The organism is Ruminococcus sp. 1001713B170207_170306_F1 (genome assembly GCF_015668065.1).
Lineage (GTDB): Bacteria > Bacillota > Clostridia > Lachnospirales > Lachnospiraceae > Blautia_A > Blautia_A faecis.
The window spans coordinates 57672-115342 of the sequence record NZ_JADPEX010000003.1 but is presented as its reverse complement, the minus strand read 5'-3'; the positions used below and the strand labels follow the sequence as shown (position 1 = coordinate 115342).

Below are 57671 nucleotides of genomic sequence, written 5' to 3'. Positions count from 1 at the left end.
AGAAGATATCTTGCATTTCTGTGCAGCTTGTCAAATGTATCACCAGTGATCTCAATGCCAAATTCATGAGCGATTGCCGGAATATGAAGCAGGCAGTTGGTGCTTCCTGAAATTGCAGCATGGACAAGGATTGCATTCTCAAAGCTGCTCATAGTTACAATGTCAGAAGGACGCATGTTTTCCATCTGAGCAATTCTCACTGCCTGTCTTCCTGCCTCTCTTGCAAAGTCAAGAAGGTCAGGGCTGGTTGCAGGCATCAGGGCTGTGCCTGGAAGTGCAAGTCCTAGTGCCTCTGCCATGATCTGCATGGTAGATGCAGTTCCGATAAAGGAACATGCGCCACAGCTTGGGCACGCATTGCATTTTGCCCAGTCAAGCTTCTCTTCATCAATTTCGCCACGCTCGAATTTTGCGCTGTACATTCCAAGCTGCTCCAGGGTCAGCATTTCCGGTCCGGCATTCATGGTTCCACCTGGAACAAATACGGAAGGAATGTTTACTCTGGCAAGTCCCATCAGATTTCCCGGAACACCTTTGTCACAGCTTGAAAGGTATACACCTGCGTCAAAAGGAGTAGCATTTGCATGGATCTCGATCATATTGGCGATCATCTCACGGCTGGCCAGACTGTAATTGATTCCATCTGTTCCCTGGCTTTCACCGTCGCAGATATCGGTACAGTTATAACGTGCTCCGAAACCGCCTTCTTCTGCGATTCCTTTGCGGACTTCTTCTACAAGGATATTCAAATGTCCGCTTCCCGGATGGCTGTCACCATAGGTGCTTTCAACCATAACCTGGACTTTTCCAAGATCTTCTTTTGTCCAGCCTGTTCCAATGCGCAGCGGATCAAGCTCCGGTGCAAGTTTTCTCATTTCCTGACTTTTTAACTGCATGATTTTTTCCTCCATTTTTTATTCTCTGATAAGCTTTAAACTTTCCAGTGTTTTCCTGAGTTTCTCTTCGTCCTCTTCTTCTGCTCCAAGTTCTACATCATCAAATGTGGGAAGACTGAACACCCCCAGCATTGATTTCGCATCTACAATATATCTTCCACAGATCAGATCTACATTTTTCTCACATCCTGATGCAGCCTGCACCAGATGCTTGGCATCACACATATCTCTTAAATAAACCGGTATCTTTATCATTGCGTCCTGCCTCCTATGCAAAGATTGAAACAATAAAGCTTACAATAAGTGCCGTAACACCGATCAGTGTCTCCATGATCGTCCAAGATTTCAGGGTTGTCTTTTCGTCGATCTCAAGGAATGAGGTTACCAGCCAGAAGCCTGCATCATTCACATGGCTCAGTGCAGTTGCGCCGCCACAGATTGCACAGCACATAGCAGCTCTGTAAAGCATGCTGGTACCCATTACAGCCGGCATGGTTGCCATAATTCCGGATGCCATTGTCATCGCTACAATTGAACTTCCTACAGAAGCTCTGACCAGAAGTGCAATGAGAAATGCGATCAGGATCAATGGAAGCCCACTCTTCTCCAGCACCGGTCCGATAATATTTCCAAGGCCGGAATCCTGAAGCATCCATCGGATCACTCCACCGCTGGCAATGACCAGAAGAATCATACCTACCGGTCTGAGTGAATGATCCAGGATTTTCTTTAACTGGGCTCCTGTAAATCCTCGTTTGATTCCAAGGAAGTACATAGATGCCAGCGTTGCAATGGTTAATGCAAGGAATGGTTTTCCTATGAATCCCAGAACATCCTTTACTCCTTCCGGAAGCGGCATATACTTGGATAACGTGCTTAGAAGAATCAGAACCAGTGGAATCAGTATCACCCCTAAGACCAGTCCAAAGGGCGGAAGGTCTTTTCCATCGTCTTTAATCTCTTCCACATTTGCCGGAAGCTCTGTGTAAATCTTATTGCCAACAAAGCTTCCCCAGAAAATTCCGGAAACCATCATACAGATCAGCGCTGTCGGAACTCCTACCATGATCATAGTTCCCAGATTCACGCCAAGTGCATTTGCCACAAGTACCGAGCCAGCAGACGGCGGAACAAAAGCATAGCCACTTGCCAGACCGGAAAGAAGGGGAATCGCATAATACAGGGTGGATTTTCTGGTCTGTTTCGCAACGCTAAACACCAATGGGATCAATACCACAACACCAGCTTCAAAAAATACGGTGGTACCAATTACAAGTCCTGTAAGTCCAAGTGCCCAGCCGGCTTTTTTCTGGCCAAATTTACTGATCAATGTCTCTGCGATTCTCTGGGCTCCTCCGCTTACCTCCAGGATTCCGCCAAACATGGAACCAAGTCCTACCAGAAGCGCAATTCCCTGCAATGTCTTTCCAACACCTTTTTCTACCGTGTCCGAGATCATCGTAAGCGGCATTCCTGCTCCCGCTCCGATGATGATAGCGGAAATCATCATTGACAGAACCGGATGAAGTTTAAATTTGATGATCAGTACCAGCAGAACCACAATTCCCACCGCCGCCGCGATCATCAGTCTCATTGGATCCGCCGCAAAAGTTGTTTCTTCCATTTTTCTTTTTACCTCCTTAATTCATCTGATATTTTGCCTTCTTCCTATGAATTCGTCTGACCTATTTAGTCATTTTTATGTTTTTTACGTTGTTTAATGTCTTTTTTCTTGGAATTCATCTGATGTATTTATCATATATTCAATTCACTAAAAATGCAATACTGGAATTTTATCTAAAATTATATATCTGTTTTTGTATATTTTATCATTTTGACATTGAATCAAAAAAACCTTATCATAAAAAGTAAGAATTATAACTATCAGAAACGGAGCAAATCATATGATGAATTTGTTATCAGAAGAAAAAAGCCTTCCCCAAAAAATATCAGAGGATATTATTGCATTTATTTTAGAAGAAAACTTACAGCCAGGAGATAAATTACCGAATGAAACCATTCTTTCTGAGCGTCTGAATGCAGGAAGAAGTTCTGTACGGGAAGCCATGAAGCTTCTCGCATCCCGAAATATTGTTACGATCCGCCAGGGCTCTGGTACCTATATTGCCTCTTCCCCCGGAATGGTGGATGACCCACTGGGTTTTACCTTTATCGGCAATAAGCAAAAGCTGATCAATGACCTTCTGGAAGTGCGCTTCCTCCTTGAGCCCCCTATTGCTGCAATGGCAGCCACACGTGCCGATAAAAAAGACATAAAAAAAATCACCGCGCTTTGCGATGAAGTAGAAGACTTATTAAAAAAACATGAAGACCATACACAAAAGGATATAGATTTTCATGCAGCCATTGCTTTGAGCAGCAAAAACGTTGTGGTTCCAAGACTGGTTCCTGTGATTAACAGCTCAATCCCTCTGTTTGTAGAGACCACCAGAGGTACACTGCTGGAAGAAACCATCGAGACCCACCGTGAGATTGCGGATGCCATTGCCGCACATGACCCGCTCCGCGCACAGGATGCCATGTATCTGCATCTGGTTTATAACCGTAAGAGAATTCAGAGGCGTTAATCGGATATTGCAGACCCGCTTCGCTACTTGCTCATGAACGCAGTCGCTTCGCGACCTGTCAGTGGGAGCTGAAGGCTCCCACTGACAGAAGCATCCCCCTCACCCGCCGCTTAGTGCTCCGCACACTTGAAGTGGGGGAATGCTTATCTGCGTTCAAAATCCAAAATCCTCATAATCCTCTGGCAGAAATCTATGATAAATAAAGTGGAATCCCTCATCTTTAAAGCAGTAATAATACGCGTCATCTGCCTTATCCAGAAAGCGGATATAGAAATCAAATTCTCCATTGTCCATTTCCTGACACTCTGTTTTTTCCCAGTAAGAAGCAAACAGGTCAAGTAATTTCACTTTCGTACATTCATGCTTCTGAACCAGTTCAATGAGTACTTTAATAAATTCATTCTCTTTCATATTCTCATGTACATAGACACTTCCTGGCTCCGGTATATAAAAGCAGAATCTGTCCCCTTTATGAGACACCCTCACTTCTCCCAGTTTGGAAGTCAATTCTTCCGGCAGGTTCTGGAGACGGGCTGCCATTTCATCTGCGCTGTCCTGTGCAGAAAAGAAATGATTCAGGGAAGACAGCGGATAATATAAGTGAATCTTCTCTTCTTTAAATCCAAGCTTAGCCTGTTCTTCCTTTATTACATCTATTAAACTATTTTCCAGCTTCTCAAATCCAGTCATAAGTTCTCCTACTTCCACTAAAAAGCAGCCTTACATCCCATTCTTTCAGCTGAATGCTTCCGCTGTTTTTTTTAATTAGTTGACATTTTTCTTCTATTGTGAATGTTTTCTTTTATTTTTTATAACAAAAATCACAATTATACAATACTTCGCTTCAGCATTTCATATTCTATCATACTTCCAGGTTCGCCGCAACTTACTTTTTCACTTTATAAACCACATACTCATGGCTGAAATGATACCCCAGTTTCTCAGCCAGTCCTACTGACATTTTGTTAGCTGCATCCCAGTTTGGATAAAGCCCGCGTTTGTCACACTCCAGAAGCAGCCGCGCCGCTCCGATATATGCAAGACCTTTTCTCCGGTAGTCCTCACGGGTTACTACCTCAATTTCAATTCCACCATGACATCCAAGATTCTCGTCACTTCTTCTGCCATAACCAGAATAAGAGGAAATTCCGGCGACTACTTCCCCACCCGTTAAAATGCAAACACCAAGTCCATACTCTTTGTATTGACTATAGCTTTCGTAGTTTGCTGTCAAATCCTTACTCCACTGTGTATCTCTGCAAATTTCAAAAAGCGACTGGTCGATCAGTCTCATTTCATACTCTTTTTGCAGTTTCTCTGTCACCTTCAAAAGCGTCTCCAGATCAAAGATCCCAGGTTCCTTTTTGATTGCATAACGGATCGCTTTCTCTGCCTTCTCCCCGTAACATTCCACAATCATCTGTGCCCAGTCATCATTTTGCGGAACCAGAATCACTTCCTCTGATGCACTGTTTGCCAAAGCTCCAGAAATAACTTCTGATTCCGGTTTTCCACTCAAGAAGCAGAAATCTCCAAGCATAACAACACCACTCTCCGGTTTTTCCAGAGAATCCACATATATTTTTCCCATCACCCCCTGCAATGCTGACCAGACCACACTATCCTGCCAGCCTGCAAAAAGAGCACTGGCTCTGCCCGTTTCTATTAATTCATAAATCATATTCATCCCCCTTACGTAAATCAGGCGAGAGACCTTTGCCTCTCGCCATCCTTGCTTAGTTCATTTATCCAAACAGACATGTCGGTGACAGCACCATATATGAAAGTCAAAGTCAGCTGTTCCACGCCTGCGAAACGCTTTAGAACGTATTTGAAAAATGCTCTACGGTTCTATATATTTATCATTTGAAAAAGTGTACCCATTCTTATATTTCACCGTTAAATAGAATGTTTCTTTTCCATCTGTAACCTTTACAAAACACACATTATTATCATCAAATTTGTCGGTAATGTCAATACTCTGATTGTGAAAATAAACCCATACGCTTCCATCATCTTTATATTCTACATCCGGGGAATTAATTTCTTCCATAAGTTCTTCCGCTGTAAGGGCGCGCTGAGTTCCGTCAGCATCAATAGATACTCCACCGCCACCGGTCTGCTGAAGTGTGCCATCCTCATTATAGTATTCCATGGTATAAGTACCGTCATTGGAAACATCTAAAGTCGCCTGCGTCTGATCGCCATGGAGCCAGATCTGAACCGTGCGCTGGATGCCTCCAACATTCGCTGCATATGCAGTACCTGTTCCTCCAAGGATAATACAGCCTGCAATCACTGCAGCTGCAGTTTTCATTTTTGTTCTTTTCTGTAATTTTGCCATATTTTCAACCTCCTGTAATGAGCCCTTTGAAGTCTGCAATACGGAAAAAGCTTTTTTATATTTTTCACCATTCGTCATTTTCCCATTCCTCCTTTAAAGAATCCTTAAGCAAGGCTCTTCCCCTGGAAAGCCGAACCTTTACATTGCTTTCTGAAAGCTTCAGGATTTCGGCTATTTCCCTGACGAGATAATCTTCGTAATAAAACAAGTGAATCACAATGCGGTACTTGTCCGGAAGCTTCATTACCTCTTCAAACAAATCTCTTGACTGGGAATCTGGAAAAGAAAGAGTTTCCATATAATCCTCCAGAGAGCATTTATTTTTCTTCCAGAAAGTCCTGTTTATATTTTTCGCCTTATTGATAACCACACGAAGGAGCCATGCCCGGATGTGCTGCTCATTTTCAAATTCTTTTCTGCTGGTGTAATACTGAACAAACGTCTCCTGAACAGCATCCTCCGCATCCATCTGATTCTGACAGATATTAAACGCTGCGGTAAAAAGATTGTTCTGGTAGAGCTGGATCAGCTGTTGAACTGGTTGTCTCATGAGAACTCCTCTGGCTGCTGATCAGTATGAAAAGCAGCGGTCTGTTATTTTCTTGTGTCGGGTACCTTCACTAATTATACAAATAAAGAGGGAGAAAGGTTACAAAAAATTTTAACTTTTCACATCCAATGAATTATGCTAAAATACAGCCAAAACATACTTTAAGGGGGCTTTTTCATGGAATTTCAGACACTTATTGAGAACAGAAGATCTGTGCGTAAGTACAGTTCCCATACAAACGTTACCAAAGAGCAGATCCAGCAGCTTGTACAGGCCGCTTTGGAAGCACCATCATGGAAAAATACGGAAACAGGTCGTTATTACTGTGTTTTATCCGAGGATATGAGTCAGAAGCTTCGTAAAGAATGCCTGTGTTACGCGAATAACGATGTAAAAACTGAGCATGCAGCTTTGATTGTCACTACCTTCGTACATAACCGTGCCGGTTTCCAGACAGACGGCACTCCTGATAATGAGATTGAAAATGGATGGGGCTGTTACGACCTTGGTCTTCAGAACGAAAACCTGATTCTGAAAGCCACAGAGCTTGGTCTTTCTACTCTGATCATGGGACTTCGGGATGGGGACAAAATTCGTGAAATGCTTTCTATTCCGGAAAGTGAAACCATTGTTTCCGTTATTGCTGTAGGAAAAGCCGATGAGGAGCCCAGACGTCCGAGACGCAGAGAGTTGGAGGATGTTCTGAAGTTCTTTTAAAACGTGTTTGAAAAGGCTTTCTGCAAGATGTGAGTTACAATTTGTGGGAATGATTTTGAGGGCACGCTATAGTACAAAAATAACTTGACATTAAAGCAATCACAAGAATAATATGAAGATAAATAAAAATCAGAAATGAGGAATTTTATGGGAAAATCAACAGTATATTTCACCGACTTCCGCTGCAAGGTCGGCACAAGCCAGCTGGACAAGCTGAAAAAACTGTGCATTGCAGCCGGAATCAAAAACATTGATATGGATGGTAAATTCGTGGCCATCAAAATGCATTTCGGAGAACTTGGAAATCTTGCTTTCCTGCGCCCCAATTATGCAAAAGTAGTAGCCGATCTTTGTAAGGAGCTTGGAGGAATGCCGTTTCTTACTGACTGTAACACCCTTTATCCGGGAAGCCGCAAAAATGCCCTGGAGCACATGGATTGTGCGAATCTGAATGGTTTTAACACCATCACTACAGGCTGCCAGATTATTATCGGTGACGGACTTCGCGGTACTGATGATGTAGAAGTTCCTGTAGAGAATGCAGAGTATTGTCCAACTGCCAGAATCGGCCGTGCTGTAATGGACGCTGACATATTCATCAGTCTTACTCATTTCAAGGGACATGAAGCCACCGGTTTCGGCGGCGCAATCAAGAATATTGGTATGGGCTGCGGAAGTCGTGCCGGAAAAATGGCTCAGCACAATAGTGGTAAACCAGTTATCGAAACAGACCTTTGCCGCGGCTGCAAACGCTGTGCAAAGGAATGCGGAAGTGACGCTATTACATATCCGGAGAAAAAAGCGGTCATTGATTATGATAAATGCAAGGGCTGCGGCCGTTGTATCGGTGCCTGCAGTTTTGATGCAATTCACAACCCGCACAGCAATTCCAATGAGCTTCTCTGCCGTAAGATGACAGAGTATGCACAGGCAGTCTGTCATGGACGCCCATGCTTCCATATTGCTCTGGTTCAGGACATCAGCCCTAACTGTGACTGCCACGGCGAAAATGACGCTCCGATTCTTCCGGATATCGGAATGTTCGCAAGCTTCGATCCCATCGCTCTTGATCAGGCCTGCGTAGATGCATGTCTTGCTGCAGAACCAATCCGCAACAGCCAGCTTGGCGACAACCTTGCGAAACCGGAATGGCATTGCCACCACAACCACTTTATGGATTCCAATCCGAATGTAGAGTGGGAAGCAACTCTGGATCATGGTGAGAAGATTGGACTTGGAACAAGAAGCTATGAACTGAAGAGAATTTAATTAATAAACAGCTGCCGCATTATCAAAACACTTTGAACAATGCGGCAGCCGTTTAACTTTAAACTTTTTTTGCCAGATATCTTTTAATCAAAAAGGAGCAGAAATATGGAAATGTATAAATGCCATTTTCTATTCCCACATTGCAGTCAGCCAGTTTTATTCCCCACTTAATATCGCTGTAACTTTCATTATCAATCAGTTTTCTTAAAGATTTTGAGCGATTTTTATTTGCCTTTACTTCAACCGGAACCAGTTCATCTTTTGTCCTGACAAAAAAATCTTCTTCCAAAGTTGCATTTTCTTTTTTGTAATAATATAATCTTAATCCTTGTTTCAGAAACGCCTCTGCAACGAAATTTTCATATAAAGCCCCCTTATAAACACCCATATTTTTATTTGCACGTAAATCTTCCTGCGCTTCTTCATCTAAAGAGGCAATTAGCAGGCCTGTGTCTGGATAGTACAGCTTAAACTTCAATTCATCATAATTTCCTTTTAACGGCAATTCCGGATATTCCAGACAGTAGCAGACAGAAACAACTCCCGCATCCTTAAGCCAGTCAATACAGCCCGAATACTCTCTGCTTCTTGCGTTTTTCTCAATTTTACTTAACTGGAATTTTTTATTCTCTTTTGCCAGCTGTACCGGAACGCTTCGATATACACTGGCAATCTTCGTTTGTTCTAACCCTTCTGCATATTTTCTGATATCTTCTTCATAATCTAATTGAATCTGATGCTGAATTTCCAAAGTATCAGAAAATGTATTCGTTTCTATATATTGTCTGATCACTGCTGGCATGCCCCCAAGCACGCAATATTCAAGAAACAGTTTTTTGTAAACAGACAGCTCCGTATCAGAAAATGCTTTCCCAGAACACATATGTTCCAGGATCTGTTCGATGTGTAAATCTGAGTAACCCTTTGCCCAGAGCAACTCCTCAAAATCCATGGAAAACATTTCGTAATCTGTTTTATAGCCAACGCTATTGCTGTGGATCTTTTTATAGTTAATTCCAAGCAGAGATCCACTGCAAATTACATCAAATCTTCCATCCAGCTTAAAAGCCTTCAAAGAAGTGGCAATATCCGTCACTTAATATAGTTTTATACTGCCCCTCCAGCACAAAATTTATAAAAACTATATTCTCATAATTTTCACTTGCAAAATGAACAATAGATTCCGTTTTCCCAATCTGTCTTGCACCTTTAATGATTAGCGGAAGCCTGTTTTCTTTATCCTTCCACTGTCTTAAATAACTATCTACCTTTCTCGTGAACTACTCGGCAACTAAGTTACCAGAGCATCTGAAATCTGGCGGGATACCGCCTTTTTTCAGGGTGCGTCCATGACACCAATACTGCTTGCCTTTCGGCTATACAGCTACTTTTATTATTTCTGGATTTTTTAGTCCGGTTACGGACAGTTCCTTCTGCTTTCCGGATACGGAAAGATATTTCCGCAGGATATTAAATGCTCCTACTGCATCGGCATTATATCTTACTCCGTTGGTTATATATATGCCCCGTTCTTTTCGGTTTGATGCTTCTGCATATCTTTTTGATACTTCTGGTGCTAACGGACTGCACTGGCTGGTATAGTTTTCTTCCCGTTTTATCAATTGTATTCCATACAGTTTCAGCTTATATTCCAGCATGATATACAGCTTGTTATATGGCAGTTCGTGTAACTTCTGGTTGGTCTTATGCCCCATATCATTTTCTTTGCGGATGTTTCGGATGTCTCCCACAACCACACAGCGGATGTCTTCTTTTCTGCAGTATTCTGCAATCCATCTGGTCACTTTATAAAGATAATCCTTCACTGCATTCTGCTTTTTCCTGTAAAGCCTCTGGATATGTTTCGATGATCTTGGATATTTTATCCCTCTTTCCGACTGCTGTGCATACCATACAGACTGTACTCTGGCAATCTCTTTATGAAAATATCTTTCCAACGAAAGATATTTCCTTCCCAGGATAAAAGTCCTGCCATTTCCGGAATCATAACAGGTCATCAGATTATGAAGCCCAAGATCAACAGATAAATAATGTCCATTCTGAGAAAGCTGTTCCGGCTCTTCAATCTCATAGATAACAATAAGGTCACATGTTCCATTTTCCGGCGGATAGATCCGCAGCTGTTTTATATGATCCATGTCCCTGAAAATCTTATTTTCAAGATATAGAAATTTTTCATGGATCCCGTATGTTTCTTCCATATAGCTTTTCAGATCTTTTGGCAGCGACAGACGCAATTGATCTGAACCTTTCTCATGCCGGATCCCCATCTGCATGTATGTAACCGGGATATTGTCCTGTTTAAAACGGGGCGGATTTGGAGCTTTGATTCCTCCGGTCTTTTTCAGGACATAAAAAGATTTCCATGCCTTGTCCAGCTGCTTGCAGGTCTCCTGCGCTGTCTGTGACGGAAGCTGTTTATACCACAGATTTTCTTTATGTGCTTTTTTCTGATAATACCAGTCAGGATACTTTTCCAGTCCCAGTTCTTTATAATGATGGCGTTCATAGTTGCAGACATTCCAGAGTTTGGAAGCTGCATAACACATATGTCCTATAATGTTGGAATATTCCGGCCGGATTTTTACAGATGTCCTGTGTGACAGCAGCATTCCTCTTTCCCCCTTCCAGCAGCTATGCAGATAAAAATTTACCCTTCACCTTGATTTAATACGATTTGCTCTGATGTTCAATATAACGGCGGATATTTTCTTCAGATACAGACCCGATTGTTTCCACATAATAGGAATGATTCCATAGCTCTCCCTTCCACAGCTGGTTTCTTATTTCCGGAAAACGTTCGAATAATTTTCTGCCGGTGATCCCTTTCAGATACTTGACAATTACTGTTATAGACAGCTTTGGTGGAGCTGATACAAAGCAATGGACATGGTCTCCTTCACCACATTCAAATAAATGAACAGTAAAGCCCTTATCCTCAGCAATCTGCTGCACCAGTTCCTGAAGGTATTCCTCAATATCTGGGGTTAATATCTTCCGTCGGTATTTCACCGACCATACCATATGGTAGTTAATATTATATACACAAGTTCTATAATGTATTAGATTTTCTTTCATACATATAGTATAACATAATGAATTGAAACATGCAATGAAAACCGAACATATTTTCGACTTGTTGTATGCCGGTTACGGCATTAATATCAAAGAGCTTAATATCAAAGAGTAAAGAGATTATTATATTATTTCAATGTGCAGATATGCACAATTCTACGCTTTCATCTCGGTAATTGAATTGCCGAGGATTCCCGCTTATCGTCCTAAAATACATAGTCTCACCCCTTCAAGAAAAGTCATCACGTTTTATAAGCTTTTATTCGCAATTTTCTCACGTTTTTCATTACTATCTTAACACAAAAATCACGTTTTATGTGCATTAAATTATTTAGACCTATATCCGCTTTCCTTACAACCACAATCAGACCAGGCAGAAAGCCGCCAGCATATAAACCAACACACGGACCAAACAAATCACGCTACTGGTGTTCCAAACAAATACTGGTAACACAAAAAGTTCCGGTAACCGATGTCTTTCCACCGTTTACCGGGACTTTTTATGGTTTCTTTTTAAGCTTCTTCCACGATTTTCACACCCCATGCAGGCATTTGGAGAGCGGTGCCATTTTCTACGGCGGTGTTTTCTAACAGCTCTATGCCATTTTTATAATCATAAGGCATTTCCAGTTCCATACCAGAATAATTCAAGAAATAACAAACAGTTTTTCCCAGATCATTCAAACCTTTTCGCACAATAATTGGGTAGTGGTATTCTGGGATTTCTACGCCTGCTTCCGGGAGCACGGCTTTATAAACGGACTTCAGGGTTTCCTCGTCTGTCATGCAGCCGATGTATACGGCCTGGCCTTTTCCGTAGTGGTTTCGGGTGATAGCGGCGTAATCTTTCCAATTATAGTGCTCGTAAGATGCCAGCACTTCTGCTCCTTCCGAAACCAGAAGCTCCATAAATACATTCGCAGCTGGGTGTGCATTGCCTTTCTGATCTGGTTTTTCCGGAATGACTTCCCCTGTTAAGCCTACATTTTTCGGGAAAGTGAACTGATCGTAATGGACTCCGAAGCAGTTGCTCAGAATATGTGGCTGCACCTGATGACTTACCTTCACATTTTCATTTGCAAAAGCAGTTTTAAAGGATGCAATCAGGGTTCCGCCATTTTCCACATACTGTTTTAACCGTATGAGAAGCTCATCAGGTGCCGCATACAGGGCTGGTACTACAATTGCTTTATATTGCTCCAGATTCTCGGACTCTGGCCAGATGAAATCGCATTCTACGTTCATGTGATACAGAGTATCGTACATCCAACGCATAACGTCATTATAATAGATACTCTTAGCATCCGCGCCGGGTGCCTGTTCCTGGATTCGGAACCAGTTCAGGGCAGTAAGCGCTTCATTGCTGACCAGTACTGCCACTTCATTTTTCTTCTTCAGATTAACCAGATGTTTTCCAAGGCGGGCAAACTCGTTACCAATTATGCAGGCTTCCCTGTAAGTGGCATTTTCCTGGAAATCATGGCTGAGCAGGCCTTTCCAGTATGTCTCAAAAGAATTATGGATGGAATGCCAGTGCCAGTACATCACGCTGTTTGCGCCAGATGCCAGGTGACTGTATGCCTGTAGTCTCAACTGTCCTTTATATGGTGTCCATCCAGGAAATCCCTGTGCTTCGGTTTCAATTACCAGATAGTTGTCCTGTTTCAGGGATCGGATCAGATCTCCGCCGAATGCAATTTCTGCGCCAGTGAGGTCATCCTGTGTAGGATGGTAAATATCGGTTCCTGCAATTGTCAGGCACTGGGACGCATGAAAATGGTTTACATAAGGCTGAATGCCATAGGAATATCCACGCCACTCAAAATCCAGATTATGGGTTACAAACTGGTCTTCTCTTCTATATTCATTTACAATATCCGCCTGCCAGCCAAGGAATTTGTCAACCAGGGTTCTCTGGAATTTCTCAAATTCTGCGCCAAGACTTCCGTTGATGGTTCCGCGCACATCCGGGAAATCCTCCCAGGCGTTGATTCGGTTGCTCCAATAATCCAAGCCAAATTCGTAATTCAGGGCATCCAGATCATCATGGAATTTTTCACGGATATATTTCACAAACTGCTCCTGCACATTTTTGCCCGCAGTTCCATAATATTTCGTCTCATTATCCAGCTGGAAACCGATGACGCACTTTCTATGTGCTGTGCGCTTCATCAGTTCCCGTATCACACGCTCCGCATAGAAAAGGTACACCGGATGGGTAATATCCATAATCTGACGGGCGCCGTAAATACCTCTTCCCTTTACTGTCTCAGCCAAAACATCCGGATGCGCCTTCACCATCCATGTAGGCACAGCATAGGTAGGCGTACCGATAATCACATTGATTCCTGCCTCTTCCATGGCATCCATTACTCTTTCCACATGGGAAAAATCAAATACGCCTGGCTGCGGCTCGCAGGTACTCCAGGTAGACTCGGCAATTCGAACGGTATTGATTCCCGCTTTTTTCATCATTTCCACATCTTTATCCAGGCGGTCATATGGCATGTACTCATCATAATATGCTGCTCCATAAAGAAGTTCTTTCATGTTCATCCTCCATTATTTTTTATGGCATTATATCTTAGCTTGTAACTTATCTCAAATATAGTATAATTATTACAAATAATCAATTTCGATTTCGTCTATACAAATAAACTCAGAAATGGAGTACCTGATATGAAAAATAATTTTTCTCCCAGTTCCAACACTGCCAGCCTTTTTTCCTGGTTTGTGCGGCACTGGAAACAGTTACTGGCGGCAATTGTAATACTAATCGCGATTGCCTTTGCCTGCCATAAGCTTTATCTTTTTTATCCTTACCTGAATCTGCCCCATGTAACTGCTGCCGATCTGGACGCCCTTGATCTGGATGGTTACGACAAGGTGATGTTTGTGGCGCACCCAGATGATGATTTGCTCTGGGGTGGACGGCACTTGATTGAAGACGATTATCTGGTAGTGTGTATGACCCGTGGAAATGATCCGGTTCGAAGCGCAGAATTTAAATCCGTAATGGAAGCTACCGGGGACAAACATCTGATTCTTTCCTACCCGGACAAAATCGGAAAAGATCGCAGCAGCTGGAACTACTGGAAAAAAGATATGGAAGCAGATATTGCCACAGTCCTGAACTACAAAGACTGGAAACAGGTTGCCACTCACAATGCAGACGGTGAGTACGGCCATCATCACCACCAGATGACTCACCAGCTTGTAGCAGAAGCCTATAAAGAGACAGACTGCAATGCTGATTTCTATTCTTTTGGAACGTATTATGTAAACGACAAGGTTCCCTACGACCTTGAAGAAATGCCTAAAGATCTTTATATACAGAAGCGCAAGCTGGCAAAGCTCTATGTCAGTCAACGGACTACCGTAAGGAAAATGTATCATATGCTGCCCTATGAGTACTGGCAGAAAGAAGATTTCTGATCTTATATAAAAAGCTGTGTCTATGCCAGAATTTATTTATCCTGGCATGAACACAGCCTTTATTATTTCTTATAATTTTTTTCGCAAAATGAATCTGCCCTTATTTATTTCTCAGCAGCCTCGCTCTTGGTTACAACAACCTTATCCAGATGCCAGATATCATCTACATACTCCTGGATGGTTCTGTCAGAGGAGAATTTACCACTGCATGCAGTGTTCAGAAGCGCCATCTTCGCCCACTTCTTCTCATCCTTATAAGCTGCCTCCACTCTCTTCTGAGCCTCAGCATAGGATCTGAAGTCTCCGAGAATGAAATACTGGTCTGCTCTGGAGCAGTTCTTAGTGTTCAGAAGAGAATCATAGATATCTCTGAACAGCTCTGTATCGCTGGAGAAGGTTCCATTGATCAGCTGCATCAGTACCTGACGGATCTCAGCATCTGTGTTGTAGATAAAGTCTGGATCGTATCCGCCATGGTTCTCATAATTAATGATCTGGTCAGCGCTCATACCGAAGATGAATGCGTTCTCCTGACCAACTTCCTCAACGATCTCTACGTTTGCACCGTCCATGGTTCCAAGTGTAGGAGCACCGTTCAGCATGAACTTCATGTTACCTGTACCGGAAGCCTCTTTACTTGCAGTAGAAATCTGCTCGGAAACATCTGCTGCTGCAAAAATCAGCTCAGCATTGGATACTCTGTAGTTCTCAATAAATACAACTTTGATCTTGCCATTAATAGACGGATCGTTGTTTACAACATCTGCTACGCAGTTGATCAGTTTGATGATCTTTTTCGCACGCTCATATGCTGCAGAAGCTTTTGCGCCAAAGATGAAGGTTCTTGGATAGAATTCCATCTCCGGATGTAATTTAATCTGGTTGTACAGATAGATTACATGAAGGATATTGAGAAGCTGTCTCTTATACTCATGAAGTCTCTTAACCTGTACATCGAAAATGGAGTGAGGATCAACTTCAACACCATTGTGCTCCAGAATATATTTTGCAAGACGCTGTTTGTTCTGGAATTTAATATTCATAAACTCCTGAAGAGCCTTCTCATCGTCAGCATATACCTTCAGCTTGCTGATCTGGGAAAGATCTGTGATCCAGTCTGGTCCAATATGGTCTGTGATCCATGCAGCAAGATTCTGGTTTCCGTGAAGAAGGAAACGTCTCTGAGTGATACCGTTGGTTTTGTTATTAAATTTCTCTGGCATCATCTCATAGAAATCTTTTAACTCCTGATTCTTCAGGATTTCTGTATGAAGTCTTGCAACACCATTTACAGAGAAGCCTGCAACGATTGCAAGGTGAGCCATCTTAACCTGTCCGTCATAGATGATTGCCATCTTTTTGATTTTCTCATAGTTTCCAGGATATCTGTTCTGTACTTCAATGATGAAACGACGGTTGATCTCTTCGATGATCTGATATACACGTGGAAGAAGTCTGGAAAACAGCTCGATCGGCCATTTCTCAAGAGCTTCAGCCATAATGGTATGGTTGGTGTAAGCAACACATTTGGTAGTTACAGCCCATGCATCATCCCAGCCAAGACCTTCCTGATCCATAAGGAGACGCATAAGCTCAGCAACAGCCATAGTCGGATGAGTATCATTCATCTGGAATACGACTTTCTCGTGGAGCTTCTTGATATCATCATGTGTTTTCTTATATTTCTCAATTGCAGCCTGAATACTTGCAGATACGAAGAAGTACTGCTGTTTCAGACGAAGCTCTTTACCGGACATTTTATTATCGTTCGGATAAAGAACGTTTACGATATCCTTTGCGAGGTTCTCCTGCTCAACGGCTTTCTTGTAATCACCTTTGTCAAAGGAATCAAATCCAAACTCTTCGATAGCAGCAGCATCCCAGATACGAAGTGTATTTACTACATTGTTCTCATAACCAACGATCGGCATATCGTATGGGATTGCCTTTACTGCCTGATATCCTTCATGGACAAATTTGTTCTGGCCGGTTGCCTGGTCATATTCAACTCTTACATATCCCCCGAAATGTACCTCTTTTGCGTACTCCGGACGACGAAGCTCAAATGGATAGCCTTCTTCAAGCCATGCATCCGGAACCTCAACCTGGTATCCGTCTCTGATTTCCTGTTTGAACATACCATAACGGTAACGGATTCCGCAGCCATATGCACTGTATCCAAGTGTTGCAAGGGAATCAAGGAAACATGCTGCAAGTCTTCCCAGACCGCCGTTTCCAAGTGCCGGATCCGGCTCCTGATCCTCAAGTGCATTGATGTCGATTCCAAGCTCTTCAAGAGCTTCTTTCACTTCACCGTATGCGCCAAGGTTTAAAAGGTTGTTTCCAAGGGCACGTCCCATAAGAAACTCCATGGACATATAATATACGATCTTCGGATCCTGCTTTTCATAAGCGTTCTGTGTATCAAGCCAGTTATCGATGATCACATCCTTCACTGTGTAGCTTACTGCCTGGAAAAGCTGCTCCTGAGTTGCCTCTTCAAGCTTTCTGCGGTAAAGAAACTTAACGTTGTCTTTTACACTTTTCTTGAAGGTTTCTTTGTCAAACTGTTTGTCAATCATTTTGATCCTCCTGTTGTATGTTAAATCAAAGCTTTGTAACACCAAGAGTTACATGCTCTTTATTAATATTCCACTCTTTTACATAACCATCTGTCTCGCCATAAACGACTTCCTCAGCCAGAACTTCAGATTTGATCTCAGCCTCGTTTGCCTTCATGGTCTCGATAATCTTGTCATTATCTTTTACAGATACACGGATCTTATCCATAACCTCAAAGCCAGCCTCTTTACGCATGGTCTGTACTTTACTGATGATTTCGCGGACAAATCCCTCTTCGATCAGCTCAGGTGTCAGGTTGGTATCCAGAACAACTGCAGTCTCGCCTTCAGACTCTGTTACATAACCTTCTGTCTGTGCAGTCTCGATGAGCAGGTCTTCCTCTGTAAGCTCAACCTTGTTTCCATCAATATCAAGTACAAGTACACCGTTTGCTTTCAGGTCGTTCATTGCCTTGCTACCGTTGATTTCTGCAAGTGCAGCACGGATTCCGCCAAGAAGCTTGCCGTATTTCGGTCCCACTGTACGAAGCTGTGGCTTGAAGCTGTAGGAAATGAAGGATTCCACGTCATCTGCGAATTTCACTTCTTTTACATTCAGCTCGTCTGCAATAATGTCTGTGAAATATTTATCCATCACCCTCGGAGCTTTTACATACATGGTTCCAATTGGCTGACGGTTCTTGATGTTTGCTGTGTTACGGCATGCACGGCCAAGAACAACAACATCCAGAACTTCTTCCATGTTTTCTTCCAGATCCTTGTTGATCCACTCTTCCTTTACTTCCGGGAAGTCGCAGAGATGGATACTCTCAGGAGCTGTTTTGTCCAGAGATCTTACAAGATTCTGGTAAATATCCTCTGTCATGAACGGGATCATCGGAGCTGCTGCCTTGGCAACTGTTACCAGTGCTGTGTAAAGAGTCATATAAGCATTGATCTTATCCTGCTCCATGCCCTTTGCCCAGAAACGCTCACGGCAGCGTCTTACATACCAGTTACTCATTTCGTCTACAAAGCCCTGAAGTGCTCTTGCAGTCTCCGGAATCTTATAGTCGTTCAGATCCTCGTCAACAGTCTTTACAAGTGTATTCAACTTGGAAAGAAGCCACTTGTCCATAACCGGAAGCTTGTCGTAGTCAAGTGTATATTTGGTAGCATCGAAGTTATCAATATTTGCATAAAGTACAAAGAATGCATAGGTATTCCACAGTGTACCCATGAATTTACGCTGTCCTTCCTGAACAGCCTTGCCATGGAAACGGTTCGGCAGCCATGGTGCACTGTTAATGTAGAAATACCAGCGGATTGCATCTGCTCCGTAGGTTTCAAGTGCATCAAACGGATCGACTGCATTTCCTTTGGACTTACTCATCTTCTGTCCATTCTCATCCTGTACATGTCCCAGAACGATAACGTTCTTATATGGAGCCTTATTAAACAGAAGAGTAGACTCAGCAAGAAGAGAATAGAACCATCCTCTTGTCTGGTCAACAGCCTCGGAAATAAAGTTGGCCGGGAACTGCTGTTTGAACAGTTCCTGATTCTCAAATGGATAATGATGCTGTGCAAATGGCATTGCTCCGGAATCGAACCAGCAGTCAATAACCTCCGGTACACGGTGCATAGTGCCGCCGCACTCCGGACACTTCATGGTAAGCTCGTCAATGTATGGGCGGTGAAGCTCTACTGTCTTGGCGCGCTCGTCACCAGTTTTCTCATAGAGATCCTGACGGCTTCCAACAGATTCCATATGACCGCAGCTGCACTCCCAGATATTCAGTGGAGTTCCCCAGTAACGGTTACGGCTGATTCCCCAGTCCTGAACGTTCTCAAGCCAGTCGCCGAAACGTCCTTTACCGATGCTCTCCGGGATCCAGTTAATGGTGTTGTTATTGCGGATCAGGTCATCTTTAACAGCTGTCATTTTAATAAACCAGGATTCTCTTGCGTAGTAGATCAGTGGTGTATCGCAACGCCAGCAGTGTGGGTAATCATGCTCAAATTTCGGAGCATCGAACAGCTTGCCTTCTTTTTCAAGATCAGCCAGTACCATTGGGTCTGCTTTCTTAACAAATACACCGGCATATGGTGTCTCAGCAGTAAGATCACCCTTGCCATCTACAAACTGTACAAACGGAAGGTCATATTCACGTCCTACACGGCTGTCGTCTTCACCAAATGCAGGAGCGATATGAACAATACCGGTACCATCACTCATGGTAACGTAGTTATCACATACGAGATAATGCGCTTTCTTGCCCTTGGATGCTACATAGTCACCTGTGCATTTAAACAGCGGCTCATATTCCTTGTATTCCAGGTCTTTTCCTTTATAGGTTTCCAGAACCTCATATGCAGGCTCTTCTTCCTTTGCAAGCTTGCCAAGTACTTTGTCAAGAAGTGCTTCTGCCATATAATAAGTGTATCCGTCTGCTGCTTTTACTTTACAGTAAGTCTCATCCGGATTTACGCAAAGTGCAACGTTAGAAGGCAGTGTCCACGGTGTTGTGGTCCATGCCAGGAAATATGCATCCTCTCCAACCACTTTGAAACGTGCGATTGCAGAACGCTCTTTTACTAATTTATAGCCCTGGGAAACCTCCTGGGATGAAAGCGGGGTTCCGCAGCGTGGACAGTAAGGAACGATCTTGAAGCCTTTGTATAAGAGGCCTTTGTCCCAGATTTCTTTCAGTGCCCACCACTCGGACTCAATGTAGTTATCCTCGTAGGTTACGTATGGATGCTCCATATCAGCCCAGAAACCAACTGTTGAGGAGAAATCCTCCCACATTCCTTTGTATTTCCAGACGCTCTCCTTACACTGCTGGATAAATGGCTCCATACCGTATTCCTCGATCTGCTCTTTTCCGTCCAGACCAAGCTTCTTCTCTACCTCAAGCTCTACCGGAAGACCATGGGTATCCCATCCGGCTTTACGAGGTACCATGTAGCCTTTCATTGCGCGGTATCTCGGAATCATATCCTTGATAACACGGGTAAGTACATGGCCGATGTGTGGCTTGCCGTTTGCAGTTGGCGGTCCGTCGTAGAATGTGTAAGTCGGACCTTCTTTACGATTTTCCATACTTTTTTCAAAAATATGGTTTTCTTTCCAGAATTCTTCTACTTTTTTCTCGCGATCTACGAAATTGAGATTCGTGTCTACTTTCTGGTACAAAGTTTTTTCCTCCTTAAATTAATTGTTGCTGTCTGCACTGGCGGACAACTTGTTAGATGAAAGCCGATGCTGTATTGGACTTCCAGAGTACGCAGTCAAAACGCCAGAGGAGTTTCCTTATATAAGAAAAGCCTCCATCCCTGCAAAAGGACGAAGGCTGTCAGCACTCGTTATACCACCTGTTACAATGTACAGGCCCGCTGCCGCGACCGATACATGCTCCCTATAACGGGGGAATTCCGTTATCTCTTACTTGAAAGCTCCGAATATATGCTATGTTCATTCCTGCATCGGTAAAACACAAATATATTTCCAGCGGAATTCAGAGATAAAACTCCGGAGTGATCTTCGGCTGTGTCTACTTGCGGCGGGCTTGCACCGTCCCCGTCTCGCTGAAAAGATCCCTGGCTCTCGCCCCTCGTGACCTTAAACGTTCAAAATCAGCTTACTGTCTCCATCGCAGTCTTTACCTATGATGTTTTCTTGTCTATTATAAGGGGCATAATTTCTATATGTCAAGTGTTTTTCCGCTGAAAAAATGGAGAGAACAGGGGAAAATATTGCTGGATTTGTCTATTTTACGGGGTGATGGGAACAATTCACACTCTTTTAATAGTTTTAGGGAGGGAAAAGTGGTATAATCAAGTAATATCTTAGGGCATAACACAAAATATTGCGTAGCAACACGCAGAGTTTATGGTCTATATGCACTCATATTGAAGTGTTGCGCTACGAAAACAATACTTTATGAGGAATTCACAGTTCCACATGCGATTTTAAACAGTTTTACTAGCATTTATTTAAGAAAGGATTTTATATGAGCAGAAAAAAACTTCATATGAAAATAAAGCGGATTTTCTGCGGAGTTCTGGCAGCGGGAATGCTTCTGGGGCAGACTGGTGCAGTCTGGGCAGAGGCCACCGATACTCCTGCAAATGATACAGCAGCCAGTTCCCCTACTCCTACTCCGGATCCGCATACCGAATATTACGCACAGGAAGCTGACACGGATTCCATCCAGGGCTGGCCGGTGGGTCCTAAGATCGAGGCACAGGCTGCAGTTCTTATGGATTTAAATACAGAAGCGGTCCTGTATTCCAAGAATGCCGACACCCAGCTTTACCCAGCCAGCATTACCAAACTTCTCACTTGTCTTCTCGGCTGTGAGAATCTGGATATAAACGCACAGCTCACCCTTTCCCAGCAGGCAGCTTACGGAATTGAAGCTGGAAGCTCCACCATTTACGGTGACGCCGGGGAGGTTTTCACTGTGGAGCAGTGTCTAATGGCACTAATGCTGGAATCTGCCAACGAAATGGCACTTGGCATTGGCGAAGAGGTTTCCGGTTCTGTAAAGAAATTTGTAGAGCTGATGAACACCAGAGCCGCACAGCTTGGATGTAAAAATACCCATTTTAATAATCCAAACGGTCTTCCTGATCCGACTCACGTTACCACGGCAAGCGATATGGCAAAGATTGCCAAGGCAGCATGGCAGAATCCTCTTTGCAGGAAATTTTTCACCACAGACCTGTATAATATTCCGCCGACTAATATTTTCAACGAAACCCGTTACCTCCTGAACCATCACAAGATGATGGCAGGCAGGGATTACGCCTACGATGGTGTCCTTGGTGGAAAAACAGGCTACACAGATGCCGCCGGTGCTACCTTGATCACCTACGCCAAACGTGGGAATATGACGCTGGTTGCCGTTGTCCTGAATTCCGTAAACGGTGCATGGGCAGATACCAAGAGCCTTCTGGATTACGGTTTTGACAATTTCGAAGTCCAGAAGGTCAAAGTCAGCAAGAATCCTGTTCCGAAGAAAAATCTTTCAAGCGAACAGTACCTGCTGAACAATTGCGGAAATACCTATCCATTCTACTATACCAAGAATGTATATGTAACTGTCCCCACTGGCACTGACCTTAGCACTCTTACTAAAAAACAGGCAATCCTTTCCAATGCGGTTGGACCATTAAGATTAAAGAGCAAATATTACTTTAACGGGCAGATGGTTGGATGGGGAATGCAGTATGAGCGGTCGATTCTGACGAATCTGCTGACAATACCAACTTTATAAAATAAAATGTAATGAAAAAGGACTGCGCGACGGCAGTCCTTTTTCATTAGCTATTATATGTTTTTATCTCTCTTCATCATAGTGTACAAATGCATCTACCTTCGGCTGTGATCCACAGCCTGGGACAAACTCATTTGTAAGGAATTCTGTTGTCATAAATTCTCTTTCTTTGACACCAGTTGTAAAAGCTCCCATACAGATAATATTTGCATCATTGCTCAACCGAGCACGCTGTGCTGAATAATAATCTGTTACCAACGCAGCATATGCACCTTTAACCTTATTTGCCGCAATAGACATACCAATTCCAGTTCCACAGATCAGGATTCCCCTGTCAAACTTTTCAGCAGCCACAGCTTCCGCAACTTTAAATGCAACATTGGCATAAATTGGATCTTCACTTCCGTAGTCAGTTACTTCTCCATAGCCTTTACTCTCAATAAATTTAATCAGCTCTTCTTTTTCTTTCTGTGCATTCGGGTCACAGCCAATTACAATTTTCATAATATCCTCCTTACAGTACCGTAAGCCCCTCTTTATTCTGGAATAAGTGCTCCATCAAGGAATGCCATAATTCTAACCGGGCAAGCCTCAATACCATGGATTTTAAGCGGCTCAATTGTAACAAATGCTCTCTTTCCTACTTTATCAAGATTAGTCAGAGATTCTACCATTGCAACATTGTGTTCAAATACATAGTTGTGGTTCGGCTGATCATCAATTCCATCTGCATTTTTATGATTGAAATTCTCCAGAGAAGTTGCATCTGTACCGATTGCTTTAATTTTCTTCTCGTCTACCAGCCATTTAATAGCATCCATTTCTACATATGGATATGGCTCCCAGTCATTTGTTCTCCACTTAGCATCAAGTCCTGTATGAAGGAATACCATATCACCTTCCTGGATATGTTTTCCTCTTTCTTTAAACTCTTCCAGAGTCATTGCATCTTCAGCTTTTTTATCTGTAAAATCAATAATTGATGCATTTCCAATCAGATTCTCAATTGGATAATTCTGTGCCTGAAGTCCGTCTTTTCTATGATGGTACGGAAACTCAACATGAGTTCCGCAATGTGTCCAGAAAAATACTTCTCCGGAAATATACCAGCTTCCTTCTGGATGTGGCTCTCCACGCTCACCCATAACAGAAACATCATAGGTCTGTGCCATTAAACGGAAGTGCTCCTCTTTTGTGTGATCCGGATCAAATGGTGCCGCCTCTGGTGAGTGATCGAATGGTTTTACATCTGCAGTTGGTGCAGACGGAATCATATCATGGCTTAACTCGATTACTTTTGAAAAATCAACCTTCATTGTGTGGCCTCCTGTTTATAAATATTTTTTATTTTTAGCTTCTGTAAAATGAATTAAATTGTAAAAAACTTTATGCTGCATTTAATCTCTTAGATTTTACACAATCGACAGCAATTGCAATAAGAATGATTGCACCTGTAATAACCTGCTCCCAGTATGCTGAGATAGCCAGGATCGTAATTGCATTCTGAACAACTCCCATAAAACATCCGCCAATAAGAGCTCCAAGAATACTTCCACGTCCGCCAGAAAGAGAGGTTCCTCCAATTGCAGCTGCTGTAACAGATGGCATAACCCAGTCAGAACCAACTGTCGGCTGTGCTGTACCAAGTCTGCAAGTGATCAAAATTCCTCCGATGGATGCCATAACTGCTGAAATTCCATATACATTAATCGTAACATTATCTGTTTTAATACCTGCAATACGGGCAGCTTCTTCATTTCCACCAACTGCATATACATTTCTTCCAAATGGTGTGTATCGCATTACATATGCCAGCACGATACAGAACACAATCATTGCAATTGTCGGAAATGGAATGACTCCAAACAGCATTCCACGTCCAAGCTGAACAGCGCTCTCAGGAATGTCCAGAATAGGATGTCCCTGAGTAATTACATAAATAATACCAGTAAAAATCTGTCCGGTTGCTAAAGTAACAATAAATGGAATCATTTTAATTTTTGTAATCAGGATTCCATTAAGACATCCACAGGCATATGCCAGAACTAAAATACATGGAATAACAATTACTGGTGAGATTCCTGCATTTACCATAGAACATGCGGATAAAATACCAGACATACCTGCCATACCAGCAACGGAAAGGTCAATTCCTCCCGTAAGCAGTACAAGTGTCTGTCCAAATGCAACAATCGTCGTCCATGAAATGGTTCTGATTAATGTAGATACGTTAAAGGATGAATAGAATGCCGGTCTCGCAATACACAAAGCGATGCAGATTACAACCAGAACAACCAGCATCATATATTCTGTAGGCAAATTTAAAATACTGAATTTCTTTTTATTATTCATTTTTTCCTCCATCCCCCAGGGCTATTTCGAGAATATCCTGAGAAGTATTTATACTTTTCGCATCAAGAATTCCTTTTTGTTTTCCTTCATGCATAATCATAATCCTGTCGCAAAGAAGCATTAACTCTTCATGCTCTGATGAAACAACGATTACAGTAACCCCCGCCGCAGTCATCTGACGGATCAAATCGTAAATCTCAGCTTTTGCATTTACATCAATTCCTCTTGTAGGCTCATCCATAAAAATAATTTTTGCACCCTCTGCAAGCCAGCGCGCAAGAATAACTTTCTGCTGATTTCCTCCACTTAAAGATTTGATTGGAGTATCTACCGATGGAGTTTTTATCTGTATTCTTTCAATATAATCATTTGTGATTTTTTTCGCATTTGAGTAATCAATTTTTCCAGCTTTCATTATCTTTTTGTACATTGGAATAACCATATTCTCCTGTACTGATAAAATTGGAAAAATTCCATGTGCACGGCGTTCCTCCGGAAGATATCCCATACCCTGTTTTACCCCATCAGAAGGTGATGTGATCACCGTCTCTTTTCCATACAGGTAGAGTTTTCCATTTTCTGGTCTGGTTCTTCCGAATATTGCACTGATAAGTTCGGAACGACCAGCTCCAACAAGTCCGCCTATTCCAAATATTTCTCCTCTGTTCACAGAGAAATTAATATCTTCAAATTCTTTCGTCCTGGTAAAATGTTCAACTCGCAGCACCTCGTCTTTTTTCACTTCACGATTTACACGAGTCTGCTTTGCCATTTTTTTACCAGCCATTTTTTCAATCAAAGTTGCCTCATCTATACTGGACGTATCATCCACAGATACCATTTTTCCATCACGCATGACTGTAATACGGTCTGTAGTAGATAACAATTCATCCAGATGATGGGTAATGAAAACAATTGTTTTTCCTTCTTCTTTCAGTTTTTTCATCAATGCCAGCAGCGTTTTTACCTCGGCTGTAGTAAGAGACGCTGTGGGTTCATCAAATACAAGAATCTTGGCACCAGTAGCCAAAACACGGGAAAGCTGAACCAACTGCTGTTGAGCGGAACTAAGACGGCTTACAATTGTTGTGGGATTGATATCAAGGCCGATTGATTTCATCACCTTAACAGCCTCTTCGTTTGTCTTCTTCCAGTTGATCCTACCGCCAGTCTTAATTTCATTTCCAAGAAAAATATTCTCAGCTGCAGTTACAAATGGATTCAGATTCAGCTCCTGTGGAACCATACCAATTCCTAATTTGATGGCTTCTGTAGGGTTTCCGATTTTTACGCTTTGTCCTTCAACCAGAATTTCACCTTCATCAGCTTTGTAAATTCCCATAAGTACTTTCATCAAAGTACTTTTTCCGGCTCCATTTTCCCCTATAAGTCCGTGTATTTCTCCGGACAGGATCTCAACAATCACATTATCCAAAGCTTTTACACCAGGAAATGTCTTAGTGATACCTTTCATTTGCAAAATATACTTGTCCATTTGTAATTACCTCTATTTTTTCCCAGACCCGATCGACTATAAGCAACCAGGTCTGGTTATTCAGATTCTACTTAAAACGAATACGTATATTAGTTCCAATCGTAGTCATCAACATTTTCCTGATATACAAATGCTGCTGGAATATCATCCTCAACCTTGTAAGGCTCATTTCCATCTGCGATCATGATCATGTTGTAAACACTGTTATATCCATAAGACGGAACGTCCTGTTTTAATGTGCAGTACATTGTACCATCTTTCAGATATCCTGCTGTTTCCTCATCCTCAGACATACCTACAACAAGTACATCGCCAGCTTTTCCAGCATCTTTGATTGCACGACAAGCACCAACTGGAGCTGCACCATTGCATCCGAATACACCTTTCAGATCTGGATATGTGGAAAGATAACCCTCTGTAATAGAAAGTGCATCCTCAACAGAGTCATTATCCGGCTGCTCATCTACAATCTCAATATTGGTATTCTCAGTGATATAATCTTTGAATCCGTTTACACGCTCAATATGGTTGGAAGCACTAAGGGTTCCGGAAAGGATTGCAACCTGACCTTCATTTCCAAGCTTGTCAGCCAGAACCTTTGCCATTTCGTAACCATCCTCATAATTTGTTGAATGTCCGCAATAGTATTTTCTGGATGAATCTGGAGCGTCAACATCGAATGTTTCAACATTAATTCCTGCTGCAACGATCTCATCTACAACAGATGTTTCTGCTGAAGGGTCAATGATTGCTACAGACATTCCATCTGGCTGTGTAGCTGCATTTGCTTCCATTTTTGCAGTCTGGTCTGTTACAACAGCATCTGCCGGAGCATCCCATACATAATTAACTTTAACGCCTTTTTCCTCAAGTTCTGCAACGGCTTCGTCAATACCAGTTTTTACGCCTTCGTACCAGGTATGAACAACCTTCGGGATGAATACGAGATTGTACTCGTCTTTTGCAGGAGTATACTCGCTGTAATTACGATCTTCTTCTGCATCAGCTGCGTATACGCTTACTCCCATTGAACCCATTGCTACTACAGATGCTAACAGTACTCCCAATACTTTTTTGTTCATTGCTTTTTCCTCCTAAATGTTTTTTGTTTTGTATACTAAATCTTTCTCAAAGATTTGTATCGTTTAATATGTTTGCTCTGATACTCATTGTATCTTTTAAGTTTTCATAAAGTGCTTTATACACCTTGAAATATTCATTATAAGCGTTGTGCTTTTTCATATCGGGCATCACCGCTTCATTAAATTCAATCCATTCACTGATCTGAGTAAAATCTATTGACTCTTTCCCAGCTTTCGCTGCCATGAATGCATCTCCCAAAGGTGCCTCAACCGGATTGATTGGTGTTAGTACAGGAAGCCCCATTATGTCTGCAAGAATCTGTTTCCAAATCATAGAGCGGGAACCTCCGCCAACCAAAACAATCTTTTCGATTCTTTCATTGTCAAGATTCATAGAATCATTCATGTCTCTCAGTGAATAACCTACTGCCTCAAGAATTGCGTGATAAACATGCGTCTTTTTGTGTGCCAGCGTCATTCCGAAAAATACACCGGTTGCATTCTGATCCCAAATAGGTGAGCGTTCACCCATAAAATAGGGAAGAATAACAAGTCCATCACTTCCTGGTGGAATGTCAGCATCAATAATGCCTTTTTCTATCTCAGCATACTCAGCAGCTCCATCTCCACCGCAGAAATTATTTACAAACCAGCGTGGCAATGCACCTGCTGTTGATGCCCCTGCATATGTATAACTGATATCTTCCGGATCAATCGCATATGGCATTGAAACGATCTGCGGATCCCCTGATAAGCCAGTATGAAGCACGCCCCAGTTTAAAGAAGTTCCAAGAACAGCTGCATTATCACCTGGCTTAACTGCATTTGCACTAAGCATAGAAGAAATACAGTCAATTGTTCCAGCACATAGCTCAACTTCATGTTTCAGACCGAGCTTCTTGGAAAATTCCTCATTGATCATTCCAACAATATCATATGGCTTACAAAATTCTGTAGGCATGGTTTCAAAAGGTATTCCAAGAAGCCCACACATTTCTTCACTCCAGCAGTGGTTTCGGTAATCATATATTCCACCAAAGTTTCCAGCTGAGCTGTAATCCACCATAAGCTTTCCAGTCATTCTGTAGACGATATAACTATTTGCCGGTAGAACCCATCTGAGTTTTTTCCAGTTCTCAGGTTCATTATTTTTCACCCACAGAAGCTTAATATATCCGAAATAAGAATCGATTCCATTATCGGTTACTTCTGCTATTTTGTCTGCCAGATTTTCCTGGGCCCAGGCACTTTCTTTCTCAGCCCTTCGATCCAGCCAGATTAGTGCCGGACGAATGGAATTCATATTTTCATCTAACATTGCACCGGTTCCTGCATACAATGCACTAATACAAATTCTTTCAATACAGGCTTCATCAATCTGTCCAATCACGGCTTTGATGGATTCCACAGCCCCATCCAGCCACACATCAGGTTCCTGCTCCGCCCAGTTGTTATGTTTTTGTATGAAAGTATATTTCTTTGAGCCTTCTGCCAGAACCTTGCCATTCTCATCTACTGCAACGGCTTTTGTGCTTGATGTTCCAACATCACATCCAATGTATATTTTCATGACCAGTCTCCTCTTAAGCTAAAGCCTCCATTGCTTTTTCATAATCTTCTTTAGAAGGAGTTTTTCCATGCCATACAACAACATTCTCCATAAACGGAACACCTTTTCCTTTTACTGTATGTGCAAGAATTACGGACGGTTTTCCTTTTGTTGCTCTCGCCTGATCCAGTGCATCCAGAATCTCATTGAAATCATGTCCATTAATTTCCTGAACATTCCATCCGAAAGCTTTCCATTTCGCAGCCAGGTCTCCCATATCTTTTACTTCTTTTGTAGGAGCATCATTCTGAAGACCATTCACATCAACAAATGCGCAAAGGTTATCCAGACCAAATCCGGCAGATGTAGCTGCTGATTCCCAAATCTGACCTTCATTAATCTCGCCATCACCCATCATACAATAAACTCTGCCTTTATATCCCTGGTATCTATTTCCAAGTGCCATTCCGGCAGCTACGGAAAGTCCGATTCCAAGAGATCCTCCTGCAATTTCTACTCCAGGAGTTTTCATACAAGGATGTCCCTGTAAAAGGCCATTGATTCTTCTATATGAATCAAAAAGTCTTTCTTTTGGAAAACAGCCCACATCAGCAAGATTAACATATAAGGCAGGAGCTGTATGTCCTTTTGATAAAACAAATCTGTCTCTGTTAGGATCATCCATGTTTTTACCTGAATAATTCATCTCACCATGAAACAGTGCTGTTAAAATATCGATTTCTGAAAGAGAGCCGCCCAGATGACCTGACTGAGCAGCGTAAATCATTTTTACAATATCCCTGCGAAGTTCTTTTGCTTTTGCTTCTAAAGCAGTCACATCTCTAGACATTTGCCTTTCCCTCCTTTATTGCAATTGCTTTCTTGGCTTCTTCTACAATATGCTGGGCTGTCAGACCATATTTTTCAAACAGATCATCCTGCAGACCAGATTCACCAAACCGGTCCTGAACACCAACGGTTCTTACAACTGCCGGACATTTTGCTGATGTTACCTGTGCCACTGCAGCACCAAGACCACCAATAACGGAATGATCTTCTACAGTAACCATCGCTTTTGTCTTCTTTGCATACTCAAGAATAACATTCTCAGCCAAAGGCTTAATGCAATATGCGTTAATTACAGCTGCGTTAATTCCTTCTTTCTTCAATTCCTCAGCAGCTTTCATTGCAACTTCTACCATCAGACCGCAGCCAACAAGTGTTACGTCACTGCCATCCTGGAGAATATCACATCCGCCAATCTGATCTACTTTTCCATCTTCGAAAATATCAGTTGCCTTATCTCTTCCAAGTCTCAGATAAGCAGGTCCATCATATGCCATCATTGCTGCGAAAGCAGCTTTCTCATCAGCAATGTCTGCTGCTACGAACACTTTAAAATTAGGAAGTGTTCTCATAATTGAGATATCTTCAAGGCACTGATGTGATGCTCCATCCTGGCCTACACAGAGACCTGAATGTGTTGCAACAATTTTTACATTCAGATTCGGATAGGCAATTGCCTGTCTGATCTGTTCATAGGGTTTCTCTGCAACAAACATCGAAAATCCTACAACTACCGGTTTAAGTCCTGTAGTAGCAAGTCCTGCTGCAGTTCCAATTAAATCGGTTTCGCTGATACCAACGTTGATCATTCTCTCTGGATATGTCTCTGCAAATTTGGTAAGACATAAGGCTCTGGCAGAATCTGCATTGAGAACCACTATTTTCTCATCCTGAGAAGCCTGATCCATAATTGCATCGATAAGATTAGTACGAAAAGATCTTTCCATATTCGCCTCACACTCCGTTTTTTATTTTTGATAATTGGAGTATAGCACATTGTATTTTGAGTTTCAATTGCTAATTTATATAATATTACGGCTTATTTTTTATGTATATTGCACATTTATTGCAGTTTTAGTCTTGATTTATACTCCGTTTTATTTTATAATTTAGTGGAGCGACAATTAATAGAAATTCGCTTTACAAATGCAATACATCTATATAAAATAAAATTAATGTATGTAATTGGGAGGTCACTATGTCTGAAATTTCTGTAGCCGCAAATTCTTCTCTTAATATTTTTACTGCAATCCGGCTTTGGAAGCCATCTCTGTCCAAAACGGAAAATCGAATTGCAGATTACTTTTACAATCATCCACAGGAAGCAGCCAATCAATCTATGCTTAAAGTCGCAGAGATATGTCACTGTGGAGAGGGTTCTATTGATCGTTTTTGTAAAAAAATGGGATATTCCGGTTTTGCACAGGTTAAAGAAATGCTGGCGACTCAAAACGCAACTTCTGAAGCCCTTGTGCAGCAGGTTGATATTGAGCAACATGACTCTATAGAATCAATCAGCGAGCAAATATGTAATTTGTACACAAATACAATACAACTGACTATGGAGCTGAATTCTCCTTCTGTTTTCCAGGAGGCCACAAACAGAATCGTTTCTGCAAAACATATTTTCTTCTATGGAATCGGAGATGCAACCGTTCCCTGTTTATGCGCCAGCTACCGATTCCGGCGAATTGGGTTCAACTGCTATTTTGATTTTGACCCAGATATGCAATTAATCACGGCTTCGAATATTGCCAGTGATGATGTGGTAATCGCGATTTCTCACTCCGGTATGTCCAGAACTGTCAACGCCGCTGTAAAAGCTGCTCACGAGGCAGGAGCCTTTACCATTGGCATTACGCAGTCAGTAAAGTCCACAATGACCCAATATTGTAATTTAATATTTTACAATGCAACCTCTGATATCACCGTGGGTAAGGAAATTGTTGCACACCGTTTTTCAGAAAATGCGATAATCGAAATTTTATACGCAAGTGTAGTAAGCAAAATGCCAGAGACCGCAAATTACCATTTGCGGAAATCTGCAGAGATCCTGACAGCCAACAAAGAGCCTTCATTTTAATCAAATAATTTATGACACCTGTGACGCGACCCAAAAGACAAAAAAATCCTCTTTATTCTGTTTTGCACTTTGAATTTATGCAAATAGAGAATAAAGAGGATTTTAATTTTTGTACATATTATCTGTAGCACAGTGCCTTTTGCAAATATTCTTTCGTCTCTTTATTGGGAACAAAAACCATCCCATTGTCATATGTCAGCACTCCATACATCACCATTGCTGAATAAATTTCTTCTTTTATCTTTAGCTCCTGGGCGGTGACGGCGTATTCCTGGATTCCGGAGGGGTTTTTTCTATTAACCAAGCGTTAGTTTATTGGCTTGGCTGCTCTTCTTTTTTCAGGCGGCGTTTGGCCCTGTGGGCATCACGTTTCTGGCGGATCTCGTCGGCTTCTTCGTCGGTTACGTTAGTCAGTTTCTTGATTACATAGTACATGTTGTCTTCTGTCCGGCGGATCCGGATCTTGCCAAGGACAAAGCCATGTTCCTGGCAAAGGGACACGCTGTAGTAAACCTTGGAATTATTCATAAACCAGCGGATCTTGCGCTTAGCCGGGTTATGGCACAATGGGCATTTCGTGCTAGTTACTTCACGGTCCTTCATGGCTTTTTCCCGGGAATAAAATTCACGGGACACATATTTATCGTAAGCCGGGTAGGATACGTGGATCTCTTCCCGTTTACTCTTAGGGTTCTGGTATACGTCCAGGGATGAGTTAGGAAAAATATACTCGTCTTCTATTTTCTGGAGAATACATGCGGTGTAATAAGCATCTCCCAGAGCGCGGTGGAAGTCCATTTTCTTCTCTACGCCCATTTTATCTGTGGCAAATTCCAGGGCACGGCGCTCGTCGTTTTCCTCGTAGCGGATGGCAAATAATTTCTGCACATCATAATAGGTCACCGGACCTTTGATTCTGGAAAGCCTGCCATAGTATTTCATATTCCGCTGCAGCTCCATCACATCCTGATTTCCCCAGGTGAAGAAAATATATTCTTCTCCACACCAATCCAGAAACTCTGTAACTGCCTGTGGAAAAGGGGTTCCGTTCTGCAGATCTTTATAATTCATATGAATTACTTCATGGATACTGTCATGAATCCAGTTATACACCTGGGGCTTGACCAGACGCTGAAAGCTGTCCACAATTTCTTTCTTTTCATTCAGTTTTACGGCGCCGATTTCTATGATCTCAAAAGGCAGACGGCTGTTGGACCACCTTTTTCCCCCTGGGCTCTGGTTCCATTCCAAGTCAAATACAATGTAATTCATGGGTAAATTCCTTCTCTTAAAACATTGTTACTGTTCACAACGCTTGCAACAACATTTTGTTTTTTACAGTCAGCAATAATTCCAGACAAGTATAACAGACAGGTGAAATGATGTAAAGACATAAGAAAAAACCTGCCGGTGGGTAGCCGGCAGGAAATGAGGGGGTATGAAACAAAATCTATGTAAATTAGAAAATCGTCTTTAAATGAAACACAATCTATATGAAAGAAGCTGTTCACAGTATTCAGTAATTATTTACGCCAGCCGCCGCTTCTATTTCACGGCTGGCGCACATATTTTATGTCAGTCTATATCAGTCCAAAAATCTATTTTACCAAAATCAGCCTTCAATAGAAATAAACTTCTTCTCTTCCGGCACTTTTTTCTTCGCTTCCTTCGGGAGGGTAACAACCAGAACACCGTTGTCATATTTCGCATGAATGTCCTCATGCTCCAACTCTTTTCCTACATAGAAACTTCTGGAGCACTGTCCGGTGTAACGTTCTCTGTGGACATATTTACCATGATTGTCCTTCTCATCTTTATTCTCAGTTCTGGAAGCCTGGATGTTCAGGTAACCATCCTTCAGCTGAATCTTCACATCTTCTTTATGAAATCCCGGAAGGTCCATGCTCAGCTCGTAGTTGCCATCCACATCCTTAATATCTGTCTTCATCAGTTCTGTGGTTCTGTAACCTCTGTTCGTCTCTCTTTCTACAGGTAATCTCATCCAATCATCAAATAAATCTTCTCCAAAAATACTAGGCATTAACATAATCCATTCCTCCTTATATTGTGAACACTTACGTGTTTAATTAACATTCTCAATGAAACTGGAAGATTTCTTTTTCTCTCTTCCTTTGTTCTGTATGTAATATAACACATATTGTTAGCACTGTCAAGAGGAGAGTGCTAATTTCACATTTTTTTCACATTTATCTTAAATAAAAAACTAAATTTGTGTCCCTTTTCACATTTTCCTTTGTGAATCTCCAGAAATTCTGGTACAAACGGACTGTCTCTCCATTTTCCTCTACTGCATCTGTATTTCCAGTGATTGTATTGTAGATCATGGCAAATGCCAGATTCTCCGTTGCCCCGGCATATTACACTGGTTCCGAGGTAACTCCTGAAGTGACAATTACCCACAGTGGTAAAACCCTGGTAAAAGACAGGGATTTCACTGTAACATACCACAACAACATTGAACCAAGCAGCTATTACAATTCTCCGTGGGTTGGAATTGACGGAATTGGAAATTACCAGGGGTATGTAACCAAATCCTTTACTATAAACAGAGCTGACATCAGCAGCTGCACGGTTACGCTTTCCGATGAAAGCCTTACCTACACAGGCTCCTCTTTACGCCCAACCGCCACAGTAAAAAGCGGGGACAAGGAATTAACCCTGAACCAGGATTATTACGTTTCCTACAGAAACAACTGGGATGCAGGTACTGCTTCCGCAATCCTCACTGGAACTGGAAATTATACTGGTTCCGTTACGAAAGACTTTACCATTAAACCATTGGATATCAGCCGCTATTCCGCTTCCCTTTCCCAGTATTCCTACACCAGTGACGGAACAGAGAAATGCCCGAATGTTACCGTTACATACGGAGACAAGACACTTGCGGCAGGCACTGATTTCACAGTTTCTTATAAAGATAATGTGAAGGAAGGTACTGCTACTGTAACTATTACTGGAGCTGGAAATTACACCGGCATTATTAACACAACCTTTACGATCACAGCTGCTCCTGGCAAGGATGACTCGGACGCAGGAAAAGATAATCCTGGTAAAGATGATTCTGGTAAAGATGATTCTGGTAAAGACGATTCTGGTAAGGATGATTCCGGTAAAGATGACTCTGGTAAAGACGATTCTGGTAAAGATGACTCCGGTAAAGACGATTCCGGTAAAGATGATTCTGGTAAAGATAACTCTGGTAAAGACGATTCCGGTAAAGATAACTCCGGTAAAGATAACTCCGGTAAAGATGATTCCGATAAAGGCAACCAGAACAGCAGCATGAAAAAGGCGAAAACCCTTACCGTAAAAGGCTCTGCTACACGCGCAACCTTAAAGAAACTGGTTTCAAAGAAAAAATATTATGTACGGATCCGCACCTACAAAGTTGTAAGCGGCAAAAAATATTATTCCAAATGGAGTTCCAAAAAATCCGTAAAAATTAGATAATGTCAAATGCCAGGCAGCGTCTTTGAACGACGCTGCCTGGCATTTTTTGATAAATCTTCCAAACCAACCAGAAGATTCTATATTCTCTGTATAACTATTCAGCACCTTCACAGTTACACCCTCCGCGAAATAGTACATACCTACTGAATAGTTATTTTTCTGTTTAAGTTTTCTCAACTCAGGAAATTCTCAATGATCACATTTTCCGCCTCAGCTTCCGTCATTCCAAGAGTTCTTAGCTTCAGAAGCTGCTCATCGTTAATTCTTCCAATAGCGGCCTCATGAACAATTGCAGCATCCACATGCTTCGCCTGGATTTCCGGGATAGAACCCACCTCTGCATGATCCATAATAATGGAATCACACTGGATATGTGCGTGACATTTGTTCTTTCCAACAGCCTTCGGATGGAAAACCTGGGAAGAATTTCCCTTTCCAACAGAACGGGAAATAATCTGTGCAGAAGATCCTGCTCCGTTCATACAGACTTCAATATCAGACTCCGCTTTCTGCTCCCCATCTGTCATCAGACGTTCCAGAACAAACAGCTTGGAATCTGCATCCATTGAAACATTTGTGGTACGGATTGTGGAGTCAACACCTTTGATCTGAACGGTATCCAGCGTAAATACGGAGTTCTCACCAAGCTCAATATTGGTTACCGGATTCAGCACTCTGCTTCCGGTTCCATTCCCCTCTCCGTAGTGTTTTTCCTCGTAATGTACATTGGCATTTTTACCCACATGGAAGGTATGAATACCATCGTGACGACTGTCATTGCAGCCACTATTGTGGATTCCGCAGCCTGCAACAATGTCAACATCTGCACCGTCTGCCACATAAAAATCATTGTAAACCAGATCGGTCATTCCAGATACACTTACCACTACCGGGATGAAAACCTTCTCTCCCTTTGTCTCCCCGTCAATGAAAATATCGATTCCCGGCTTGTCCTCTTTTTTCTTTATTTTGATATGTTCGCTGTCGCCGTGACAGATGGAAATACCATTCTGACGAAGATTAAAAGCACCTTTCTGTGCAAAGCCTTCGCTGATCTTATCAAGCACACCCTGGGTTGTTTCTTCTACTTTAACCATCAGCATTTTCCTCCTTCATTCAGACATTTCTGACATTTTTCCTGCTGAAATAAGGTTGGGAAAACGTCTTCTTTGGTACCATATTTCTTTACTTCACCGTCTTCAATTACCATGATCTTATCTGCCATATTGATGATTTTTTCCTGATGGGAAATCAGGATCAGGCACTCCTTTTTCTCACGATGAATCTCCTCAAAGCGCTTGATCAGCATGGAAAAGCTCCACAGGTCGATTCCTGCTTCAGGTTCATCGAAAATGCTTACTTTATGAGATTTCGCCAAAACTGTGGCAATCTCAATTCGCTTCATCTCACCGCCGGAAAGGGTTCCATCCAGCTGACGGTTCAGGTAATCTTCGGAACAAAGTCCTACAGCGGAGAGAAGGTCACAGCTCTCTTTTTCCGTTAAATTCTTTCCTGCTGCAAGAGATAACATTCTTGCCACGGTCATACCTTTAAAGCGGGGTGGCTGCTGAAATGCATAGCCAATTCCCGCATTTGCACGATGATCAATATCGTATCCTGTAATGTTCTCATCATCCAGATAAATTTCTCCGCTGTCTGCTTTCTCAATGCCAGCCAGTACCTTGGCCAGGGTGGATTTTCCACCTCCATTTGGTCCGGTGATTACCAGCATTTCTCCATCCTGAACATCAAAACTGATGTGATTTACCAGACAGCGCTTTTTCCCTTCTTCATTCACTTCAAAAGTCAGGTTCTTTACTTTCAGCATATTCGTACCTCTTCTGTTAATTTTACATTACTGCTCCAATTGTGCCCGAAATTCCAGAAAAAAATTGCTTTTGAGCAGTAACGATTTTATCTCTTCTTGGACTGTACTCCAAATAAAAAAAATTGTCAACCACGACCTTCACAGCAACGCGCTTCGCGACGCACAGAAACACGAACCTTTTTGTGACAGGCACAAGAAATAGCGTTTGCTACGCAAACTTAGTTCTCTGGTTTTCTGTAAACTTTATCCACCAAAAACACCTCGCAGAGCGTTGCAAATGAATAGTAACAAAACTATACCATATTGGAGCAACTTTGAATAGCGCTCAGAAAATAATAGTATTGAATTTTCTCTTCTTCTGGTTTATAATCGACATATGTCGAAAACAAGGAGGTGACATATATGCCCAGACCGCCCAGATGCCGCAGAATCTGCCAGGCACCCCAATATGAATCTTTTTCTCCAGAAGAATGTCCCAGAGAGTCGGAAGCTGTCACTCTGACTCTGGATGAATATGAAGTCATCCGTCTGGTAGATCTGGAGAAGAAAACTCACGAACAATGTGCTGCCCAGATGGACATTTCCCGGACAACTGTCACGGAAATTTATGAAACTGCCCGGGAAAAAATTGCCCGGTGCATCGTCCTTGGACAGCGCCTTGTCATAGCCGGGGGAAATTACCGGCTCTGCGAAGGACGGGAGCATACGCGCTGCGGGAAATGCTGTTGCCGAAAGGAATCTAAACAGACTCCGCTTACCAGCTTAGACCTTTCACAGGAACTGCCAGCCGCTGACCGATTTAATAGTTCACTTTCTAAATCAAATTTACAAAATGAAGGAGATATCATTATGAAGATTGCAGTTACTTATGAAAATGGAGAAATTTTTCAGCACTTTGGACACACAGAAGCATTCAAGATCTATGACATTGCAGACGGCAAGGTTGTAAATGCCGAAGTAGTCGATACCAATGGAAGCGGTCACGGCGCACTGGCTGGATTCCTGGTTACACATGGCGTAGATACCCTGATCTGCGGCGGTATTGGCGGCGGTGCCCAGAATGCACTTGCCCAGGCTGGAATCCGTCTTTTCGGCGGAGTTTCAGGAAATGCAGACGAAGCTGTAAATGCACTGCTTGCAGGAAATCTTGGCTATAATCCTGATGTACATTGTAATCATCACGACCATCATGGAGAAGGACACAGCTGCGGCGATCATGGCTGCGGAAGCCATTCCTGCCATTAATATCTGCCACAGATTTGACCAGAGCGGTTAATTGACTGTATTCGTAAAAAAGACTGATATAATAACATACCAGACTCCAGCAACAACCTCCTGAAGTACCAGTATTGTTTATATCAGTCTTTTTTGTACGCTCTGTTCACTAAACGGCAATGTCGCCTGCCGGTGACATTGCCATATATGGAAGTCAGCAGTTCCTTGCCTGTGGTGCTCCCTCAGCCTGCATCTTCTCCTTCGTCTTCTTCAGTGAGACAACCAGTCCCGCAAAAATCAGAACAGAACCAATGATTGATGACTCACGTAAAATAAAAGTCTGATTTTCCTTACTTCTGAAAATACTTATTTCCGGTATTACTCACTCCTTTTTCTGTAGATATCAACTGAAAAAATTTCTCAAAAATGTATTTTCTATACCATCTGTATGAAATGCGTGTTATACTATGTTAGTCTTTGCTAACGTTATTTAAAGGAGGTCGTTACAATGCCTTTAAGTTTAACTGAGTTTAACCATTTTTATATCATTAATAAGGTGTGCGGACTGGAAAAACAGCGGCATTATCTGGAATCCCTGGGCTTTGTCCCAGGAACGCAGGTTACGATTTTATCAGAATTACACGGGTATTATGTGGTTATGGTAAAGGGTAGCAAAATCGGCCTGGATAAGGAGCTTGCCAAGAAAATTATTGTATACGCAGGCTAATTAAAAAACAGAGAGTAACTGTTCAGTATCTTCACAGTTACGCCCTCCGCAAAATGCTGTCTTCCAAATAGTTACAAGTGAAATATCAGGCACTATATACTGGAGAAATGTATGGAAAGAAACAAAACAATTATGAAACTCTGCTACCTGCAGACAACATTTTATATTGTATTTTTGACTGCATTAATTACCCGTCACAGACGCGGAATAAGTCAGAAAACCTTTGCATTTCTGATTATTTTATCCCTTGTGGGATGTGCAGTTTCCCTTACTTTAGGAGATTATCTCAGAAATATGATCCGAAGTTCCGGCTTTGACGTAGCAGGCGTCCACGATAAAAAATCATTGGAAAAGAAGCTGCAACAGCTTCAGAATGCAGACGATACATTAAATGTGGGTGTCATGATGTTCGATCTGAACAATCTGAAAAAGATCAACGATACATATGGTCACGAACAGGGGGATGTGTTTATTCAGACCTTTGCTTCTTACCTGACACGGATACTCACTGAAGATAGTTTTCTCGCCAGATTCGGAGGCGATGAGTTCGTGATCGTGCAAAATCACGCCACCTAGTCTCAGCTGGAGCAGATGAATATTCAGCTCCAATCCATGCTAGATGTGTATAATCAAACAGCTGACCATCCTATCAGCTATGCAGTCGGATACGATATCAGCTGCAAAAATCACTACTACCTGATCATGGATCTTCTACAGATTGCCGATCAGAAAATGTATCAAGACAAGCGTTATAAAAAGGAACAAATGGCAAAAAAGCCACAGGAGTTTTGCCGGAATCGACTGGCAGAAAGTATCTCTACAGAGTCTTTGAAAGAGAAACTTTTTACTATTTTAAATAATAGCAACGGTGAAAAAAAGTATGCTTTTCTAATGACAGATGTAAGCAATTTTCACCTTATTAATGACTATTGGGGGTATGAAACCGGGACTGGTATTCTGAATTTTATTCTGAAAAAGATGGAACTTTTTCCACAAACCTTGTTTGTAAACAGGTATCATTCAGACATTTTTGTAGCTGTTATAGACATTACCGGAGCGGAGCATACAGCTGTTAAAAACCGAATTATTGAGTCTAACAAGCAGACTACAAAAGAAGTTCTGTCTGCTTATCCTGTAAATTATCTTTCCCTGAACACTGGTATTTATTATCTGGAAAACATGGAAATTCCAGGCGAAGAAATTATTTCTCACTCCAACATTGTACGCATAAAGGCGAAGGATAAGCTTTGCGGTGTGTGCGAATATACAAAAGAAATTGCCCTTGCTGAGCAGAAACGTGCAGACACTATTCACTCCTTTAAGGAAGCACTTGGGAAGAAAGAATTTCAGATTTATTTCCAACCAAAAATCAGCGGAAGGGAGCAGAAAATTGCCAGTGCAGAAGTACTTGTCCGTTGGCAGAGAGCAAATGGAGACCTGTGGTTTCCAGATAGTTTTCTTCCTATTTTGGAAGAAACCGGGGAGATTGAAGCTCTGGATTATTATGTTTATGAAACAGCATTTCAATGGCTGGCAGACAGACGGGAAAAAGGGCTTAAGCTGTTGTCTCTGTCCCTGAATGTATCTCCGGTTCATTTTCGGAAAATCCACACATTCACAGAAAAGGTTTCGCATTTAATCCAGAAATATGAAATTCCCTCTCAATATTTAGTTTTTGAGATTACGGAATCTACTTATATTCATAATATTGAGGCGGTTAATCACATGATCCGCTTCTTCCATGAAAAAAACATTCGAATCTCTATGGATGATTTCGGCTCTGGATATTCTTCCCTAAATACATTAAAGGATATCCTGTTTGACGAGGTAAAAATCGACAAGAAATTCCTTTCAGATAGACTCACAGAGAATGGAAAAATCGTGCTGCAGGAGATTTTTCATCTGTTGAAAAGGACTAATAAGTTTATTGTATGTGAAGGTGTGGAAACTAAAGAAATGGTAGACTTTCTGGTGGCAGAGGGATGCGATGAACTGCAGGGATATTATTATTATAAGCCCATGGAAATGGCAAAATTTGAGCAATTAATCGGGTAAAATATCCCCAAAAGTGGAGTGTGCAGCTTGCGGAAATGATTTTTTAAACACGCTCCAACCCGGACGACAGCCATAGATGAGCCATGAATTTGCTCATGCAAACATGGCTCATTCATGGCTGCTATCCGGGACTTTCATTGTAAAACACCTTTATTTCTTCATAGCCACAAGCTCTCTTCTTGCGAACAATATTGCCAATACAAACGCAGCTGCATCTGCGATCGGTCCTGCATACATAACTCCGTCAATTCCCATTATCAATGAGAAAACAACGATCAGAGGCATAAGAAACAGCACCTGTCTGGTCAGGGACATGACGATTCCAAGCTTTGCTTTTCCGATAGATGTAAAAAATCCTGAGGACATTGGCTGAATTCCATTTGCAAAAGTCATAAACATAAATATCTTCAGATAGCGTTCTGCGAACTGGAAATAAAGGTCACTTCCGGTTCCGAAAATGCTTACAATCTGGTGGGGAAATAACTGGAAACAAAGGAAAAATACGGTTGCAATCGCAGTACATGCGATTACAGAATAACGGTATGCAAGCCTTACCCTGTCGTATTTTTTTGCTCCATAATTAAAGCCCCAGATTGGCTGACAGCCTTGGGAAATTCCAATACAAATTGCCATAAACACCTGATTTACTTTTGAAATAACTCCTACACATGCAATTGGAATATCACTTCCATAGACAGATAAACCGCCGTAATAACGTAAAATATTGTTTAGTACAATCTGAACAATTGCCATAGCGATCTGATTAATGCAGGATGCCATTCCGAGAGAAATAATAGCTTTCAGGCACTCTGAAGAAGGCTTTAACATGCTCATCTCCAGATACATTTTACGAAATTTTCCAAAGTATATAACCACTAAAATTCCGGAAACAACCTGTCCGATCACCGTTGCCCAGGCAGCACCCTTGATTCCCCAGCCAAACCAAAAGATGAAAAGGGGATCCAAAATTGTGTTGATAATGGCACCTGTAAGAACACAGGTCATAGAATATGTGGGACTTCTGTCTGCACGGACAATATGATTTCCTCCAATGGATAATGCATAAAAAGGAAGTCCCACAGCTGTGATGCCAAGATAATCCACCGCATAAGGCATAACATCTGTCGTTGCACCAAATAAGCTTAGGAGCGGACGCAAAAACAGAAGTACTGCCACTGCCAGAATCACACCGGTAATCACCAGTGTGGAAAGTGCAGTTCCGGCTATGGAGCTTGCCTTCTTCTCTCTTCCGGCACCCATTTCCAGATTGTAATTGGAGGCGCCTCCAATTCCCAGAAGCAGTGCCAACGCCGTTGCAATAGTTGTTACAGGAAATGCAACATTTGTAGCCGCATTTCCCAGCATCCCCACGCCCTGGCCAATAAAAATCTGATCCACTATATTGTACAAAGCACTGACCAGCATGCTGATAATAGCTGGAATTGCAAATTTCCCAATCAAACCACCTACCGGAGCCGTTCCCAATGGATTTTGCTCCTGACTGATGTTTGTTTCTTCCAAAAAATCTCCTCCCCTGTTTAAGAGTATTTCTGTTTATTTCTCATAAATTCTGATATGAATCATAACAAATTCTGAAAAACGATTCAAGAATTTTATGCTCAAAAAGCCCAGCTGCATACACAACTGGGCATTTTGTATGAATATGGTTATTATTTCGCTATCTGCAGGCGCACCGCCATATACTCTTTCCCCGGCAGCTTTACTCGGAACTTTCCTTTATGAATTCCTCCATCTGTAATAGTCATTTCCCAGGTATCGATAATTTCCACCTGATACTCTGTAGTATCATCAAAGTAGAAATCCCGGAAGCCCGGTCGCATAAAGGAATAATAGTAAATAAAATAATCTTTCCTTGCCGGGAAACCGGCAACGCGGCAGGCAACCTCATCCCATTTGCAGGGCATAGGTTCCACACCAAGTCCCGGTGTTTCTTCCATGATTTTTGCAAGAAATCTGATACGCTCCGGTGAGGTTCCGTGAAGAACGCCGCCATGAGACCACCAGAGAATACGATCCGGACTGAGATATGTTTCACCGTGTCCCGGATATCCTCCGCGGCAGAATGCCTCCCAGAATCTTCTCGTCATTTCCTCACCGCTGATATTTCCCCAGCCAAACTGAATGTTGCCCTCATAGCAGATTTCGTCCAGAATTACAGGCTTATGATATTTCTCACGCCACTCATTTACCAGCTCGGAGGAACGGTATGTCTCAGTTCTCTGGATACTGCAATGGGTAATCCAGGGCAGGTTATAATCATAATACGCTTTGCAGTTATGAATGGATCTGAGATGATGATAAGGATCCTTCTCACAGATAATGCCAGCATATCTTTCCCAGTCAGAAAGCGTTTTCTCATGCATCAGATCATATTCATTAGCCAGGGACCACCATACATTTCGATATGCGGAAAAACGGGCCAGCACATACTTCCAGTAGCGGTCATCATCCTCTGCTTTCATCATGGAGAATCCCCATCTGTCATACGGATGCATAACAATCAGATCTGCCTCGATTCCCAGATTCATAAGTGCCTGAATACACTTTTCAATATGTTGAAAATGGGCTGGATTGAATCTGGTAAAGTCCCAGTCATTGCCCGGAGCACAGCCATTATATTCCGCGAAATTATTTTCATTTAACACAGAGCTGTCGCAGGGTGTTCCCTCATAAGGATAGGTAATCGGCTCATGAAGATTGTAGTCATAGTGCTTGGGAAAAATACAGAAACGGATCTTATTAAACGCATTTTCTTCCAGGGTTTTCAGTGTCTGTTTCTGTAATTCTTCATTCTGCAGATTCCATACATAGCAGGTAGTTCCGATGCAGTGATAGGGTGTTCCATCCTCATAGGAAAGATAATAGGTACCCGCAACACGAACCGGACCATGGTTGTCTGCTGAAGGAGAAGTTACAGTAAAACTGCCGGTCAGTATATTTCTGACAGCACATTTTTCTGCTGTTTTCCCACCACCAGCAGTTCCTAGCTTATGTTCAGGCGCTTCTTCATCCGGCACTTCTTCCCCCGCGTTAATATCAAAGGAAGCCTCAATTTCAAAGGTATACTCGTCTATAAAAGACGGCATAAATCTTACTCTATAAGTACCATCTCCATCATAAAACCCATCTACCGTTTTCTTCTCATTTTTACAGCAAAAAGTGCCTTTGATCCACTGATCACAGAAAGGATTTCCCTCATTCGGACCGCTTATTGTTGCTTCCAAAACATCCCATTTTTCTATTGTTTTTGCATAGTCTAAGCCCATAATCTAATACTCCTTTTACTAGAAATTCTTCTTTTCCATAAGCTAAAAAGCCCATGTTTTCTGATACCATAATAAGCCAGGAAACATGGGTTTTGCAATGCAACTTTATTAAGAAAATGTAGGAATTTATTAGCCTTTAACAGCCCCCGCCATAAGACCATTTTGAAAGCTGCTCTGAAATGCCACATATACAATTACAATGGGAACCATCGAAATCATCATACCTGCAGCAAGCAATTGATAATCTGTAGTATGTGCAGATTGAAAAGCATACAGCGCATATGGAATTGGATATTTATTCTGTTCAAAAATATACATCATAGGTGCTAATAAGTTATTCCATGCACCCATTGCTGTAATTACAATCAAGGAAGTCCATGCAGGAAATGTATTAGGTAATATTACCTTCATCAAAACCTTTAATTCTGAGCATCCATCTAATCTGGCCGCTTCAATCATAGAATCAGGAATTGAAATAAAAAAGGAACGCATCATCATAATGGCAAAGCCTTCTCCTGTTCCAATCATTAAAAGAGAAATTCCAGTGAGAGAGTTTAACATTCCCATAGATTTAAGTGTAAAATATAGCGGAAGCATAATTGTCTGAAACGGAATCATCATTCCAATCAACAATATATAATACATTACATTTCTTCCTGGATATCTAAATTTTGCAAAAGAATATCCAGCTAAGGTTGCAACAATCAGAGTTCCGAACACAGTAAGCACCATCATATAAAAACTGTTTAGAAGATATTTGCTAAAATTTCCGATTTTCCATGCTTCTATATAATTTTCAATTACACTCCATTCTTCTGGCCATGTGAAAGGTCCCCGTACAGCATCTTTTGCACTACGAGCAGAAGTTAAAATAACTGTAGCAAATGGCACAATTGTATATATTAAAACCGCAATCAGCACTGCATATGTCAAAATCTTTAAAGTTAATGCATTTCTCTTCTTGCTGGATGTCTTCATCTTTAGTTGTCCTCCTTTCCAATCGTTTTATTAAAAATTACGGTAAAAAGAACCATGAATATCCCAAGTATAATAGCAGCTGCTGATCCATAGCCAAATTTATTAAAACTAAAGGCCTGCTTATATATGTAATATGTCATAATCTGTGTTGCATCATTTGGGCCTCCGCTTGTCATTACAAGTACCAAATCATACACTTTAAAGCAATCTATTACAGTATATACCAAAACCATATTTATTACTGATTTAATTTGTGGAAGTGTCACTTCAAAAAATACTTGTCTACTATTAGCTCCATCTAATTTTGCAGCCTCTTCAAGTTCCAAATCTGTTCCCATAAATGCAGCAATAAAAATAACCATACAAAAACCAAAATATGTCCAGCCACCAGTAATTGTTATTCCAAGCATTGCCGTTTTTACATTACCAGTAATAGCAAAATCACTACCATTTCCACCAAACATATCTATAATTTTTGATACTAACCCCATTCTGGGATCATATATCCATTTCCAAACAGCTCCATAAACAACCGCTGAAATTATTCTGGGAAAAAAGTATACAGATCTAAACAACGTACGCCCTTTAATTCCAGGTTTTGACAAAATATAGGCTAATAAAAGTCCTGGTACAACTCCAAAAATAAGAATTCCAATTGTATAACAGACGTTATTAATAAATGCTTTCCAAAATACAGGATCAGTAAATAACTCCACATAATTCTGCAGACCAACATATGTTGCAGCCGTTACACCATTCCAATCTAGAGTACTATAATGAAATGCCTGAAGCAAACTATAACAAAAAAAGATTATAAAAAAAGCGACAGCAGGAATTAGCAATAAATATCCCATTATAATCTGGTTTCTGTATAATGATTTCTTAAATCCTATTTTTCTCATTATTACACACTCCTTCCTGGCTGCCGCAACATGCGGCAGCCTTCTGCTGAAGTTTATTTATCTAATTTAAAAGAACCCTTTGTTAATCCCGTTTCAACATCTTTATCCTTTGCCGCATCAGCTTCAGAAATAAAGGAATCTACATCCAATGCTCCGATTGCCATTTTCTGTCCTGCTTCAGAAAAGAAGTCAAAAGCATTTGTTCCAAGCCACATATTAATACCTGCAGTGTTCTGAAGTGACTCATCTCCTAAAAGCTCTACTACTCTTTCTCCGAGAGGTGAAAGTTCAGCATCATATTCCTTGGTGTAAGGAGGCATTGTTCCGCCTACTTCTGCCCATATTTTAGCAGTATCCGGATTATTTACAGAATAATCAATAAATTTATATGCTGCTTCTTTTGACTCAGATCCGGAATATACCAGATATGCTCCTCCTGCAAAATTTACCTGAGATCCACCATCAGAACAGGTCTCTGAACCTGGGAACGGATAAATAGAAGTAGTAAAATCAGTTTTTTCTGTAGTATTTCCTACTTCCCAGTTTCCTGTAATCCAAAGTGCTGTATCTCCGGCAAAATATAATTGTTCCTGATCTCCGTCAACTTCCGGATGTGATGGAAAATATCCCTTATCCAGCCAATCAGCTATACATTCAACCGCTGCTCTCACAGATTCCTTATCCCAGGATCCGTCCTGATTCATTACATTCTCAATTTCATCCTGACTCATATAAGAATAAAGAATTGTACCAATAAAATTCATATTATTGTACCACTCTGAGTCTAACGTATTTGCAAGAACATTATAGCCTGCATCCTTTATTACCTTCATATCTTCAGTCAATTCTTCAATTGTCTTTGGCTGCTCCAGACCAAGCTCATCAAAAATGTCCTGATTCACATAGAGACTCATTGTCTCCATTTCGTTTCCAACACCCCAGATAAAATTATCTGCACTTGGAATCTCCCAACATGCTGACATTAAATTATTTTTCCACCCATACTCATCGTAAGCATTCGTCAAATCTTCATAATAGCCCGCTTTTACGTAATTTCCTACCGATCCGATACCCGCCTCAAGATATATAACATCAGGTGCATCTCCAGCCATGAAAGCAGCTTTTAATGTTTCCTCCAAGGTTGATTGTTCTTTAGGAACACGAATCACCTCAATGTCCGGATTTGCTTCTTGAAAAGAGCTAATAATCTCTTCCTGTGCTTTTCCAAGAGAACCATCTACAAAAGTATCCCATATTTCCAGTGTTTCCTTCTCATCCGCATGAACTTCTACTACAAAATTTCCAGATATTATAGTTGCTAATGCCAGCATAACAGCTAATGTACGTTTTTTCATATAGAAACCCCTTTCTACACTTTTATTCCATTACAAGTTTCTTTGCAAGAACTTCAAACCTATCACAAACCTCTTCTATATCCAGATATTCTGGAAGTTCTTTTAAATAAATATGCATTCTTCCATTAAATGGACGCGTCCAGTTCTCTGGAATATTATCAATTCCAATTACTGCTCCGGCAATACTTCCTGCAGTTGCGCCTGTACAGTCATTATCGCCACTCATAGCAATTGTTTCACCAATGATTTTAGTAAAATCTCTTCCTCCTATATCCAACCCCATTACAACATGAATAGCATTTGTTAATGCACTTCCGTTAAACATTCCAGCATATCTTTTCCATGTTTTGTCCGCTGCTTCCTGATAATTTTGGGATTTATTATCAAGCGCCCAGCGAATACCTTCTGCAAACAAGCAATTTTCTGGAATTTCTGTCAGACCAATTTTCACAGCTTCCATTGGATCATCTACTACAAATGCAGCAGAAATTGTAGCAGCCATAAACATTGCACCATATACACCATTTCTCCTATGATTGATGGAACAGTCTTTATACGCCAGATAAGCAGCTTTTTCTGGCCAGCCGGGACATACATACCCATAAGAATCCGCTCTTGTCCATCCTGCAATATTCTGGAGATTAGGGTTTCCATTAATACCCGCTTCAGAAACATTCATACCTTTCTTTAAATTCAGCATCATAATGCGTTCACCCCAATAGCATCCCCAGCTTCCATTCTCTCCTTTTATTGGAAGGTACTTCTGCCAGATTTGTGCCATATCTTCATGGGTAAAATCCATTCCATATTCTTCCATCAGTAGAAGTCCCAGAAGAGTATAAATAGTATCATCATCTGGAGGCACTGCATCCATATGGTTCTTCGTAAGATCTATATTTTTTCCTGTAATATAATGTGCATTCATAGGATCCTTGATCTTACTCCAATAATCGGTAAGAGGAAACGAATCTCCATTATATTCAGCCCACGCTTTCATGGTTTCAATTGGATTGAATTCCAGTGCTGCTCCTAATGTACAACCTGCCATTCTGCCATAAAATGCACCACGCAACCTTGTTTTATAATCTTTCGGAAGATTATCTGTCATTCTTCGTGGTCCATCTGGCCTTAATTTTCTTATTTCTTCAATATCATCAGGTTCATCAGGATCTTTTTGCTGCAAAACAAGTTTCTGAAATTGGCTAATAAGCTTTGTAAGTTCATTTTCAAATTCATTAAAAATCTTTTTGCCACTGTCAGCACAGCCAAATTCAGCTGTCAGTCTCAGGTATCTTGCAATCTCGTCTACTTTTTCCCATAACTCATCCTGAGAACATGGAACATATTTCACATTTTCAATTTTCATTCATATCCTCCTTTAAATTTTTTATTTTACGTGTGCGCACACGTGATTATCTATAATTTAAACAGATATAAAAATATCTGTTTAAACTCCGCATATATACTAAAGGCTTTCGCCATCTACAATTTCATACTCTAACAAACATTCTTGATTATCTATTTTCTGTTCCATATTCTGAAACAGCATATCTATCGCTATTTTCCCCATACGTAAAACTGAATATTTTATGGTTGTAATTCTTGGATGTATATATTTCAACTGATCCACGTCATCATATCCCATAATCCCAACCTGTTCAGGAACAAGAATTCCTTTATTCTGCAGATACGTCATAGCATCAATTGCATAAGAGTCGCACAGACAAAGCAACGCGGTCTTACTAGAAAAATCATTTTGTTTAATAAATTTTTCAAGTTTTTCTTCCAAACTACCTTTCGCTAAAATAGAAACCTCATCCAACAGGTCTGCGCCCTTCATTCCATCCAGATAGCCCTCTGTTCTTTGTCTTAATGTATAGGTATTCAATCCTTGTTTTTCCTGCGCTCCCATATCAGGTGTAAGATATGTAATTCTTTTATATCCCTTACTGACAATATGCATTACTGCATCTGTCATAGCTTTCCTATCATTTACACCAACAAATGGAAATCTGTTATCCAACTTGTTGTAAATTGTAACTATCGGTATTTTCAAATCATATAAGGCCTGAATGTATTCCTTGCTTAATCCAATCGGGAATAATATAATTCCATCAACCTGTCTCTCACTTAAGTATTGCAATCCTTCTTTTTCTAATTTAAACTCTCTATGAGTTAATATCAAATATATAAAATATCCCTTTTCTTTGGCATGTCGCTCTATCGTATCGATCAATTCCGGAAAAAAATTATTATACAGATCAAAACATACCATACCAATTGTCATTGTCCTGCCTGTAGCTAAACTCTGTCCCATATAATTAGGATGATAATTCAGCTCTTCAGCAGCTTTCAAAATACGATTTTTCGTTTTTTCACTAATCCCAGACCGATTGTTCAAAGCTCTGTCCACGGTCCCTACAGAAACCCTACAATGTTCTGCAATATCTTTAATTGTAACTCCCATTCCACCACCGTGTGCGTTAACGTTTTTTTTGTTATTCATAGTATATAGTATTTTTTCAAAAAAATCTATTATTATTATTTCTAAAATTACTTTCTAAAATTTGTACAAAATGTAATTATTATATTGACAATCAATCAAAAATATAATTTTAGTCTATATACATTTCAAAATACAATTAATCCAAATATTTATATTTCAGCTACTTGAATTTATAGTATAAAACCACGTCTTTAGAATGTTGATATCAAAGACGTGGTTTGATTTTATGAAAGAAAAGCCAAAATCAGTTCCGAATTTAGATTCAGAATCCATAGAATATTCAATAAACATATTCACTGTATTTACTGATATTCAGCAGATCAAATACTTTTCTTGCATCTATATTTTTACCCAAAAGGCATCTATCATATTAAACATGAAAATCTTTCCTAAAAAGAGACCACCTTTTTACTTCTTTATAATCTCAAAATAATCAAAATCCGCATATCGTCTCAGCCCGGTCATATCGTGACAATACATTCCGAAGTGTGCCCCAGTGAAACCGTCACTCTGCTCATCTGTGAGGATTTTGGTAGGCAGTTCCGTCAGTTCTTTATACTCTTTTCCATCCAATGAGTAAAAGAATTTCGCATATAGCCCCTCCTGGGTAGTCACAACCCGCAGGAACAGAGGTTCATCCTCTGGAATATCAATTTCCGGAATCGCATCCGTGACATCGAAGTGATCGCTTTTTATCAGACGAAGTTTGGCTGGTCTTTTCAGATCCAGGTTCTGATTTCCAAACTCTTCGTCTCTGGTCTTTACCAGGAGATAGAAATTACCGGTATCATACATGTAGGCAAGACCTGCCATCTGCTCCCTGCAGGTCGGGGTGAATTCAACGCATGTTTCCACCTGGACATGGCGCTCCATCTGCCGCCTTGCCACCAGGCTTACGTCATAGCAGGAATTCAGGGATTCCTGACCGTAAAGGCGCAGGTAGCCCGGACGCTCCGTCAGACTTGTGTAGCTGTCATAGGGCTGGCGCAGGGAGGTGTAGCGCACATCCAGATATTCTGAGCTTTTGTTTTTACTTATATTGTTCTCAAAGTCACCGCCAGATTTTCCATGTGCTAAAATCTCAATATCAAAATCGTCCCTGCCGTAATCCTTCCCTGCTTCTTCCGGGAAAAGACACTCAACAAGTCCTTCCGGCTCTTCTGTCTCCCACTGCCCGAAGTTGCCGCCGCAGGCCATTCTAAGCCAGCCTTCTTCGTTCCAAACCATTTTCTGGATTGCCGTTTCACGGCCTAATACGCACTGTCTGCTGCCTTTCGGTGGTCTACCGCAAAGATGTACCATATACCACTCACCTTTCTGGGTACATACAATATCTGCATGCCCACAACGCTGCAGCGCATCTGGATTCTCCATATCTGAGGTCAGCACAGGGTTACCCGGATCTTCCTCATAAGGTCCCCAGATAGATTTCGCCCGGGCCATTGTCACCATATGGTCGTAACCGGTTCCTCCCTCTGCCATTAACAAATAATAATACTCTCCAATATGGTAAATGTGTGGTCCTTCTGTATAGCCTCTTCCGGTTCCCGGAAAAACATTTTTCGCTTCCCCTACCAGGCGCTCCTGTACCGGATCGTACTCCTGCACCAGAATTCCCTTGAAATTATTAATCATATTCACAATGTACATTTTCCCATCTGTATCATGGAAAACAGATGGGTCAAAACCTGAGCTGTTCAGATAAACCGGCTCAGACCAGCCGCCACGGATGTCCTTTGATTTTACAAGATAATTATGGGTATTAAAAAGTCCTCCGGTACGGGTTTTCACGTCCGTATAAATCAGCCAGAAGTATTCCCCGTCCCAGGAAATATCCGGTGCCCATACGCCACAGGAATCACCCTCACCAACCATATTAAGCTGGCTCATTCTGTTCAGCGGCGATGGCAGCTGTTCATAATGCTTCAGATCTTTAGAATGATAGATTTTCACACCAGGCCACCATTCAAAGCTTGAATTTGCAATATAATAATCTTCTCCAACACGTATAATACTTGGATCCGGGCAAAATCCCGGAAGAATCGGGTTCTGAATCATGTTTTTGCTCCTTTATCTGTTTCATTTTACAAAATAAACTTAAAACACATTCTAAGTATAAGCTTTCTGAATTTTTTTGTACACACTTTATTTCAGAAAGATGTTTTTTACCGGTCAAACCAAAAAAGGACTGCAAAATTCCACGTATTCTGCAATCCTTTTCCTGTATTTACTTACCTCACAGCAGAAAAATCTTATTATAACGATTGCTTTTCTGCCTGTTTTTCCAGCAGCTCTGGCAGACACATTGGTTTCTTTCCTTCCAGCTCATCTGCCATATTCAATGCTAGTATATTCCAGTTAATAAAGCCACCATTCATAACTGGTTCTCCATTAAATGGATTGTAATACTCATGAAGACATCCTGTTTTCGCCAGATCCTCTCCCAGAAGGCGCATGGTGCGCTTATACATAATTTCCGCCTCCATGCGGTATCCGTAGTTCAAAAGTCCGCGGAATACCACATAGTTTGCAACCAGCCAGATCGGGCCAAGCCAGTTGGACGGGTTATTGGTAACAGACAGGTCAAACATTTTTTCATCCTTTGAAAGCGTGGTCAGACCAAAGTCAGAACCAAAGGTATCGGGATCAAAAATATGTTTCACCATGTCTGCCGCCTGCTCTTTTGTAGCAATTCCTGCATACATGGGAATAAAGCCAGACCATACACGTACTTTGATGGGCAATGTCTTCCAGAAGACTCCCAGTCCCTGGTGGAACCAGTCGTATTTCCTTGTCTTAATATCCACATCAACTGAGTAGAAGAAATGATCACGTTTGTCCCAGCATTCCTGCTGAATAGCACCGATCAGTGCCTCGCGCTTATCCAGAAGTCTCTTTGCCGCTTCCTCCTTGCCAAACTGTCTGTATAATCTGGCACCAGCTTCCAGTTCTACACACATAAAGCTGTTCAGATAAATATTGGCAGTGGAAAATGGCGGACGGCCAAAAGTAGCCGGATCATTGTCCATGCCGATCATAATATCATCCTGCCATACATACAGTCCGCTGTTTTCATGAAAATAATAGTGATCATAACATTCAAAATACTTCGCCACACCGGGAAGAAATTCTTCCGTCCAGGCATAATCACCAGTATAATCACTGATCAGGCACATCTGGCTGCAAAGGAAAGGCTTATGCATATTCATGATCTTGCCTTCCTTATGCCTCATATTCAGATAAGGCTCCGGCCAGTCTGCCACCTCGATCATCATGGGAATATATCCATCCTCCAACTGGTGGTCGAAGAAATTGCGGATATTTCCCTGTGCATGCTCTATAATTCTTGGCTTCACAGACGGATCCTGATAGGAATCTGCCAGATTCAGGAAGCCATATACGGACCAGTAGGTGTCCCAGTCCCATACATTTCCATCGTAAACAGAGCCCGGATCAATAAATGGATAACGGATAAAGCTTCGCGGATTCTTAAGCACATCCTCCGTATGAGACATTACAAATTCTTTTAATTCCTGTCTATACTGCTCTGTCCTTTTATCTTCCATAAAATCAACCCTTTACAGCTCCTGCTGTCATACCTTCCATCAGTTTCTTATTCAGTGCCATGTACAGGATCAGAAGCGGGAATACACTCATAGATACAGAAGCGAAGATTGCACCCCAGTTCTTGGATCCAAACTCATCAGAGAAGTACAGAAGTCCTGTCTGAACAGTCTTCAGCGCAGAATCACTAATGAATGTCATGGAAAACAGAAGATCGTTCCATTTAAAGAAGAACTGAAGAACCAGTACGGTTACAATAGAGTTCTTCATAAGTGGTGTTACAATATGCCACATCAGTCTGTAAATACCACAGCCATCAATAACGGCTGCCTCCATAATATCGTCCGGGAAGGAACGAAGATATCCCTGAACCAGATAAATGGACAGCGACAGACCAAATGCTATGTACGTAATGATCAGACATGTTCTGGTATTTAACAGGTTTGATCTGCTGTAAATCTGGAACAGCGGGATCAAAGCAATTGCTACCGGAATCATGATACCGAAACGGAAATACTGTGCAACTGCATTTCTGAATTTCCATTTCATCTTTGTTACAGCAAATCCTACAGTTACTGAGAAAAATACAATAAATACAAGTGCTACTAATGTAGTGATCAAACTGTTCTTAAAGAAGGTGGACATATGTCCCCTTGTCCATGCATCAGAATAGTTCTGGAAATAAAAGCCATCATTTAACGCATAAGCTGGCTTCTCACTCCACTCAGCCTGTTTCTTGAAGGATGCAGTAAGCATCCAGAATAACGGATAAATCTCAATTACGCAAAGAAGGAAAATTACAATTCCTCGAAAAGCTGCTTTTACTTTTTTCATAATATTTCCTCCTTTCAGTCTTTCACATCAAATCTGTTGATAACAAGAGATCCAACTACACAGATCAGGAAGATCACGATTGCGATAACGCTGGCGTAACCAACCTTATTGTAAGTAAATGCAACGTCATACATATACATGGACAGTGACTTGGTTGCACTTCCAGGTCCGCCCTTTGTAAGAGCCATAGCAGACTCGAACATTTTTACAGTTCCGGAGAAGCTGAATACAAGGCTGGTAATTACCATTGGACGAAGAAGCGGAAGAAGAATGTTTTTAAACAACTGCCATCCACCGCAGCCGTCGATTCTGGCCGCTTCCAGGATATCATCAGAGATATCAAGGAGTGCTCCATAGAAAATTACGGAATAGAATCCCATGGCTACCCAGATATCCATTACGCACAATGCCCAGAGAGCTGTGCTGGACTGGCCGATCCATGGCTGAACAAGGTTTGTAAAACCAAGAGAGTCAAGCAATGAGTTTAACAGACCATAGTTTGGCTGGATCTCATAGATTTTTGCAAACAGCTGGCCTACTGCAACAGTAGGAAGTACTACCGGGAAGAAAACCAGAGTTCTTACGATGGTTTTGCATCTTCTCAGCCAGAATTTAAACATCAGGGAAAGTAAAAGTCCCATTCCAACCTGGCCAACGGTTACTACTAATACATATTTACAGTTTACTGTCAATGCATTTAAGAAGTTCTTGTCTCTGAAAAGTCTTGCATAATTGTCAAATCCGGCAAATTCCCACTGAAGTCCCGGGCTGCCGCTAAAGAATGAATAATACAACGACCAGATAACCGGTACCATTACAATAATGGTGTAAATAATCAGTGCCGGAACTACGAAAAGGGATATCGCTTTCTTATTACCTAATACCTTGTTCATAAAATTCCTTCCTTTCTGTGTCAAAAACCATTAAAATTTCGAATTTTTTCAACAAAAACGGGAGTGTCTGCTGGCAAACACTCCCATTTGAAGTTCAAAGCTTATATTGCCAAAGCTGTTACTTACTGCATGTCATATACATCCTGGATGGACTGCATATATTCTTCGCCAGTCATTTCGCCGTTTAACAGAGGCTGTACATTTTCCTGAGCTGTCTTGGAGATTTCGCTAGGCATTTTTGCTTCCCACCATGCAAATCCTTCTGTGGATTTGTCAATCTCGTCAAGAACAAGCTTGGTGTAGTTATCCATATCATCTGCTGCAACATCATATGTGTAACCTTTAACAGTTCCCTGATCTTCCATAGCTACGTTTCCGATGTTCTCCATGAAGTATTTCAGGAACCAGCCAGTAGCCTCATCATATTTGTCATTGTCAAGTGCAAGAATGTTACCACAGTTCATAGAGTAAGAAGTAGCGGAGCTGATGGACTCATCTGCAACCGGAATGTTGAAGAATCCGATTCCGTCCTCGCCTGCCGGGTTCTGGGAATCATCAGTCAGGTTCTGTGTAAACCAGGAACCATTGTAGAAGATGGCTGCTTTTCCACTCATCAGCATGGAACCAGCTGTGTTCATATCAACTGTTGTGATACCTTCTCCGAAGTATCCTTTCTCTGCCCACTCTGCAATCTTATCAGCTGCTGCAACAAGTTTCTCATCTGTATAAGGAACTTCGCCGTCAGCTGCTTTTGTCATAATGTCGTTTCCTGCGGTTCTTACTGCGTATGCATTGATCAGACGGGTTGCACCCCATTTGTCAGATCCGCCGGTTGTAAGAGGCTGGATACCTGCATCGGAAAGTTTCTGAAGAACCTCTTCAAACTCATCCCATGTAGTAGGAACTTCGCATCCTGCCTGCTCGAACAGGGCTTTGTTGTACCAGAAGCCTTCTACGTTCAGTCCAAGAGGAAGATCATAAAGATCATCTGTTCCGGATAATCCTTTCAGAAGCTCAACAGCACCGCTGTTTAAATAATCTGCTGTTCCGATCTCGTCAACAGCTTCTGTAATATTTTTAACCTTTCCGGAATCGATGAGAACGCTGAGCGGAGCACCTGCTTCGTAAGCGAACAGATCCGGAAGATCATTGGATGCTGCAAGTGTAGCAATTTTCTGCTGAAGGTTGTCAGAAGCAACCATCTCATATTCCCATGTAAAATTCGGGTTTACATTTTTCTGATAGTCTTCGCAGATTTTGTTTAACAGCATACCATTGTCATTATCTTCTGCCCAGATGGTAAGGATTTTGATGTTTTTCTCAAGCTGCGGATCCTCTCCTGAGTAATCTGCTGCAAATGTAGGAACTGCAAACATGGTACTTGCTGTTAATGCTGCCATTAAAATAGCTAATGCTCTCTTTTTCATTATAAATTCCTCCAGAATTTTCAAAATTATTGAACTTTGTTATAATTTACTCTTGATAGCCATTTACTTTTCGGTCATGTTTAATTTGTTTCTTTGTATCCCCGGGAAATATCTTATGGTTATATAATACCATTGTTCTGTTTTTTTACCAGTGCCTAATTTTTTTGGTAATGTACAGTTTTTTTAGACTGTTTTTTATAAAAAGTTCCACTTGTCCAGGCGTTCAATTGTGCTAAATATATAAAACGCACATATTCAGCAATTTGAATATGTGCATTTTTGCAAATCCTGTTTTTATCATTCTGCTTTCCACACGTTTCCCTTATACTCATTGGGAGTCATGCCCTCGTGTTTTTTAAAAATATCACAGAAATATCTGTAATTATTATATCCCACCATTTCACTGACTTCATTAACCTTATATCCATCCTGCAACAGCTTCTTCGCCTTTTTTATGCGAAGGTCCGTCAGATATTTCACA

At 41.5% G+C, this 57671-nt stretch carries 51 protein-coding genes (2 of these 51 cut by a window edge); 11 read left to right on the top strand and 40 right to left on the bottom strand.

What is annotated here, in order from left to right; genetic code table 11:
* The 3 genes in view from ilvD to I4V84_RS03665 are tightly spaced (at most 18 nt apart) and all read right to left on the bottom strand, a layout consistent with a single transcriptional unit that may run on beyond the window.
* A protein-coding gene (ilvD, locus tag I4V84_RS03675; protein ID WP_195991263.1) for a dihydroxy-acid dehydratase crosses the window boundary here: on the bottom strand, positions 1 to 896 show its 5' portion. It extends 850 nt beyond the left edge of the window; the window shows 896 of its 1746 coding nt (coding positions 1-896); its start codon is at positions 894 to 896; its stop codon lies beyond the left edge, outside the window.
* Between the two features lie 18 nt (positions 897 to 914).
* Positions 915 to 1151, bottom strand: coding sequence for an HPr family phosphocarrier protein (locus I4V84_RS03670; RefSeq protein WP_118577612.1), 237 nt, complete (start codon positions 1149 to 1151; stop codon positions 915 to 917).
* A gap of 13 nt (positions 1152 to 1164) precedes the next feature.
* Complete coding sequence (locus I4V84_RS03665) at positions 1165 to 2520, bottom strand: gluconate:H+ symporter (RefSeq protein ID WP_195991262.1); 1356 nt, start codon at positions 2518 to 2520, stop codon at positions 1165 to 1167.
* A 280-nt stretch (positions 2521 to 2800) separates the two neighbouring features.
* On the opposite strand from I4V84_RS03665, the gene I4V84_RS03660 reads away from it, so the two are divergent.
* On the top strand, positions 2801 to 3484 hold the full coding sequence (locus I4V84_RS03660; protein ID WP_195991261.1) for a FadR/GntR family transcriptional regulator: 684 nt from the start codon (positions 2801 to 2803) through the stop codon (positions 3482 to 3484).
* 153 nt (positions 3485 to 3637) lie between these two features.
* Here I4V84_RS03660 and I4V84_RS03655 read toward each other — a convergent pair whose 3' ends face one another.
* The 4 genes from I4V84_RS03655 to I4V84_RS03640 form a co-directional block, all read right to left on the bottom strand.
* Positions 3638 to 4174, bottom strand: a complete 537-nt coding sequence (locus I4V84_RS03655) for a DUF3877 family protein (protein ID WP_187565242.1) — start codon at positions 4172 to 4174, stop codon at positions 3638 to 3640.
* Between the two features lie 196 nt (positions 4175 to 4370).
* A complete protein-coding gene (locus I4V84_RS03650) occupies positions 4371 to 5165 on the bottom strand; it encodes a GNAT family N-acetyltransferase (RefSeq protein ID WP_195991260.1) in 795 nt (264 codons plus the stop codon).
* 162 nt (positions 5166 to 5327) lie between these two features.
* Positions 5328 to 5828, bottom strand: a complete 501-nt coding sequence (locus tag I4V84_RS03645; protein WP_226814881.1) for a hypothetical protein — start codon at positions 5826 to 5828, stop codon at positions 5328 to 5330.
* Between the two features lie 64 nt (positions 5829 to 5892).
* Positions 5893 to 6378, bottom strand: a complete 486-nt coding sequence (locus I4V84_RS03640; RefSeq protein ID WP_118577634.1) for a sigma-70 family RNA polymerase sigma factor — start codon at positions 6376 to 6378, stop codon at positions 5893 to 5895.
* A 177-nt stretch (positions 6379 to 6555) separates the two neighbouring features.
* Here I4V84_RS03640 and I4V84_RS03635 point away from each other — a divergent pair, with 177 nt between their 5' ends.
* Complete coding sequence (locus tag I4V84_RS03635; protein ID WP_195991259.1) at positions 6556 to 7095, top strand: nitroreductase family protein; 540 nt, start codon at positions 6556 to 6558, stop codon at positions 7093 to 7095.
* A gap of 147 nt (positions 7096 to 7242) precedes the next feature.
* On the top strand, positions 7243 to 8364 hold the full coding sequence (locus tag I4V84_RS03630) for a DUF362 domain-containing protein (protein ID WP_195991258.1): 1122 nt from the start codon (positions 7243 to 7245) through the stop codon (positions 8362 to 8364).
* 58 nt (positions 8365 to 8422) lie between these two features.
* Here I4V84_RS03630 and I4V84_RS03625 read toward each other — a convergent pair whose 3' ends face one another.
* The 5 genes from I4V84_RS03625 to I4V84_RS03610 form a co-directional block, all read right to left on the bottom strand.
* Positions 8423 to 9439: a DUF4143 domain-containing protein gene (locus tag I4V84_RS03625; RefSeq protein WP_226855076.1), complete on the bottom strand. Its 1017-nt coding sequence runs from the start codon at positions 9437 to 9439 to the stop codon at positions 8423 to 8425.
* Entirely contained in the window at positions 9426 to 9542 is a 117-nt protein-coding gene (locus I4V84_RS19790) for a hypothetical protein (RefSeq protein ID WP_270430591.1), read from the bottom strand. The genes I4V84_RS03625 and I4V84_RS19790 overlap by 14 nt, the downstream gene beginning before the upstream one ends.
* A gap of 198 nt (positions 9543 to 9740) precedes the next feature.
* Positions 9741 to 10997, bottom strand: a complete 1257-nt coding sequence (locus tag I4V84_RS03620) for a transposase (protein WP_226855077.1) — start codon at positions 10995 to 10997, stop codon at positions 9741 to 9743.
* Positions 10998 to 11052: 55 nt separating this feature from the next.
* Positions 11053 to 11469 carry an IS200/IS605 family transposase gene (tnpA, locus tag I4V84_RS03615; RefSeq protein ID WP_195991290.1) on the bottom strand — a complete coding sequence of 139 codons (417 nt, stop codon included), beginning with the start codon at positions 11467 to 11469 and terminating at the stop codon, positions 11053 to 11055.
* A gap of 504 nt (positions 11470 to 11973) precedes the next feature.
* Positions 11974 to 14010: a beta-galactosidase gene (locus I4V84_RS03610; protein WP_195991257.1), complete on the bottom strand. Its 2037-nt coding sequence runs from the start codon at positions 14008 to 14010 to the stop codon at positions 11974 to 11976.
* A gap of 129 nt (positions 14011 to 14139) precedes the next feature.
* Between I4V84_RS03610 and I4V84_RS03605 the strand changes: the two genes are divergently transcribed.
* Positions 14140 to 14895: a PIG-L family deacetylase gene (locus I4V84_RS03605; RefSeq protein ID WP_195991256.1), complete on the top strand. Its 756-nt coding sequence runs from the start codon at positions 14140 to 14142 to the stop codon at positions 14893 to 14895.
* Between the two features lie 104 nt (positions 14896 to 14999).
* Here I4V84_RS03605 and I4V84_RS03600 read toward each other — a convergent pair whose 3' ends face one another.
* The gene (locus I4V84_RS03600; protein WP_334286007.1) at positions 15000 to 17474 is read right to left on the bottom strand and encodes a glycogen/starch/alpha-glucan phosphorylase; all 2475 of its coding nucleotides are present in this window, start codon (positions 17472 to 17474) and stop codon (positions 15000 to 15002) included.
* 28 nt (positions 17475 to 17502) lie between these two features.
* A complete protein-coding gene (ileS, locus tag I4V84_RS03595) occupies positions 17503 to 20655 on the bottom strand; it encodes an isoleucine--tRNA ligase (RefSeq protein WP_195991254.1) in 3153 nt (1050 codons plus the stop codon).
* A gap of 817 nt (positions 20656 to 21472) precedes the next feature.
* Between ileS and I4V84_RS03590 the strand changes: the two genes are divergently transcribed.
* Positions 21473 to 22741 carry a D-alanyl-D-alanine carboxypeptidase family protein gene (locus I4V84_RS03590; protein ID WP_195991253.1) on the top strand — a complete coding sequence of 423 codons (1269 nt, stop codon included), beginning with the start codon at positions 21473 to 21475 and terminating at the stop codon, positions 22739 to 22741.
* Between the two features lie 63 nt (positions 22742 to 22804).
* Here the strand turns inward: I4V84_RS03590 and I4V84_RS03585 are convergent, their stop codons facing one another.
* From I4V84_RS03585 to I4V84_RS03550, 8 genes are all read right to left on the bottom strand, one after another.
* Positions 22805 to 23245 carry an RpiB/LacA/LacB family sugar-phosphate isomerase gene (locus I4V84_RS03585; protein ID WP_148461497.1) on the bottom strand — a complete coding sequence of 147 codons (441 nt, stop codon included), beginning with the start codon at positions 23243 to 23245 and terminating at the stop codon, positions 22805 to 22807.
* A gap of 32 nt (positions 23246 to 23277) precedes the next feature.
* Entirely contained in the window at positions 23278 to 24057 is a 780-nt protein-coding gene (locus I4V84_RS03580; RefSeq protein WP_195991252.1) for a cyclase family protein, read from the bottom strand.
* A gap of 70 nt (positions 24058 to 24127) precedes the next feature.
* Positions 24128 to 25093, bottom strand: a complete 966-nt coding sequence (locus I4V84_RS03575) for an ABC transporter permease (RefSeq protein ID WP_195991251.1) — start codon at positions 25091 to 25093, stop codon at positions 24128 to 24130.
* Positions 25086 to 26588, bottom strand: a complete 1503-nt coding sequence (locus I4V84_RS03570) for a sugar ABC transporter ATP-binding protein (protein ID WP_195991250.1) — start codon at positions 26586 to 26588, stop codon at positions 25086 to 25088. Before I4V84_RS03570 ends, I4V84_RS03575 begins: the two co-directional genes overlap by 8 nt.
* A gap of 89 nt (positions 26589 to 26677) precedes the next feature.
* A complete protein-coding gene (locus tag I4V84_RS03565) occupies positions 26678 to 27670 on the bottom strand; it encodes a substrate-binding domain-containing protein (protein ID WP_148461493.1) in 993 nt (330 codons plus the stop codon).
* A gap of 46 nt (positions 27671 to 27716) precedes the next feature.
* Complete coding sequence (locus I4V84_RS03560) at positions 27717 to 29240, bottom strand: FGGY-family carbohydrate kinase (protein WP_148461492.1); 1524 nt, start codon at positions 29238 to 29240, stop codon at positions 27717 to 27719.
* Between the two features lie 13 nt (positions 29241 to 29253).
* Positions 29254 to 30069, bottom strand: coding sequence for a transketolase (locus I4V84_RS03555; RefSeq protein ID WP_148461491.1), 816 nt, complete (start codon positions 30067 to 30069; stop codon positions 29254 to 29256).
* Positions 30062 to 31012 carry a transketolase C-terminal domain-containing protein gene (locus tag I4V84_RS03550; RefSeq protein ID WP_195991249.1) on the bottom strand — a complete coding sequence of 317 codons (951 nt, stop codon included), beginning with the start codon at positions 31010 to 31012 and terminating at the stop codon, positions 30062 to 30064. The genes I4V84_RS03555 and I4V84_RS03550 overlap by 8 nt, the downstream gene beginning before the upstream one ends.
* 251 nt (positions 31013 to 31263) lie before the next feature.
* Between I4V84_RS03550 and I4V84_RS03545 the strand changes: the two genes are divergently transcribed.
* Positions 31264 to 32148: a MurR/RpiR family transcriptional regulator gene (locus tag I4V84_RS03545; protein ID WP_148461489.1), complete on the top strand. Its 885-nt coding sequence runs from the start codon at positions 31264 to 31266 to the stop codon at positions 32146 to 32148.
* A gap of 118 nt (positions 32149 to 32266) precedes the next feature.
* Here I4V84_RS03545 and I4V84_RS19565 read toward each other — a convergent pair whose 3' ends face one another.
* From I4V84_RS19565 to I4V84_RS03535, 3 genes are all read right to left on the bottom strand, one after another.
* A complete protein-coding gene (locus I4V84_RS19565; RefSeq protein WP_148461488.1) occupies positions 32267 to 32452 on the bottom strand; it encodes a hypothetical protein in 186 nt (61 codons plus the stop codon).
* Positions 32453 to 32460: 8 nt separating this feature from the next.
* Positions 32461 to 33420: a 3'-5' exonuclease gene (locus I4V84_RS03540; RefSeq protein ID WP_148461487.1), complete on the bottom strand. Its 960-nt coding sequence runs from the start codon at positions 33418 to 33420 to the stop codon at positions 32461 to 32463.
* A gap of 340 nt (positions 33421 to 33760) precedes the next feature.
* On the bottom strand, positions 33761 to 34195 hold the full coding sequence (locus I4V84_RS03535) for an Hsp20/alpha crystallin family protein (RefSeq protein ID WP_195991248.1): 435 nt from the start codon (positions 34193 to 34195) through the stop codon (positions 33761 to 33763).
* A gap of 296 nt (positions 34196 to 34491) precedes the next feature.
* Here I4V84_RS03535 and I4V84_RS19785 point away from each other — a divergent pair, with 296 nt between their 5' ends.
* Complete coding sequence (locus I4V84_RS19785; RefSeq protein WP_243284008.1) at positions 34492 to 35619, top strand: hypothetical protein; 1128 nt, start codon at positions 34492 to 34494, stop codon at positions 35617 to 35619.
* A 173-nt stretch (positions 35620 to 35792) separates the two neighbouring features.
* Here I4V84_RS19785 and I4V84_RS03525 read toward each other — a convergent pair whose 3' ends face one another.
* A complete protein-coding gene (locus I4V84_RS03525) occupies positions 35793 to 36716 on the bottom strand; it encodes a SufD family Fe-S cluster assembly protein (protein ID WP_118577643.1) in 924 nt (307 codons plus the stop codon).
* Positions 36716 to 37447 carry an ATP-binding cassette domain-containing protein gene (locus I4V84_RS03520; RefSeq protein ID WP_148461484.1) on the bottom strand — a complete coding sequence of 244 codons (732 nt, stop codon included), beginning with the start codon at positions 37445 to 37447 and terminating at the stop codon, positions 36716 to 36718. Before I4V84_RS03520 ends, I4V84_RS03525 begins: the two co-directional genes overlap by 1 nt.
* Before the next feature lie 402 nt (positions 37448 to 37849).
* Between I4V84_RS03520 and I4V84_RS03515 the strand changes: the two genes are divergently transcribed.
* The 4 genes from I4V84_RS03515 to I4V84_RS03505 all read left to right on the top strand — a co-directional run bounded on the left by I4V84_RS03515 (position 37850) and on the right by I4V84_RS03505 (position 41444).
* Entirely contained in the window at positions 37850 to 38692 is an 843-nt protein-coding gene (locus I4V84_RS03515) for a NifB/NifX family molybdenum-iron cluster-binding protein (protein ID WP_195991247.1), read from the top strand.
* A gap of 478 nt (positions 38693 to 39170) precedes the next feature.
* The gene (locus tag I4V84_RS03510) at positions 39171 to 39389 is read left to right on the top strand and encodes a FeoA family protein (protein WP_118577646.1); all 219 of its coding nucleotides are present in this window, start codon (positions 39171 to 39173) and stop codon (positions 39387 to 39389) included.
* 111 nt (positions 39390 to 39500) lie between these two features.
* Positions 39501 to 39965: a GGDEF domain-containing protein gene (locus tag I4V84_RS19780; protein WP_243284007.1), complete on the top strand. Its 465-nt coding sequence runs from the start codon at positions 39501 to 39503 to the stop codon at positions 39963 to 39965.
* 45 nt (positions 39966 to 40010) lie between these two features.
* Positions 40011 to 41444: a GGDEF domain-containing phosphodiesterase gene (locus I4V84_RS03505; protein ID WP_272112946.1), complete on the top strand. Its 1434-nt coding sequence runs from the start codon at positions 40011 to 40013 to the stop codon at positions 41442 to 41444.
* A gap of 150 nt (positions 41445 to 41594) precedes the next feature.
* Here the strand turns inward: I4V84_RS03505 and I4V84_RS03500 are convergent, their stop codons facing one another.
* The 13 genes from I4V84_RS03500 to I4V84_RS03440 form a co-directional block, all read right to left on the bottom strand.
* Positions 41595 to 42965 carry an MATE family efflux transporter gene (locus I4V84_RS03500; protein WP_195991246.1) on the bottom strand — a complete coding sequence of 457 codons (1371 nt, stop codon included), beginning with the start codon at positions 42963 to 42965 and terminating at the stop codon, positions 41595 to 41597.
* 149 nt (positions 42966 to 43114) lie between these two features.
* Positions 43115 to 44731 (bottom strand): DUF5605 domain-containing protein, encoded by a 1617-nt coding sequence (locus I4V84_RS03495; protein ID WP_195991245.1) that lies wholly within the window; start codon positions 44729 to 44731, stop codon positions 43115 to 43117.
* A 129-nt stretch (positions 44732 to 44860) separates the two neighbouring features.
* A complete protein-coding gene (locus tag I4V84_RS03490; RefSeq protein WP_195991244.1) occupies positions 44861 to 45709 on the bottom strand; it encodes a carbohydrate ABC transporter permease in 849 nt (282 codons plus the stop codon).
* A gap of 2 nt (positions 45710 to 45711) precedes the next feature.
* Complete coding sequence (locus I4V84_RS03485) at positions 45712 to 46611, bottom strand: sugar ABC transporter permease (RefSeq protein ID WP_195991243.1); 900 nt, start codon at positions 46609 to 46611, stop codon at positions 45712 to 45714.
* Positions 46612 to 46664: 53 nt separating this feature from the next.
* The gene (locus I4V84_RS03480) at positions 46665 to 47966 is read right to left on the bottom strand and encodes an extracellular solute-binding protein (protein WP_195991242.1); all 1302 of its coding nucleotides are present in this window, start codon (positions 47964 to 47966) and stop codon (positions 46665 to 46667) included.
* A gap of 22 nt (positions 47967 to 47988) precedes the next feature.
* Complete coding sequence (locus I4V84_RS03475; RefSeq protein WP_195991241.1) at positions 47989 to 49332, bottom strand: ADP-ribosylglycohydrolase family protein; 1344 nt, start codon at positions 49330 to 49332, stop codon at positions 47989 to 47991.
* Positions 49333 to 49431: 99 nt separating this feature from the next.
* Positions 49432 to 50472 carry a LacI family DNA-binding transcriptional regulator gene (locus I4V84_RS03470; RefSeq protein ID WP_195991240.1) on the bottom strand — a complete coding sequence of 347 codons (1041 nt, stop codon included), beginning with the start codon at positions 50470 to 50472 and terminating at the stop codon, positions 49432 to 49434.
* Between the two features lie 408 nt (positions 50473 to 50880).
* On the bottom strand, positions 50881 to 52530 hold the full coding sequence (locus I4V84_RS03465; protein ID WP_195991239.1) for a glycoside hydrolase family 43 protein: 1650 nt from the start codon (positions 52528 to 52530) through the stop codon (positions 50881 to 50883).
* Positions 52531 to 52727: 197 nt separating this feature from the next.
* Complete coding sequence (locus I4V84_RS03460) at positions 52728 to 54038, bottom strand: trehalase family glycosidase (RefSeq protein WP_195991238.1); 1311 nt, start codon at positions 54036 to 54038, stop codon at positions 52728 to 52730.
* A 4-nt stretch (positions 54039 to 54042) separates the two neighbouring features.
* Entirely contained in the window at positions 54043 to 54870 is an 828-nt protein-coding gene (locus I4V84_RS03455; RefSeq protein ID WP_118577667.1) for a carbohydrate ABC transporter permease, read from the bottom strand.
* Positions 54871 to 54884: 14 nt separating this feature from the next.
* Positions 54885 to 55763, bottom strand: a complete 879-nt coding sequence (locus I4V84_RS03450) for a sugar ABC transporter permease (protein ID WP_118577668.1) — start codon at positions 55761 to 55763, stop codon at positions 54885 to 54887.
* A 122-nt stretch (positions 55764 to 55885) separates the two neighbouring features.
* On the bottom strand, positions 55886 to 57190 hold the full coding sequence (locus I4V84_RS03445) for an extracellular solute-binding protein (RefSeq protein ID WP_118577669.1): 1305 nt from the start codon (positions 57188 to 57190) through the stop codon (positions 55886 to 55888).
* Between the two features lie 297 nt (positions 57191 to 57487).
* Positions 57488 to 57671 carry the 3' end of a response regulator gene (locus I4V84_RS03440; protein ID WP_148461476.1) on the bottom strand. 887 nt of this gene lie beyond the right edge of the window, so only the last 184 of its 1071 coding nucleotides appear in the window; its start codon lies off the right edge, out of view; it ends in the stop codon at positions 57488 to 57490.

Coding starts and splice junctions, on each gene's coding strand:
- I4V84_RS03670 (WP_118577612.1), bottom strand. CDS start 1,151: ATGATAAAGATACCGGTTTATTTAAGAGATATGTGTGATGCCAAGCAT.
- I4V84_RS03665 (WP_195991262.1), bottom strand. CDS start 2,520: ATGGAAGAAACAACTTTTGCGGCGGATCCAATGAGACTGATGATCGCG.
- I4V84_RS03660 (WP_195991261.1), top strand. CDS start 2,801: ATGATGAATTTGTTATCAGAAGAAAAAAGCCTTCCCCAAAAAATATCA.
- I4V84_RS03655 (WP_187565242.1), bottom strand. CDS start 4,174: ATGACTGGATTTGAGAAGCTGGAAAATAGTTTAATAGATGTAATAAAG.
- I4V84_RS03650 (WP_195991260.1), bottom strand. CDS start 5,165: ATGATTTATGAATTAATAGAAACGGGCAGAGCCAGTGCTCTTTTTGCA.
- I4V84_RS03645 (WP_226814881.1), bottom strand. CDS start 5,828: ATGGCAAAATTACAGAAAAGAACAAAAATGAAAACTGCAGCTGCAGTG.
- I4V84_RS03640 (WP_118577634.1), bottom strand. CDS start 6,378: ATGAGACAACCAGTTCAACAGCTGATCCAGCTCTACCAGAACAATCTT.
- I4V84_RS03635 (WP_195991259.1), top strand. CDS start 6,556: ATGGAATTTCAGACACTTATTGAGAACAGAAGATCTGTGCGTAAGTAC.
- I4V84_RS03630 (WP_195991258.1), top strand. CDS start 7,243: ATGGGAAAATCAACAGTATATTTCACCGACTTCCGCTGCAAGGTCGGC.
- I4V84_RS03620 (WP_226855077.1), bottom strand. CDS start 10,997: ATGCTGCTGTCACACAGGACATCTGTAAAAATCCGGCCGGAATATTCC.
- I4V84_RS03610 (WP_195991257.1), bottom strand. CDS start 14,010: ATGAAAGAACTTCTTTATGGAGCAGCATATTATGATGAGTACATGCCA.
- I4V84_RS03605 (WP_195991256.1), top strand. CDS start 14,140: ATGAAAAATAATTTTTCTCCCAGTTCCAACACTGCCAGCCTTTTTTCC.
- I4V84_RS03590 (WP_195991253.1), top strand. CDS start 21,473: ATGAGCAGAAAAAAACTTCATATGAAAATAAAGCGGATTTTCTGCGGA.
- I4V84_RS03585 (WP_148461497.1), bottom strand. CDS start 23,245: ATGAAAATTGTAATTGGCTGTGACCCGAATGCACAGAAAGAAAAAGAA.
- I4V84_RS03580 (WP_195991252.1), bottom strand. CDS start 24,057: ATGAAGGTTGATTTTTCAAAAGTAATCGAGTTAAGCCATGATATGATT.
- I4V84_RS03575 (WP_195991251.1), bottom strand. CDS start 25,093: ATGAATAATAAAAAGAAATTCAGTATTTTAAATTTGCCTACAGAATAT.
- I4V84_RS03570 (WP_195991250.1), bottom strand. CDS start 26,588: ATGGACAAGTATATTTTGCAAATGAAAGGTATCACTAAGACATTTCCT.
- I4V84_RS03565 (WP_148461493.1), bottom strand. CDS start 27,670: ATGAACAAAAAAGTATTGGGAGTACTGTTAGCATCTGTAGTAGCAATG.
- I4V84_RS03560 (WP_148461492.1), bottom strand. CDS start 29,240: ATGAAAATATACATTGGATGTGATGTTGGAACATCAAGCACAAAAGCC.
- I4V84_RS03555 (WP_148461491.1), bottom strand. CDS start 30,069: ATGTCTAGAGATGTGACTGCTTTAGAAGCAAAAGCAAAAGAACTTCGC.
- I4V84_RS03550 (WP_195991249.1), bottom strand. CDS start 31,012: ATGGAAAGATCTTTTCGTACTAATCTTATCGATGCAATTATGGATCAG.
- I4V84_RS03545 (WP_148461489.1), top strand. CDS start 31,264: ATGTCTGAAATTTCTGTAGCCGCAAATTCTTCTCTTAATATTTTTACT.
- I4V84_RS03540 (WP_148461487.1), bottom strand. CDS start 33,420: ATGAATTACATTGTATTTGACTTGGAATGGAACCAGAGCCCAGGGGGA.
- I4V84_RS03535 (WP_195991248.1), bottom strand. CDS start 34,195: ATGTTAATGCCTAGTATTTTTGGAGAAGATTTATTTGATGATTGGATG.
- I4V84_RS19785 (WP_243284008.1), top strand. CDS start 34,492: ATGGCAAATGCCAGATTCTCCGTTGCCCCGGCATATTACACTGGTTCC.
- I4V84_RS03525 (WP_118577643.1), bottom strand. CDS start 36,716: ATGGTTAAAGTAGAAGAAACAACCCAGGGTGTGCTTGATAAGATCAGC.
- I4V84_RS03520 (WP_148461484.1), bottom strand. CDS start 37,447: ATGCTGAAAGTAAAGAACCTGACTTTTGAAGTGAATGAAGAAGGGAAA.
- I4V84_RS03515 (WP_195991247.1), top strand. CDS start 37,850: ATGCCCAGACCGCCCAGATGCCGCAGAATCTGCCAGGCACCCCAATAT.
- I4V84_RS03510 (WP_118577646.1), top strand. CDS start 39,171: ATGCCTTTAAGTTTAACTGAGTTTAACCATTTTTATATCATTAATAAG.
- I4V84_RS19780 (WP_243284007.1), top strand. CDS start 39,501: ATGGAAAGAAACAAAACAATTATGAAACTCTGCTACCTGCAGACAACA.
- I4V84_RS03495 (WP_195991245.1), bottom strand. CDS start 44,731: ATGGGCTTAGACTATGCAAAAACAATAGAAAAATGGGATGTTTTGGAA.
- I4V84_RS03490 (WP_195991244.1), bottom strand. CDS start 45,709: ATGAAGACATCCAGCAAGAAGAGAAATGCATTAACTTTAAAGATTTTG.
- I4V84_RS03485 (WP_195991243.1), bottom strand. CDS start 46,611: ATGAGAAAAATAGGATTTAAGAAATCATTATACAGAAACCAGATTATA.
- I4V84_RS03480 (WP_195991242.1), bottom strand. CDS start 47,966: ATGAAAAAACGTACATTAGCTGTTATGCTGGCATTAGCAACTATAATA.
- I4V84_RS03475 (WP_195991241.1), bottom strand. CDS start 49,332: ATGAAAATTGAAAATGTGAAATATGTTCCATGTTCTCAGGATGAGTTA.
- I4V84_RS03470 (WP_195991240.1), bottom strand. CDS start 50,472: ATGAATAACAAAAAAAACGTTAACGCACACGGTGGTGGAATGGGAGTT.
- I4V84_RS03465 (WP_195991239.1), bottom strand. CDS start 52,530: ATGATTCAGAACCCGATTCTTCCGGGATTTTGCCCGGATCCAAGTATT.
- I4V84_RS03460 (WP_195991238.1), bottom strand. CDS start 54,038: ATGGAAGATAAAAGGACAGAGCAGTATAGACAGGAATTAAAAGAATTT.
- I4V84_RS03455 (WP_118577667.1), bottom strand. CDS start 54,870: ATGAAAAAAGTAAAAGCAGCTTTTCGAGGAATTGTAATTTTCCTTCTT.
- I4V84_RS03450 (WP_118577668.1), bottom strand. CDS start 55,763: ATGAACAAGGTATTAGGTAATAAGAAAGCGATATCCCTTTTCGTAGTT.
- I4V84_RS03445 (WP_118577669.1), bottom strand. CDS start 57,190: ATGAAAAAGAGAGCATTAGCTATTTTAATGGCAGCATTAACAGCAAGT.